At 50.0% G+C, this 57,236-nt stretch carries 54 protein-coding genes (2 of these 54 cut by a window edge); 34 read left to right on the forward strand and 20 right to left on the reverse strand.

Annotated elements, in window-relative coordinates:
• From ACLPHM_RS02205 to ACLPHM_RS02220, 4 genes are all read left to right on the forward strand, one after another.
• Positions 1–1,569, forward strand: partial view of a SurA N-terminal domain-containing protein gene (locus ACLPHM_RS02205; RefSeq protein ID WP_430219639.1) — the 3' portion only. The gene continues 393 nt to the left of window position 1, outside the view; the window shows 1,569 of its 1,962 coding nt (coding positions 394–1,962); its start codon lies off the left edge, out of view; it ends in the stop codon at positions 1,567–1,569.
• 65 nt (positions 1,570–1,634) lie between these two features.
• Complete coding sequence (locus tag ACLPHM_RS02210) at positions 1,635–2,471, forward strand: peptidoglycan DD-metalloendopeptidase family protein (protein WP_430219640.1); 837 nt, start codon at positions 1,635–1,637, stop codon at positions 2,469–2,471.
• Positions 2,468–3,163, forward strand: a complete 696-nt coding sequence (locus ACLPHM_RS02215) for an AzlC family ABC transporter permease (protein ID WP_430219641.1) — start codon at positions 2,468–2,470, stop codon at positions 3,161–3,163. Before ACLPHM_RS02210 ends, ACLPHM_RS02215 begins: the two co-directional genes overlap by 4 nt.
• Positions 3,150–3,491, forward strand: coding sequence for an AzlD domain-containing protein (locus tag ACLPHM_RS02220; RefSeq protein ID WP_430219642.1), 342 nt, complete (start codon positions 3,150–3,152; stop codon positions 3,489–3,491). The genes ACLPHM_RS02215 and ACLPHM_RS02220 overlap by 14 nt, the downstream gene beginning before the upstream one ends.
• A 43-nt stretch (positions 3,492–3,534) precedes the next feature.
• On the opposite strand, the gene ACLPHM_RS02225 is transcribed toward ACLPHM_RS02220, so the two are convergent.
• The 5 genes from ACLPHM_RS02225 to ACLPHM_RS02245 form a co-directional block, all read right to left on the reverse strand.
• Positions 3,535–5,808 (reverse strand): RelA/SpoT family protein, encoded by a 2,274-nt coding sequence (locus tag ACLPHM_RS02225; RefSeq protein ID WP_430219643.1) that lies wholly within the window; start codon positions 5,806–5,808, stop codon positions 3,535–3,537.
• 27 nt (positions 5,809–5,835) lie between these two features.
• Positions 5,836–6,039, reverse strand: a complete 204-nt coding sequence (rpoZ, locus tag ACLPHM_RS02230) for a DNA-directed RNA polymerase subunit omega (RefSeq protein WP_166409109.1) — start codon at positions 6,037–6,039, stop codon at positions 5,836–5,838.
• Positions 6,040–6,063: 24 nt separating this feature from the next.
• Positions 6,064–6,705, reverse strand: coding sequence for a guanylate kinase (gmk, locus tag ACLPHM_RS02235; protein ID WP_430219644.1), 642 nt, complete (start codon positions 6,703–6,705; stop codon positions 6,064–6,066).
• A 76-nt stretch (positions 6,706–6,781) separates the two neighbouring features.
• Positions 6,782–7,573 (reverse strand): exodeoxyribonuclease III, encoded by a 792-nt coding sequence (gene xth / locus ACLPHM_RS02240; RefSeq protein WP_430219645.1) that lies wholly within the window; start codon positions 7,571–7,573, stop codon positions 6,782–6,784.
• Positions 7,574–7,808: 235 nt separating this feature from the next.
• Entirely contained in the window at positions 7,809–8,846 is a 1,038-nt protein-coding gene (locus ACLPHM_RS02245) for an HAD family hydrolase (RefSeq protein WP_430219646.1), read from the reverse strand.
• Between the two features lie 336 nt (positions 8,847–9,182).
• On the opposite strand from ACLPHM_RS02245, the gene ACLPHM_RS02250 reads away from it, so the two are divergent.
• From ACLPHM_RS02250 to ACLPHM_RS02295, 10 genes are all read left to right on the forward strand, one after another.
• Positions 9,183–9,953, forward strand: a complete 771-nt coding sequence (locus ACLPHM_RS02250) for a YwqG family protein (RefSeq protein WP_430219647.1) — start codon at positions 9,183–9,185, stop codon at positions 9,951–9,953.
• Between the two features lie 134 nt (positions 9,954–10,087).
• Positions 10,088–10,885, forward strand: a complete 798-nt coding sequence (locus ACLPHM_RS02255) for a fused MFS/spermidine synthase (protein ID WP_430219648.1) — start codon at positions 10,088–10,090, stop codon at positions 10,883–10,885.
• Between the two features lie 141 nt (positions 10,886–11,026).
• A complete protein-coding gene (locus ACLPHM_RS02260) occupies positions 11,027–11,941 on the forward strand; it encodes an ABC transporter substrate-binding protein (protein ID WP_430220738.1) in 915 nt (304 codons plus the stop codon).
• 58 nt (positions 11,942–11,999) lie between these two features.
• Positions 12,000–12,893: an ABC transporter permease gene (locus ACLPHM_RS02265; protein ID WP_430219649.1), complete on the forward strand. Its 894-nt coding sequence runs from the start codon at positions 12,000–12,002 to the stop codon at positions 12,891–12,893.
• 17 nt (positions 12,894–12,910) lie between these two features.
• On the forward strand, positions 12,911–13,705 hold the full coding sequence (locus tag ACLPHM_RS02270; RefSeq protein WP_430219650.1) for an ABC transporter ATP-binding protein: 795 nt from the start codon (positions 12,911–12,913) through the stop codon (positions 13,703–13,705).
• A 146-nt stretch (positions 13,706–13,851) separates the two neighbouring features.
• Positions 13,852–15,108 carry an efflux RND transporter periplasmic adaptor subunit gene (locus tag ACLPHM_RS02275; RefSeq protein ID WP_430219651.1) on the forward strand — a complete coding sequence of 419 codons (1,257 nt, stop codon included), beginning with the start codon at positions 13,852–13,854 and terminating at the stop codon, positions 15,106–15,108.
• A gap of 5 nt (positions 15,109–15,113) precedes the next feature.
• On the forward strand, positions 15,114–18,296 hold the full coding sequence (locus tag ACLPHM_RS02280; RefSeq protein ID WP_430219652.1) for a multidrug efflux RND transporter permease subunit: 3,183 nt from the start codon (positions 15,114–15,116) through the stop codon (positions 18,294–18,296).
• Positions 18,293–19,729: an efflux transporter outer membrane subunit gene (locus tag ACLPHM_RS02285; RefSeq protein WP_430219653.1), complete on the forward strand. Its 1,437-nt coding sequence runs from the start codon at positions 18,293–18,295 to the stop codon at positions 19,727–19,729. The genes ACLPHM_RS02280 and ACLPHM_RS02285 overlap by 4 nt, the downstream gene beginning before the upstream one ends.
• Positions 19,722–20,456 (forward strand): pyridoxine 5'-phosphate synthase, encoded by a 735-nt coding sequence (locus ACLPHM_RS02290; RefSeq protein ID WP_430219654.1) that lies wholly within the window; start codon positions 19,722–19,724, stop codon positions 20,454–20,456. The genes ACLPHM_RS02285 and ACLPHM_RS02290 overlap by 8 nt, the downstream gene beginning before the upstream one ends.
• A gap of 36 nt (positions 20,457–20,492) precedes the next feature.
• Positions 20,493–21,062, forward strand: a complete 570-nt coding sequence (locus tag ACLPHM_RS02295) for a nitroreductase family protein (RefSeq protein ID WP_430219655.1) — start codon at positions 20,493–20,495, stop codon at positions 21,060–21,062.
• Between the two features lie 195 nt (positions 21,063–21,257).
• On the opposite strand, the gene cueR is transcribed toward ACLPHM_RS02295, so the two are convergent.
• Positions 21,258–21,665 carry a Cu(I)-responsive transcriptional regulator gene (gene cueR, locus ACLPHM_RS02300; RefSeq protein ID WP_430219656.1) on the reverse strand — a complete coding sequence of 136 codons (408 nt, stop codon included), beginning with the start codon at positions 21,663–21,665 and terminating at the stop codon, positions 21,258–21,260.
• Between the two features lie 297 nt (positions 21,666–21,962).
• Here cueR and ACLPHM_RS02305 point away from each other — a divergent pair, with 297 nt between their 5' ends.
• Together ACLPHM_RS02305 and ACLPHM_RS02310 are read left to right on the forward strand one after the other, a co-directional pair.
• Positions 21,963–22,163, forward strand: coding sequence for a heavy-metal-associated domain-containing protein (locus ACLPHM_RS02305; protein WP_430219657.1), 201 nt, complete (start codon positions 21,963–21,965; stop codon positions 22,161–22,163).
• A gap of 62 nt (positions 22,164–22,225) precedes the next feature.
• Complete coding sequence (locus ACLPHM_RS02310; protein ID WP_430219658.1) at positions 22,226–23,611, forward strand: dihydrolipoyl dehydrogenase; 1,386 nt, start codon at positions 22,226–22,228, stop codon at positions 23,609–23,611.
• Between the two features lie 4 nt (positions 23,612–23,615).
• Here ACLPHM_RS02310 and ACLPHM_RS02315 read toward each other — a convergent pair whose 3' ends face one another.
• Genes ACLPHM_RS02315 through ACLPHM_RS02335 form a run of 5 tightly spaced genes read right to left on the reverse strand, consistent with a single transcriptional unit; the run spans position 23,616 to position 29,581 of the window.
• On the reverse strand, positions 23,616–24,224 hold the full coding sequence (locus tag ACLPHM_RS02315) for an SCO family protein (RefSeq protein ID WP_430219659.1): 609 nt from the start codon (positions 24,222–24,224) through the stop codon (positions 23,616–23,618).
• Between the two features lie 44 nt (positions 24,225–24,268).
• The gene (locus ACLPHM_RS02320) at positions 24,269–26,332 is read right to left on the reverse strand and encodes a M3 family metallopeptidase (RefSeq protein ID WP_430219660.1); all 2,064 of its coding nucleotides are present in this window, start codon (positions 26,330–26,332) and stop codon (positions 24,269–24,271) included.
• Entirely contained in the window at positions 26,333–27,202 is an 870-nt protein-coding gene (gene folD / locus ACLPHM_RS02325) for a bifunctional methylenetetrahydrofolate dehydrogenase/methenyltetrahydrofolate cyclohydrolase FolD (protein WP_430219661.1), read from the reverse strand. It lies immediately after the preceding gene.
• Between the two features lies 1 nt (position 27,203).
• Positions 27,204–27,827: a response regulator transcription factor gene (locus ACLPHM_RS02330; protein WP_135865022.1), complete on the reverse strand. Its 624-nt coding sequence runs from the start codon at positions 27,825–27,827 to the stop codon at positions 27,204–27,206.
• On the reverse strand, positions 27,824–29,581 hold the full coding sequence (locus tag ACLPHM_RS02335) for a PAS domain-containing sensor histidine kinase (RefSeq protein WP_430219662.1): 1,758 nt from the start codon (positions 29,579–29,581) through the stop codon (positions 27,824–27,826). The genes ACLPHM_RS02330 and ACLPHM_RS02335 overlap by 4 nt, the downstream gene beginning before the upstream one ends.
• A gap of 258 nt (positions 29,582–29,839) precedes the next feature.
• Between ACLPHM_RS02335 and aceE the strand changes: the two genes are divergently transcribed.
• The 7 genes from aceE to purF all read left to right on the forward strand — a co-directional run bounded on the left by aceE (position 29,840) and on the right by purF (position 40,359).
• The gene (gene aceE / locus ACLPHM_RS02340; protein WP_430219663.1) at positions 29,840–32,548 is read left to right on the forward strand and encodes a pyruvate dehydrogenase (acetyl-transferring), homodimeric type; all 2,709 of its coding nucleotides are present in this window, start codon (positions 29,840–29,842) and stop codon (positions 32,546–32,548) included.
• Between the two features lie 11 nt (positions 32,549–32,559).
• Entirely contained in the window at positions 32,560–34,257 is a 1,698-nt protein-coding gene (gene aceF, locus ACLPHM_RS02345; RefSeq protein ID WP_430219664.1) for a dihydrolipoyllysine-residue acetyltransferase, read from the forward strand.
• 9 nt (positions 34,258–34,266) lie between these two features.
• Complete coding sequence (gene lpdA, locus ACLPHM_RS02350) at positions 34,267–36,030, forward strand: dihydrolipoyl dehydrogenase (RefSeq protein WP_430219665.1); 1,764 nt, start codon at positions 34,267–34,269, stop codon at positions 36,028–36,030.
• A gap of 77 nt (positions 36,031–36,107) precedes the next feature.
• Positions 36,108–37,496, forward strand: a complete 1,389-nt coding sequence (folC, locus tag ACLPHM_RS02355) for a bifunctional tetrahydrofolate synthase/dihydrofolate synthase (protein ID WP_430219666.1) — start codon at positions 36,108–36,110, stop codon at positions 37,494–37,496.
• Between the two features lie 42 nt (positions 37,497–37,538).
• Complete coding sequence (locus ACLPHM_RS02360) at positions 37,539–38,360, forward strand: SPOR domain-containing protein (RefSeq protein ID WP_430219667.1); 822 nt, start codon at positions 37,539–37,541, stop codon at positions 38,358–38,360.
• Entirely contained in the window at positions 38,357–38,845 is a 489-nt protein-coding gene (locus ACLPHM_RS02365; protein WP_135863659.1) for a CvpA family protein, read from the forward strand. The genes ACLPHM_RS02360 and ACLPHM_RS02365 overlap by 4 nt, the downstream gene beginning before the upstream one ends.
• 20 nt (positions 38,846–38,865) lie before the next feature.
• Positions 38,866–40,359, forward strand: a complete 1,494-nt coding sequence (purF, locus tag ACLPHM_RS02370) for an amidophosphoribosyltransferase (RefSeq protein ID WP_430219668.1) — start codon at positions 38,866–38,868, stop codon at positions 40,357–40,359.
• Between the two features lie 68 nt (positions 40,360–40,427).
• Here purF and ACLPHM_RS02375 read toward each other — a convergent pair whose 3' ends face one another.
• The 3 genes from ACLPHM_RS02375 to ACLPHM_RS02385 form a co-directional block, all read right to left on the reverse strand.
• Positions 40,428–40,673, reverse strand: coding sequence for a hypothetical protein (locus ACLPHM_RS02375; RefSeq protein ID WP_430219669.1), 246 nt, complete (start codon positions 40,671–40,673; stop codon positions 40,428–40,430).
• Between the two features lie 441 nt (positions 40,674–41,114).
• The gene (locus ACLPHM_RS02380) at positions 41,115–41,573 is read right to left on the reverse strand and encodes a hypothetical protein (RefSeq protein WP_430219670.1); all 459 of its coding nucleotides are present in this window, start codon (positions 41,571–41,573) and stop codon (positions 41,115–41,117) included.
• 181 nt (positions 41,574–41,754) lie between these two features.
• Positions 41,755–42,951 (reverse strand): EAL domain-containing response regulator, encoded by a 1,197-nt coding sequence (locus ACLPHM_RS02385; RefSeq protein ID WP_430219671.1) that lies wholly within the window; start codon positions 42,949–42,951, stop codon positions 41,755–41,757.
• A gap of 473 nt (positions 42,952–43,424) precedes the next feature.
• Here ACLPHM_RS02385 and ACLPHM_RS02390 point away from each other — a divergent pair, with 473 nt between their 5' ends.
• Entirely contained in the window at positions 43,425–45,569 is a 2,145-nt protein-coding gene (locus tag ACLPHM_RS02390) for an ATP-binding protein (protein ID WP_430219672.1), read from the forward strand.
• A gap of 7 nt (positions 45,570–45,576) precedes the next feature.
• On the opposite strand, the gene ACLPHM_RS02395 is transcribed toward ACLPHM_RS02390, so the two are convergent.
• Complete coding sequence (locus ACLPHM_RS02395) at positions 45,577–46,230, reverse strand: response regulator (protein ID WP_430219673.1); 654 nt, start codon at positions 46,228–46,230, stop codon at positions 45,577–45,579.
• A gap of 106 nt (positions 46,231–46,336) precedes the next feature.
• Between ACLPHM_RS02395 and ACLPHM_RS02400 the strand changes: the two genes are divergently transcribed.
• A complete protein-coding gene (locus ACLPHM_RS02400; RefSeq protein WP_430219674.1) occupies positions 46,337–47,188 on the forward strand; it encodes an AraC family transcriptional regulator in 852 nt (283 codons plus the stop codon).
• Positions 47,189–47,280: 92 nt separating this feature from the next.
• The gene (locus ACLPHM_RS02405) at positions 47,281–47,925 is read left to right on the forward strand and encodes a LysE family translocator (RefSeq protein WP_430219675.1); all 645 of its coding nucleotides are present in this window, start codon (positions 47,281–47,283) and stop codon (positions 47,923–47,925) included.
• Between the two features lie 27 nt (positions 47,926–47,952).
• On the opposite strand, the gene ACLPHM_RS02410 is transcribed toward ACLPHM_RS02405, so the two are convergent.
• Entirely contained in the window at positions 47,953–48,513 is a 561-nt protein-coding gene (locus ACLPHM_RS02410) for a TetR/AcrR family transcriptional regulator (RefSeq protein WP_430219676.1), read from the reverse strand.
• Between the two features lie 112 nt (positions 48,514–48,625).
• Between ACLPHM_RS02410 and ACLPHM_RS02415 the strand changes: the two genes are divergently transcribed.
• From ACLPHM_RS02415 to ACLPHM_RS02425, 3 genes are all read left to right on the forward strand, one after another.
• Positions 48,626–49,237, forward strand: a complete 612-nt coding sequence (locus ACLPHM_RS02415) for a DJ-1/PfpI family protein (RefSeq protein WP_430219677.1) — start codon at positions 48,626–48,628, stop codon at positions 49,235–49,237.
• 90 nt (positions 49,238–49,327) lie between these two features.
• Positions 49,328–49,789, forward strand: a complete 462-nt coding sequence (locus ACLPHM_RS02420; protein ID WP_430219678.1) for a YaiI/YqxD family protein — start codon at positions 49,328–49,330, stop codon at positions 49,787–49,789.
• A gap of 140 nt (positions 49,790–49,929) precedes the next feature.
• A complete protein-coding gene (locus ACLPHM_RS02425; RefSeq protein ID WP_135866920.1) occupies positions 49,930–50,211 on the forward strand; it encodes a peptidylprolyl isomerase in 282 nt (93 codons plus the stop codon).
• A gap of 118 nt (positions 50,212–50,329) precedes the next feature.
• On the opposite strand, the gene ACLPHM_RS02430 is transcribed toward ACLPHM_RS02425, so the two are convergent.
• Complete coding sequence (locus ACLPHM_RS02430) at positions 50,330–51,010, reverse strand: GntR family transcriptional regulator (RefSeq protein WP_430219679.1); 681 nt, start codon at positions 51,008–51,010, stop codon at positions 50,330–50,332.
• Between the two features lie 182 nt (positions 51,011–51,192).
• On the opposite strand from ACLPHM_RS02430, the gene ACLPHM_RS02435 reads away from it, so the two are divergent.
• From ACLPHM_RS02435 to ACLPHM_RS02445, 3 genes are all read left to right on the forward strand, one after another.
• Positions 51,193–52,476 carry a dicarboxylate/amino acid:cation symporter gene (locus ACLPHM_RS02435; RefSeq protein ID WP_430219680.1) on the forward strand — a complete coding sequence of 428 codons (1,284 nt, stop codon included), beginning with the start codon at positions 51,193–51,195 and terminating at the stop codon, positions 52,474–52,476.
• 213 nt (positions 52,477–52,689) lie between these two features.
• Entirely contained in the window at positions 52,690–53,205 is a 516-nt protein-coding gene (locus tag ACLPHM_RS02440; RefSeq protein WP_430219681.1) for a class IV adenylate cyclase, read from the forward strand.
• A 72-nt stretch (positions 53,206–53,277) separates the two neighbouring features.
• Entirely contained in the window at positions 53,278–53,601 is a 324-nt protein-coding gene (locus tag ACLPHM_RS02445; RefSeq protein ID WP_430219682.1) for a TfoX/Sxy family protein, read from the forward strand.
• A gap of 20 nt (positions 53,602–53,621) precedes the next feature.
• On the opposite strand, the gene ACLPHM_RS02450 is transcribed toward ACLPHM_RS02445, so the two are convergent.
• Positions 53,622–54,524: a LysR family transcriptional regulator gene (locus tag ACLPHM_RS02450; RefSeq protein ID WP_430219683.1), complete on the reverse strand. Its 903-nt coding sequence runs from the start codon at positions 54,522–54,524 to the stop codon at positions 53,622–53,624.
• Positions 54,525–54,613: 89 nt separating this feature from the next.
• Here ACLPHM_RS02450 and ACLPHM_RS02455 point away from each other — a divergent pair, with 89 nt between their 5' ends.
• Positions 54,614–55,360 (forward strand): sulfite exporter TauE/SafE family protein, encoded by a 747-nt coding sequence (locus ACLPHM_RS02455; protein ID WP_430219684.1) that lies wholly within the window; start codon positions 54,614–54,616, stop codon positions 55,358–55,360.
• A 2-nt stretch (positions 55,361–55,362) separates the two neighbouring features.
• Here the strand turns inward: ACLPHM_RS02455 and ACLPHM_RS02460 are convergent, their stop codons facing one another.
• Entirely contained in the window at positions 55,363–55,788 is a 426-nt protein-coding gene (locus ACLPHM_RS02460) for a hypothetical protein (protein ID WP_430219685.1), read from the reverse strand.
• A gap of 41 nt (positions 55,789–55,829) precedes the next feature.
• Entirely contained in the window at positions 55,830–56,180 is a 351-nt protein-coding gene (locus ACLPHM_RS02465; RefSeq protein WP_430219686.1) for a hypothetical protein, read from the reverse strand.
• Between the two features lie 224 nt (positions 56,181–56,404).
• Here ACLPHM_RS02465 and ACLPHM_RS02470 point away from each other — a divergent pair, with 224 nt between their 5' ends.
• Positions 56,405–57,236, forward strand: the 5' portion of a protein-coding gene (locus ACLPHM_RS02470; protein WP_430219687.1) for an NAD(P)/FAD-dependent oxidoreductase. 569 nt of this gene lie beyond the right edge of the window; only the first 832 of its 1,401 coding nucleotides appear in the window; its start codon is at positions 56,405–56,407; its stop codon lies beyond the right edge, outside the window.

Raw genomic sequence — 57,236 nt, forward strand, 5'->3', positions numbered from 1 at the left:
CCTGAGCGTTACAACTCCTTGTTAAGCACATCGGGTATCCCTATTCGTGCGTTTGAGGAGTCTCAGCGTGCAGACCTAACCTTAGGTCGCGTATTGGGCCCTGTTGCGCAAACGGCTGAACTGCCAGCCTCAGTTGCAAATTTGGTAGATAAAGCGCTGACTACCACACGTAAAGTTGAGCTGCTAAATTTTGAAGTTGCTGACTACCTGAAACCTGAGTCTATTACGGATGCTGAAGTACAAGCTTGGTACGAGAAAAACCAAGATGCATTGCGTTTGCCTCAGTATGTAGATGTGTCGTACTTGGTTCTGGATGAAGACGCCGCGCGTAAAAGCGTGCCAGCACCTTCTGCAGACGACTTGCAGAACTACTACAACCAGAACAAATCTCGTTTTGGTCGTGCTGAGCGCATTAACCTAAGCCACATTTTGGTTGCCGTGAAATCGGATGCCTCAGAAGAAGAGCGTGCTGCGGCACGTGAACGTGCCGACAAAATCGCTGCAGAAGCGAAACAAGACGGTGCAGACTTCTCTGCCTTGGCACAAGAGAACTCTGACGATAAAGGTACAGCACGTAATGGCGGTAACTTGAGCTGGATCAGCCGTGGTGCGTTGCCTGATATGGAAACAGCAATTTTTGCTCTGCGTACGGGCGATGTATCGCCTGCGGTACAAAGTGTAGACGGCTACCATATCTTTAAAGCTAATGCTTACGAAGAAGAGTCTGTACAGCCGTTTGAAGAATTAGCTACGCAGCTTGAGCAAGAAATTCGTCAACAACTGGCAGCACAACGTTTTGCTGACATGGCTACACAGCTGACTAGTTTGGTGTACGAAAGCCCTGAGTCCTTGCAAGCAACCGCTGATGCACTGGGTTTGACTATTCGTCAGGCTAAAGGTGTATCCCGTGAAGGTTTGTTGGATGCGGCGTTCATTGGTGAAGGCTCTGCACAGAGCTCAACTGATGCCGAGTTGTTGAATGACCCACGTGTACGTCGTGCTTTGTTTAGCTCGCAGTCTTTGGCACAGCGCCAAAATGCGGGTGTGATTGAAGTAGCCGCTGACAACATCGTGGCAGTTCGTGCTGAAGAAATACACGAATCTTCTGTACCTGCAGTAGATCAGGTAAAAGACGCTATTGTTGAGCGTCTGGCACTGGAGCAAGCCCGTCAACACGCAAAAGAAGCTGGCGAAAAAGCATTGGCTAGCTTCAAAGCAGGTCAAGAAGTGGCTGATGCTAAATTCGGTTGGGAGCGCTCAATTAATCGCTTAAATAACGCAGGTCTGCCTGAAGTGGTAGTAAATGCAGCAATGTCTGCGGATATCGCGACATTGCCTGGTTATGCTGGCGTTAATACAGATACTGGTTACAGCGTAATTAAAGTAACAGGCGAAAGCGCTGCTGAGTTAGACCCTGCACTGAAAGACTTCATGCAGCAGCAAATGCGTGCGTTACTGGCAAATGCTGAAGAGCAAGCGGCAATGACGGCTCTGCGCACTGAGTTGAAAGTGACGGAACAGCCTGCCGTGCAAGAGGCTTTACAAAGCAGTGACGAAGAAGAGCAGTAATTTTCATCTATGATGTAAATAGCCCCATCTGAGCAGTTAGGTGGGGCTTTTTAATGTGTGACGCAATGATAAAAAAATACTTGAAATTGATGGTGTGTGGCTGCGCGTTCTGGGCTGGTGTAGCGATGGCACAAGAGGCTGGTTATATACAGCGCCAGTTGCACAATGCAGTGCCAGGAGGGGTGGCAGTATTGGGGTTGGGCAACCAAGAGGAAGCGCCTAAAGCGAGCTTTGAGGGCAAGCCTGTATTGGTGGTACGCGACAGTAATGAGCAGTGGATTGCTATCGTGGGCCTAGATTTAAAAACCTCACAGGGCCAGCACGAGGTGGTGACGGATCAGGGGCAGAGCCTGGGCTTCAATGTGGGCCATAAGCAGTACCGTGAGCAGCATATCAAGCTAAAAAACAATGCACATGTGAACCCTAGCGCTGAACAATTGGCACGCTATGAACGCGAATACAACGAACAGATAGATGCCTATCAGCAGTTTACGGATCGTTACCCTAGCAACGTGATCTTTGATTTGCCAGTGCAAGGTCGTTTTAGCAGCCCTTTTGGCTTGCGTAGATTCTTTAACGGTGAAGAGCGTAACCCACATTCTGGTCTGGATATTGCCGCCGCCAGTGGTACGTTAGTACGCGCACCCGCGAATGGCAAAGTTATTCTGGTAGGGGACTACTTCTTTAATGGCAAAACTGTATTTTTAGATCATGGGCAAGGTTTGATTACGATGTACTGTCATTTGTCTGAGATCCTGGTGGAGCCTGGCGATGAAGTGGCTCGTGGTGCGTCTTTTGCAAAAGTAGGGGCAACCGGGCGTGCGACTGGCCCGCATTTGCATTGGAATGTGAGCGTAAACAATGCGCGTGTAGACCCGCAGATCTTTATCGCTAAGCCATGAGTAAAGCGTTATGTAGAGGCTTGAAAGATAGCTTATCTATAGCGGTTGGGTATGTGCCTGTTGCTATTTCGTTTGGTTTGGCGGCAGTGGCGGCTGATGTGCCGGCATGGGCTGCCATCATGTTCTCGGTACTGGTGTATGCCGGTGCGAGCCAGTTCGTCTTAGTCAGCCTGATTTCACAGCAGGCATGGTTTCTGACTGTGGTGGCGGTGGTGTGGTTGATGAACTTACGGCACTTGTTTTATGGGCCTGCGTTACTGAATGCGGCGCAACCCTGTCAGCCTAAGCGTCCTACCCTGTTTTGGGGTGCAGGTTTGACAGACGAAGTCTTTGCCACAGCAGTAGGGCGTTTGGCTAAACAGCCGGATAGTGATAAAGAAGATTGGTACTTGGGCTTACAGCTTGGGGCCTATTTGTCGTGGGTGGGCGGAACAGCCATTGGCGCATTATTTGGAGCGGATTGGCTAGGGCGTTGGGAGGTGCTAGATAAAAGTCTAGGCTTTGTATTACCGGCCCTGTTTTTCACGCTATTGCTGGAGATTGCAGAAGCCGTGCCGCGTCCGGTGTTATTGGCAGCGGCGCTTGGAGCTGGGCTAAGTCTACTCGTGGTACCTGTTTACGTGGCTATTATTGTGGGTATGTTTACAGGGTGTTTGGCAGTTTTGGTAGGGGCTAAGCATGAGCACAACTGATTTTATTCTGGTGGCAGTGCTGGGCGGGTTGGGGACGTTATTAATACGCTATGTGCCGCTGCGTTTGCATGGTCAGCGCCGTTCGGGGCAAGGACGTAGGGTATTGCATCAAATGCTTGCTGCTATTGGCCCAGCGGCTATTGTGTCGTTATTGACGGTGTCGCTTATTGCCGAGGTATCCCCCGACTCGCCTATACGCAGTTTATTGCCTGGTTTATCTGGGTTGTTGGGTGTGTGGTTGGGGCGCAAACTGTTCAAGAACAACATTGCAGCAGGCACTATTATGGGCGTGCTTGCCTATGCGGCTTGCACAGCGGTAATAGGGTAGAAATGAAAACCGCCTTGTAGGACACAAGGCGGTTAGATGTACATTACGAGTTTGTGCCTTTCACGCGTACGATTTTCTGTACTTGAGGGATTTGGCGTATGGCTCGAATCACTCTAGCTAAGTGAGTACGGCTATCTACCTGAACGGTTAGGTGCAGCAAGTTGGTCGCTGCGCCTTCGTCAGGCATGGTTAAGTGCAGGATGTTGGAGTCAGCATCATTAATGGTGGCAGCCAGTCGGCCTAGTACGCCACGTTCATTCAGTACTGTCACATCTAGCTTGGTGTTCAGGTGACGTGCCGTATTGCTATCCCATACAACTGGAATCCAGCGCTCTGGCTCTTTGACTTGCTGTCGTTGTGCAACTTGGCACTCAGTCATGTGCACGACTAGGCCGTGACCCATACGAATACCACCAATAATGGCATCGCCTGGCAGTGGGCCACAACAAGGCGCTAATTGAACCGCTTGGCCTTCGTTGCCATGAATCACAATAGGAGCTGCACCGCTAGAGGTGTAGTCATCCACTTGTGCAGCTGTCGTCGCTAGGATGGCGTGTTCAGGGGCAAAGCGGCGCGCAACCACCGCAGCCAAACGTTTGCCTAAACCAATATCTGCCAAAATTTCTTCACGCGATGCGGCGCCAGAGCTTTTAGCTAGTTTTTCCCATTCAGGGTGATCGTCATTAGGGTAAGGGACGTGAATGCTTTCAAACGCTTGTTTCAGCAGACGCTTACCAAAGGCAACAGACTCTTCGTATTTGACCGTACGCAAGTAATGGCGAATCTCGGAGCGAGCACGTCCTGTGCGCACGTAGTTTAGCCATTGTATGCTTGGTCTCGCAGCAGGGGAGGTGACGATTTCAACTGAATCACCACTTTTCATCTCGGTGCGTAGTGCAACGAACTCGCCATTGATTTTGGCGGCCACCGCTTGATTACCGATGTCGGTATGGATGCTGTAGGCAAAATCAATAGGTGTAGCACCACGAGGCAGCGAAATGATTTTGCCGCGAGGGGTGTATACATAGACCGCGTCAGGGAACAGATCCACTTTGACGTGATCCAGAAACTCACTGGAGTCACCGGTTTGGCTTTGAATGTCTAACAGGGACTGCAGCCAGTGGTGTGTACGTTTTTGTAGGTCGTTAAGCGTGACATTATCGTCTTTATACAGCCAATGTGAAGCGACGCCTTCTTCCGCCACATGATCCATCTCGTGTGTGCGGAATTGAAACTCTATAGGTGTACCGTAGGGGCCAATCAACGTGGTGTGTAAAGACTGGTAGCCATTGATTTTAGGAATGGCAATGTAGTCTTTGAACTTACCCGGAATAGGGCGGTACATTTGGTGCAGTGTGCCCAAGGCCAAATAACACTCGGGCAAGGTGTTCACAACGATACGAAAGCCGTAGATGTCTAGCACATCAGAAAAGGATTTTTTCTGCTCCTGCATCTTACAGAAAATGCTGTACAGCGACTTTTCTCTACCACTTACCTCAGCCTCAATACCTGCAGCAGGCAGGGCGACCGTGACAGCTTCGGTGATTTTTCCTAGCACTTCACGTCGGTTGCCACGCGCAGCCAGCAATGCTTTATGCAGTACTTGGTAGCGGTTGGGGTGTATAGCTTTGAAGCAGCGGTCTTGCAGCTCGCGAAACAACGCATTTAAGCCCAAGCGATGAGCAATGGGCGCGTAGATCTCTAGGGTTTCTTGAGCAACACGACGACGTTTTTCTGGGCTAACAGCATCCAGAGTGCGCATGTTGTGCAGACGGTCGGCCAGCTTAATCAGAATAACCCGCACGTCTTTGGACATGGCTAAAAGCATCTTTCGGAAGCTTTCGGCTTGCTGCTGGCTTTTGGTCTGGAACTGCAAACGCTCTAGCTTGGAAACCCCATCCACAATTTCAGCCACATCTGTGCCGAATTTTTCCGCCAATTCTTGCTTGGAAACGTCTTGGTCTTCAATGACGTCATGCAGCAAAGCAGCCATTAACGAATCGGCATCTAGCTTCCAGCCAGCACAGATTTCAGTAACCGCTATGGGGTGAGTGATGTAAGGTTCGCCGCTAGTGCGAAATTGCCCCAAATGAGCGTTATCGGCCAGTTTATAGGCTTCACGTACGCGTTCTACGTCTTTGGGGTCAAGATAAGTGCTGATGATCTTGTTCAGCGGTGCGAGCGAAGCTATGGGTGCTTTAGCAGGTTTTAGCGTAGGAATCGTAACTACATCTTTATTCCTGCGCCCAAGACGGGAGCCTTTTTTTAGCACGGCCAACAGGCCGGATGAAGCGCCACGCAAACCTGTAAATGCCATAAGACTTCCTCGCTAGATCATTGCTTATCAGGTGGGTACTTTACGCAACATTTCAAGACCAGTTGTGCCTGCAGCAACTTCACGCAGTGCAGTAACAGTAGGCTTGTTGCGGCTGTCTACGCGTGCTTCGTGGCCTTGAGCCAGTTCGCGGGCGCGGTAAGCAGCAGCCAGAGTCAGGTTAAAACGATTGGGGATTTTATCCAGACAATCTTCAACAGTAATACGTGCCATAAATAGAACCTGTATGACTAAATTTTAGGAATTGAATTCGGTGCGGATGCCCAGTTGACTAAACAACTCGGCGTGCCTATGCGCTTGTTTTGGTAGGTTTAAGCGGCTGGCTTTGACTACAGCGGCAAGCTCATCAAGCGCAAAGTTAAATTCTTGATTAATAATAACATATTGAAACTCGGAAATATGCGACATTTCGCTGCCAGCGGCCAGCAGTCGGCGAGCAATCACCTGTGCAGAGTCTTGGCCGCGTTGGTTTAGGCGACTTTCCAAGGCTTCAATAGAAGGGGGAAGGATAAAGATGCCAATGGCTTCAGGAAAGAAGCGACGCACTTGGCGGGCCCCTTGCCAATCAATCTCCAGCAGTACATCACGACCCGCTTCCAGCGCTTCGTGTATGGGTTGCACTGGTGTGCCATAGAAATTGCCATGCACTTCAGCCCATTCCAGCAACTGATCGTCTGCACGCAACGTCTGGAAATCCTCAACAGATACAAACTTGTAGTGCTCACCATCTTGCTCACCCGGACGCGGAGCGCGTGTAGTGCAGGAGATGGAAAGTTGGATATCGGGTTCTTGTTTCAGCAAAGCGTTGATCAGGCTGGATTTGCCTGCACCGCTAGGCGCGGCGACAATGAAGATATTGCCGGGATGTTGTGTGCTCATGATGATCTAATAGCTAATCAGCGGGTTGAAAGCATAACAAAAAAGCGATGTAACGAGGCAAAATATTGCAGGTTACTTAGGCAAGTTTGCTGAAATCCAGTTCCACAATCACTGGAGTGTGGTCTGAAGGCTGCTCATTACCACGAGGTTGTCTATCTATAGTGCAGGCGACAGTAGCGGGTTTTAACGCATCAGAAACCAAAACATGATCAATACGCAAACCTGCATTGCGTCGGTAGGCCATACGTCGGTAATCCCACCAGCTAAAGCTTTTTTCCTCTTGTGGGAACAGGCGGAATGAGTCGTGTAAGCCCAAACCTAGCAGCGTTTGAAACGCCGCACGCTCAGGTTCGGATACGTGCACTTCGCCTTCCCAGCGAGCAGGGGCGTGTACATCTTCATCAGCGGGAGCAATGTTGTAATCGCCTACCACGACAAGATTGGGGTAGCGCTCTAGTTCTGCTTTCAGCCATGTGGTTAGGCCTTGAAACCATTCCAGCTTATACGCAAATTTATCGCTGCCAACCGCTTGGCCATTAGGGCAGTACAGGTTAATCACACGTACAGGGCCTGCCGCTGTGTCGAAGGTTGCCGCAATTGCGCGTTGTTGTGGGTCTTCGTACGTAGGCAAGTTACGTTGTATATCTTGGCCTTCCAGCTTAGTAATGAGCGCCACACCGTTATAGGTGGGTTGTCCAGCCCATTGCGCATCCCAGCCTGCCTCACGCAGTTCTTCAATAGGGAATTTATCCTGGGCCAGTTTGAGCTCTTGCAGGCACAGCACATCAATGGGGTTTTGCTCTAGCCAGTCCAATACTTGCGGCAAACGTACGCGTAGAGAGTTTACATTCCACGTGGCAATTTTCATTGTAAAAGCATTCCCTTTGATTTATCTGAGTGTAGAGAATAGCGCAGGGTATAAGGTATTGCAGCTATCCCAAACATATATCTAGCCTAGTAGTTTACCGTGCCAGCAGGTAAGCCCCAAATCTCGGTGTGCAGGGAAGCGTAGTGCGTATGAAAAAGCCCTGACTGAATGGAGGCAGCCAGGGCGTTGAGCACACGTGTTGTCGCTGATGGTAGAGGGTAGCGACAAGCTTTACTTATTGTTCAAATTTAAAAATGGTTTTCCAGTCATTTTTCATGCTGATAATTGACCAGTTTTTTGTGGTGGCTTCGTCGTACAGGCTTTGAGAGAACGTACCTACGTTGCTGGCGGGTAAGCCTTGGGCTGGCCCATACGCGTATTCGCGTTGTGCGTCATCATGAAAGACCAACATGCCTAGACGCGCACCGTCCCCGCTTGTGGTGTACTCCAGCATTTCTCTGTCTCCGGTAGAGTTACCCGCAGAGAAATGTGGGCGTTTGCCAATAAATAAGCCTATGCCTTCTGCTTTGCCACCGAAGTCATCATTAAAAAATAACGAGGGCTGCAAAGCCAGGAAGGCTTTACCGTCTTTGTCATATTTGAATTGGGTGCTAAAGGATGTGCCGGCAATTTGTTCTGGCGGAATACCGTAAACACGATCGCTGTACGTACGCACAAAATCTTGTCCGCCGCCTGTGACTATATATGTTTTGTAGCCGTTTTCACGCAAGTACTCCATAAGCTCAAGCATGGGCTGGTAAATAAGGTCTGTATAAGGACGGTTCCAGCGAGGGTCGCGTGCGGTTTCTAACCATTTCACTACGTCTGCACTGTAGTCTTCAACGCTCATTCCATCTTGAGCCATGATGGCTATACGGAAGATATCGGCATTAGAAAGTTCGCTGATTTTTTTCATGTCGCCAGACAAAATGGTTTTGAAAGGTTCATGTTCAGCTAAAGAGGGGTTGTGTTGAACAATGCCATTTGTCTTACTCAAAATGTATAGATATTGAGTATAGAGAGGGTGTTCTACCCACAGTGTTCCATCTTGATCAAAGGTGGCAATTCTATCTTGTGGTTGCACAAAATTTTTGGAACCTTCTGTAGTGGTTTCTTGTACGAAATCAAAAATGGTGCTTTTGGTTCTCCCTTCGTTCCAGGAAGGAAGCGGGTCAACGTTTGCGGAGTTGGCTAAAGCGGGCTCGGCATTTACCACAGATAGCATAGTTAACAGCATAGCTGCAGTAGCGCAGCGCGTTATACCTTTAATCATGTTGATTCCCTTTAAAAACAAAATGAAGTCGTATTTAATCGTTGTGACGCTATATTTGTTAAGTATGCCTGTAAAAGTTAAAAACCACTTTGCAGAATTGTTAATTTAATAATAATGAATACAGCTGATTAAGAAAGACTATTTTGTTTTTGGTTATTAGGTTAATGAAAAATGAGTTTTTGATTGGTGAGTTTGGGTTTTCTTAGTGCAGGGGGGGCTGTGCTCTTCTGTAGTGGATGGGGGGAGTGTATGTGGAGAATGTTTCAGCTTGAGAACAAAATGCTGATATCGTTATGTGTGAAACCGCACCACTCATTAGAATGAAGTTACATCATCGTGAATAAAGAAAGCCTAGAGCAGCTAATTGCTAGTCATCCAACCTTGATTGAACATGCCAATTTTGTACGCGGTATGGTGCGCCCTAGTGTGCGTATTACCCTTACTAAAGAGGCGGCTAGTGGCATACAAAGCCAATTTGGTGGTTCGCCTATGGTGCCCAGTGGTTTTCAGTGGCCAGAGCATGATGTGGGGCTGTATTACTTTTTAGGTCAAATCAACTTTTCAGAAATAGAAAACAGGCCTGACTCATTACCAGCCACAGGACTGCTGTCACTGTTTAATGCTGATTACAACCCCAGCTCTGACAGTGAGGAAGAGGTGTTTTGGGGTGAGGAAGGTTATGTGAAGGCATGGTATTTTGAGGATCTTGATAGTTTGACGCCGATGCGGGCGCCGCATGGTAGAGAAGTACCAGAGAAAAGGATCACATTGATTGGTGAGCTGGATATTCCACGTCACGAAGATATGTTAGAAGGTTGTCCCTTTGAGCCGGAGATTCTTGAGGATTTAGTAAACATAGAGGGAGAACTACCCGGTCCCTCGGCAGCAGTAGGGATTCTGGCAACAGATTACCTACTGGGCTATCCCTCGTATTACAGCCTTGGCTATAACCCTACGCCTGGGCCTGAATGGGTGTCTTTACTGACAATAGATTCATACGAGGCATTTAATTGGTGTTGGCAAGATGGTGCTAAGTTGATGGTGTTTATAGAGCAAGACAAGCTGTTGGCACGAGACTTTAGCAATCTATTATGTGATGCTGGTTAGGTAACGTAGCGGCACTGTAGGTCGTGTGCGCCGCACTGGTCATAGAGGGCAAACCGGGCAGGGTTTGCTAAAAGCGCTTATGATTCAGGGCGGGCGTCTAAAGACGTGGTCGGTCAAGCTAGGAAGTGAAGGTCATGAACCAAGAACAAGAATGGGAAGACGATAGTCTGTACGACGAAGATGATGTGACGATGTCAGAAAGTGATGGCATCCGTTATTTGCACTTTGGAACGGAATGGATTCAAGGTGCGATGCGCATGTCTAAACCACATGATTTGGTATTGGCGTACACACAGCAAATGATGACGTGGTTGTTGTTTCATGAACCACACGAGTCGGATCGTATTGCCATGCTGGGTTTGGGGGCAGGTTCGCTACTGCGATATTGCTTAAAGCAAACGCCTTCTCACTGTGTCACGGTAGAGATCAACCCTCAGGTCACAGCGATGTGTCGTGCTTTCTTCCGACTGCCAGATCATGTGCGATCAGAAATTGTTCATGAGGATGCCGCTGAGTGGGTAGAAGACGCAGATAATCATAATCAGCATGCTGTATTGATGGTGGATTTGTACGATGCCGCTGCGCAAGGGCCGGTGTGCTCATCTGTGGAGTTTTACGAAGGCTGTAAGCAATGCTTAGACCAAGATGGCATTATGGTGGTGAATTTGTTCGGTTCACACCCCAGTTTTGAGTTAAACCTGCGCAATATACGTCAGGTATTTACTGAGCAGGTTTTGGTATTACCGGAAATTGATGAAGGCAATACCATCGTGGTGGCGTTCAAAGGGCGCGGTTTAGAAACTACCACGCAACAGCTATTAGATAGAGCAGAGTCTGTGCAAAGCCGTTATAAGTTGGAAGCGCGTCGCTGGGCAAAGTCGCTTTTGGCTACACGGCCAGTAGATACTGCGTTTACAATTAGTGAAATCTAGCAGGGAAATTCACTAGAGTTTTTTTCAGGCCTGTAGTTCAGACTACTCGTTGTCTGGTTTATTGATTCTTTTTTCCAGGAGCTTCGAATGAAGTTAAGAAATACAACGGCACTTCTGGCCAGCGTTCTGGCTGGTATCAGCATGATGGGTGCGAGTGTGGTAGGGGCGCAAACGGTTTCTGTGTCCTCCATCGTTGAGCACCCTGCGCTGGATTCTATCCGCGATGGCGTGAAACAGGCTCTGGAAGAGGCTGGTTATACCGAAGCTAATGGTCTGAAATGGCAGTTTCAAACCGCTCAGGGTAATACCGCGATTGCCTCGCAAATTGCCAAAAAATTCGTAGGTGATAATTCGGATGTGATCGTGGCCATCTCTACGCCGTCTGCACAAGCAGCGGTAGCAGCCACTAAATCTATCCCTATTGTGTACTCGGCTGTGACCGATCCTGTTGCCGCACAACTGGTTCCTTCGTTTGATGCGAGTGGCACCAACGTGACAGGTATGTCCGATGCATTGGCATTGGAAAAGCAGGTGGAGCTGATTAAACGCATCGTGCCTGACGCTCAAAACGTAGGTATGGTGTACAACCCAGGTGAGGCCAACTCTGTGGTGGTGGTAGAGCGCATGCGTGAACTGCTGTCTGAGCAAGGCATGAACTTGGTAGAGGCTACAGCAGCTCGTACCGTAGACGTACGTGCGGCAGGTAGCAGCTTGATTGGCAAAGTAGATGTGTTCTACACCAATACCGATAACAACGTTGTGTCGGCATACGAAGCGCTGGTGAAAGTGGCTAACGATGCCAAAATCCCTTTGATCGCTTCCGACACAGGAAGTGTTGAACGTGGCGCCATTGCGGCATTGGGCGTGAACTACTTCAATCTGGGTAAACAAACGGGCGACAAAGTGGTGCGTATTCTTAAAGGTGAGAAGCCAGGCGATATTGCTTCCTCAACCAGTGAGAACTTGGAGTTGTTCGTCAATCCAGGTGCAGCCGCTAAACAAGGTTTGACCTTAGATGATGCATTCATCAAGTCAGCTACTACCATCGTTGAGTAACTTTTAATCACGCTAGCGGTGCCCTAAACAGGCACCGCTTATTCTTGTCTGACTACGCATGTCCTTATATTCTCTGTGGGGCGCTCTGGAAATCGGCCTAATTTTCGGTCTGGTTGCATTGGGAGTGCTGATCTCGTTTCGTATTCTTCGTTTTCCCGACTTAACCGTTGATGGCAGTTTCCCTCTTGGGGGCGCCTGTGCGGCAGTGCTGATTAGCCAAGGGGTAGATCCATTTATTTCTACGTTTGTGGCTATGTGCGCTGGCGCTCTGGCGGGGATGATTACAGGCTGGTTAAACGTACGACTGAAGATCATGGATCTGCTGGCCAGTATTTTGATGATGACGGCGTTGTACTCCATTAACTTGCGCGTGATGGGTAGACCTAACGTTCCGTTAATTAACGACGATACTGTCTTCACGATTTTGCAGCCTGCAGGTTGGTCAGACGACTACATTTTCCGTCCATTATTGTTGGTGTTGATTGTGATCATCGCCAAGCTGCTGTTGGATTGGTTTTTCTCTACCCAAAAAGGCTTGGGTATGCGCGCGACCGGCTCTAACCCACGTATGGCGAGAGCACAGGGCGTAGCAACAGGTGGCATGATTTTGTTGGGTATGGCGATCTCCAACGCCTTGGTAGCGTTAGCGGGCGCATTGTTCGCGCAGTCACAGGGCGGTGCTGATATCTCTATGGGTATTGGGACCATCGTGATTGGTCTGGCGGCCGTGATCGTGGGTGAGAGCATCTTGCCATCGCGCCGTTTGGTGTGGGCAACGTTGGCGGTGATTCTAGGCGCGATCCTGTATCGCTTCTTTATTGCGCTGGCGCTAAATGCAGACTTTATTGGCCTGCAAGCGCAGGATCTGAACTTGGTGACGGCACTTCTGGTAACCATCGCCTTGGTGATCCCGCTGTTGAAGAAACGTAAAAAAGCTATTCGTAAGTCGTAGTACTAAAGGGAAGAGTCATGCTTGAAGCAAAAAACCTGCAATTAACTTTTAACCCTGGTACTCCGATTGAAACCCGTGCGTTGCGCGGAGCGTCGCTGACTATTCCTAGCGGTCAGTTTGTGACGGTGATTGGTTCTAATGGCGCTGGTAAGTCCACATTTTTGAATGCGGTATCCGGCGATCAGGGAGTAGACGATGGTCAGATTCTTATAGACGGTAAGGATGTGACTCGACTACCCGTATGGAAACGTGCCGATATGGTGGCCCGCGTATTCCAGGATCCTATGGCGGGTACGTGTGAAGACTTAACCATTGAAGAGAATATGGCCTTGGCTTCTAGACGAGGTCTAGGCCGTAGTTTATCGCGTGCGGTGCAGTTAAGTATGCGAGACGAATTTAAAACCAAACTGGAAACACTAGGGTTGGGTTTAGAGAATCGTCTGACGGATCGTATTGGGCTGTTATCGGGTGGCCAACGGCAAGCGGTAAGTTTGCTGATGGCGGCGTTACGTCCTTCGCGTATTCTGCTGCTGGACGAGCATACGGCTGCTTTGGACCCACGCACAGCCGATTTCGTGTTGGAGCTTACTGCACGCATCGTAGAAGAGGGCAAACTCACTACGATGATGGTCACGCATAGTATGCGTCAGGCCTTGGATGTGGGGGATAGAACCGTGATGTTGCACCAAGGGCAAGTGGTGTTAGATGTGAGTGGTGACGAGCGCAAAGGCATGGAGGTGACAGATCTGCTTCATATGTTTGAAAAAGTGCGCGGGGAAAAAATCACTGATGACGCTTTGCTTCTAGGGTGATGGGTTAAATATTTGTTGCAAAAGACCCTATACGACTGTGTGGTCGTTTTTGTGAAAAACACATAATCCATATATACTTTACGTCTCACTGTCCACGTCTACTGGCGCGGTGTGTCTTATAGTCTATTGAGATTCAGGAGTTTTTCATGCTGAAATCCCGCCCTAAGGCGTGGCGTCCGCTACGAGTATTGTTCTTAACTAGTGTGGTTCTGCTTGCAGCGTGCGGCGACAAAAGTCCGCAACAGCAAGCCGGAGGCGGCATGAAGGTTCCTGTCAGCGTCGTTACGGTGAGCACTGCACCGACGGCGCTGTATCAGGACTTACCAGGCCGTGTGGAGGCCATCAAAGAGGCCCAAATCCGTGCTCGAGTAACTGGTATTCTTGAAGAGATTAACTTCAAGCAAGGTACGGACGTTACGGAAGGTCAGCACCTGTTTAGTATTGATCCTGACACCTACCAAGCGTTGCGTGACCAAGCTGCTGCACAATTGCAAAATGCGCAAGCCGACGCAAAAGCCGCGGCTTCATTAGCACAGCGCTACCAGATCCTGATCAAAGAAAACGCAGTGAGTCGTCAAGAGTACGACAATGCCATGGCGCGTAATGCGCAAGCACAAGCTGCCATTGCTGCTGCACAAGCAAACCTGAAGACAGCCGAAATCAACCTGGGCTACACCAAAGTAACATCCCCCATCAACGGTCGCATTGGTAAAGCCATTGTGACTGAAGGTGCTTTGGTGAATGCGACCGAAGGTACGCAATTGGCAGTGGTTCAGCAGTTGGACCGCGTGTATGTCGATATTCGTCGTCCTGCGAGCGAGTTGATGTCTTTGCGTAATGCGATGGCTGCCGGTGAGCTGACTCAAGATGCTGAAGGCGCCAAAGTTACTGCCTTGTTTGATGACAATACTCAATACGACCAATCAGGCGAACTCTTGTTCTCCGGTGTGTCGGTAGACCCATCAACAGGCCAAATCAATCTGCGCGCTGAGTTCTCTAACCCTGACAATATTTTGCTGCCAGGTATGTTCGTTCGTGTACGTTTGCAAAACGGGATAGATGAGAAAGCTATCTTGGTGCCAACACAAGCGATTCAGTACTCCAACGGCGGTGCAACCTCTGTGTTTGTGGTTAAAGAGGGTGTAGTTGCTGCAGTACCTGTGAAAGTAGGTACTACATATGGTGACAAAATTTTGGTGAATACAGGTTTGGCAGAAGGTGATGAGTTGATCGTTGCTGGCTTCCAGAAAATTGGTCCGGGCGTACCTGTACAGCCCACTCCTTGGAAATCTGGCCCAACAAGCACCGAAAATGCAGAAGAGTCTGCTGAAGCCGCTGAACCAGCAAAAGATGAGAGTGCTGAGCAAGCTCAAGGCCAAGACGCAGCTAAAGCAAGCGAGTAAAGTTTATGCCACAGTTTTTTATTGAACGCCCCATTTTCGCATGGGTGGTCGCGCTAGGGATCACTCTGCTCGGGCTATTGTCGCTACCGCTGATGCCGGTTGCGCAGTACCCGGATGTCGCGCCACCTTCTGTCACGATTAGTGCTACCTACCCAGGCGCCACAGCAGAAGACGTGGCCAGTAACGTTGCTAACGTTATTGAAAACGAACTGAACGGTGCCAAAGGTCTGCTGTACTACGAGTCGGTGAGTGACTCCTTTGGTCAAACCCAAATTACAGCTACCTTTAAACCAGGTACCGATCCTGACATGGCTCAGGTTGACGTACAGAACCGTATCTCCAACGTACAGGCAGCGTTGCCTACGGCGGTGGTGCAGCAAGGTTTGAAAGTAGAGCAGGGTAATGACAGCTTCTTGCTGGTGGTTACGTTGTCGTCGGAAGACGGTAGCATGGACCAAACAGAATTGGCTGATTACATTAAACGTAACGTACAAAACACCATTTCACGTGTACCGGGTGTAGGTAAGTTCCAGCTGTTTGCATCCGGTAAAGCGATGCGTATTTGGGTAGATCCCGAAAAGCTGGTGAGCTACAACCTGAGTATGGCAGAAGTAAACGCTGCCGTGTCTGCACAAAATAACCTGATTTCAGGTGGTATTTTGGGTGCTCCACCAAACCCAGACAGCCAGCGTGTTGCATCGCCTATTATCGTAAATGGTCAGTTGAGTACGCCTGAAGAGTTCAATAACATCATTCTGCGTGCAAACTTGGATGGTTCTTCGGTCAAAATGTCCGACATTGCTCGCGTCGAAGTGGGCTCTGATAACTACCAGTTTGGTGCTAGGCTGAACGGTAAAGCAACAGCAGCGTTTGCGGTGTCGTTAACACCGGATGCAAACGCGTTGGAAACGGCTGAAGGTATTAAGTCGCAGATGAAAGAGCTCTCTGAGTTCTTCCCTGACCAAGTGAGCTATGCGATTCCTTACGATACCTCTCCCTACATTCAGACGTCGATTCAGCAGGTAGTTGAAACACTGCTAGAAGCGATGTTGCTGGTGTTTGTGGTGATGTACGTGTTCTTGCAGAACATTCGCTATACCGTCATTCCTGCACTGGTAGTACCTGTCGCTATTCTGGGTTCGCTGGGTGTGATGAATGCCATGGGCTTCTCGGTGAACGTGTTAACCATGTTCGCGATGGTGCTGGTGATTGGTATTCTGGTGGATGATGCGATCGTGGTGGTTGAAAACGTCGAACGTATCATGGCGGAAGATGGCTTGTCTCCAAAAGAGGCAACGGAAAAAGCCATGCCGCAGATTACTGGCGCGATTGTGGGTATTACGCTGGTTCTGACCGTGGTGTTCTTGCCGCTGGCCTTTATGTCCGGTTCGGTGGGGGTGATCTACAGACAGTTCTCAGTAGCGATGGCGGTGTCTATTGCGTTCTCGGCCTTCTTGGCTCTGAGCTTTACACCAGCACTATGTGCAACCATTTTGAAGCCAGTGCCTAAGGGTGAGCATGGCAATAACCGTCGTGGTTTCTTTGGGCTGTTCAACCGTGGCTTTAACAAGCTGACAGACGGTTACGAAGGCGTTATTAAAGGCAGCTTGAAACGTACAGGCCGCATGATGCTGGTGTATCTGGCATTGGTTGTCGCGGTAGTGTTTATGTACATGCGTATGCCTACTGCCTTCTTGCCTGAAGAGGATCAAGGTTTTGCATTTGCAAACATCGAATTGCCTGCTGGTTCTACCGCTAACCGTACGATGGATACCATCGAAGACGTAGAAGACTACTTCTTCAAACAGCCACAGGTAGAAAACCTAGTGACTGTACGTGGTTTCAGTTTTAACGGTAATGGTCTGAATGCGGCGTTGGCGTTCGTGACACTGAAAGATTTTAAAGATCGTAAAGGTCCAGAAAACTCAGCTCAAGCTGTAGCGGGCCGTGCAACGGGTGCGTTGTTGATGGGGTTGCCTGACTCTATCGTGTTCTCTATCGTTCCTCCTGCCATTATGTCGTTGGGTAACTCCACCGGTTTTGATGTGCGCTTGGAAGACCGTGCAGAGCTGGGTACCACTGCATTGCTGAATGCGACTCAAGAGTTGTTAGATAAGGCTGGACAAAGCCCGATCTTGAAAGACGTACGTTTGACAGGTTTGTCTCCAGGTCAGCAGTGGAAAGTGACCGTCGACCGTGAAAAAGCCGCGATTCAAGGTGTGGACTTTACTGAAGTTGCTAATTTGCTAAGCACCGCACTGGGCTCATCCTATCTGGGTAAATACACCAGCGAGGGTTGGGTGCAGAACGTGTGGGTACAGGCAGATGAACGTTTCCGTATGAACATCGAAAACGTGATGAGTCTGCAAGCGAAAAACAGTCAAGGTGAAATGGTACCGCTGCGTACTGTAGTGACCGCTGAGCCTATCAAAGGCCCAGTACAGATTGTTCGCTACAACAGTTACCCCGCAACACGTATCAGTGGTGGCGCTCAAGCAGGCTACACCAGTGGTGACGCGATGGCTGAGATCGAACGTTTGATTTCTGAATTGCCACGTGGCTTTGGTTACGAGTGGACTGGTTTGTCCTATCAGGAAATTCAGGCTTCGGGTCAAAGTATGATCTTGATGGGCTTGTCGGTACTGGTGGTGTTCATGGTGTTGGCGGCATTGTACGAAAGCTGGGCTATCCCGCTGTCTGTGATGTTGTCTGTACCGTTAGGGGTGCTGGGTTCGGTGCTGTTAACGAGTGCGATGGGCATGGCCAACGACGTGTACTTCCAGGTGGGTATTGTGACCATCATTGGTTTGGCGGCAAAGAACGCGATTCTGATTGTGGAGTTTGCTAAAGATGCGGTTGCTCGAGGTGACGATCTGATCGAAGCCACGGTTGAAGCAGCGCGTCTACGTTTCCGCCCAATTCTGATGACATCGTTTGCCTTTATTCTGGGTGTGGTACCTCTGGCGATTGCTAGTGGTGCGGGTGCAGCCAGTCAGAACGCCGTAGGTATTGGTGTGCTGGGTGGTATGTTGGCCGCTACACCATTGGCCGTACTGTTTGTGCCTACCTTCTTTGTAGTGATTCTGAAATTGTTTAAAACGCAGCCCAAGTTATTTGGTGCAGCAGCTGCAGCCGCAGCGGCAGAAAAAGCCGCACACGCTCAGCCTAGTACCGGGGAGCAAAAATGATAAAAGCTAAGCTCAGTACACTTAGCGCAGCATTGCTGCTAGCAGGGTGCTCCTTTGCTCCTACCTACGAGCAACCTGAAATGCCCGTTTCTGCTGATTACCCTGCTTATGTGCAGGGTGCAGTAGAGGCTAGTGCAGACGTAAGTTTGGAAACCTTGGGTTGGAAAGAGTTTTTCAATGACCCACGCTTGCAAGCGCTCATCGCGCTATCGCTAGAAAATAACCGCGATATGCGCATTGCGGTAGCGCGTGTTGACGAAGCTCGTGCGCAGTACGGCATCGCCCGAGGGGAACAGTTCCCCTCTATAGGTGCCGCCGCAAATGGTCAGGTAACACGCAATCCTGAAAACATGCGTTTGCCAGGAGCATCGTCAGTCAGTAAAACCTTCCAGACAGGGGCGGCTGTAACCTCTTTTGATCTGGACTTCTTTGGCAAGTTGCGTAACTTAAGCGAAGCCGCTTTTGAGCAATACTTAGCAACTGAAGAAGCGCAACGAGCTGTGCGTATTAACGTTGTAGCGCAGGTAGCAGAAGCGTATTTCCGCTTGCGTGCAGCACAAGAGCTGCAAAGCGTAATGCGCAGTACCGAAAAGAGCCGTTTGGAAAGCTTGCGTCTGACCAAAGTGTCGTTTGACGCAGGTAGTACGTCCGAGCTGGATCTGAACCAAGCTACGTTGCAGTTGGAAACCGTACGTGCTGACTTAGAAGAAGCCAAGCGTAATGAAATGCAGGCATTGAATGCCTTGACGCTGCTGGTGGGTACGCAGCTACCTGAAGACTTGCCTAAAGAACAGACTTTTGGTCACGAGCAATTAGTCAGCAGCATTCCAGTAGGTTTGCCTTCTGATTTGCTACAACGACGTCCTGACATCATTGCGGCTGAGCACGTACTACGTGCGTCTAACGCCAATATCGGGGCAGCACGTGCCGCGTTTTTCCCCTCTATTTCCATCACCGGTTTGCTAGGTTTTGCTAGCCCATCCTTGGATAATCTAGTGGGGTCATCGCACCGTTTCTGGCAGTATTCACCACAGATTTCATTGCCGATTTTTGCGGGTGGTAGTATTCAGGCTGGATTAGATGTCGCTGAAGCTAGAAAAATTATCTCGGTAGCGGAATACGAGCAAAGTATTCAAAATGCGTTCCGAGAAGTTGCTGATGCATTGGCGGGTGAAGCCACCTACAGCTCACAGTTAGACGCGACTAAACGCATGATTGCTTCAGCAGATCGTACGTTAGAGTTAGCTAACTTGCGCTACAAAACAGGTGTAGATAGCTTCTTGCAAGTGCAAAGTGCAGAAGTGAATTTATATGGTGCCCAACAAGCCGGTATTCAGATTAGCCTGGCTTCGTTGATTAACCGCATTTCGCTATACAAAGCGTTGGGCGGTGGCTGGCTGTTGGATGAGGAGGTTGTAGAAGCCAATGATTGAGCTGGGTGTAAATATTGATCATGTGGCAACGCTGCGCCAGCAGCGTTTGACCACCTATCCCGATCCGTTACTCGCTGCGCAACGTGCAGAAGATGCCGGTGCAGACCTGATTACGCTGCATCTGCGCGAAGATAGACGCCATATTCAAGATGCAGATGTATTTGCGATGCGTCCGTTGCTGCGTACCAGAATGAATCTGGAATGCGCTATCACTACTGAAATGCTGGAAATTGCCTGCAAGGTCAAACCAGATGATGTGTGCTTGGTACCCGAAAAACGCCATGAACTGACTACTGAAGGTGGTTTGGATGTGGTGGGTCATTTCGATCAGGTAAGCGCAGCAGTGAAGCAACTGCAAGATGCGGGCATTCGTGTATCACTGTTTATTGATGCTGATACTGCTCAAATCGCCGCTGCTAAAAAAGCGGGCGCTACGGTGATTGAGTTGCACACGGGTGCTTTTGCGGATGCCGTAGGTCCTGAAAACCAAGCTATACAGTTGCAACGTATACGTGAGGGTGCAGCACAAGGTGTGGCATTGGGGTTACGTGTGAATGCGGGTCACGGCTTGCATTACGGTAACGTACAAGAAGTTGCCGCCATCCCGGGTATTGCAGAACTTAATATTGGCCATGCCATCGTTGCCCAAGCGGTATTTGATGGTTGGGAAAAAGCAGTACGTGATATGAAAGCATTGATTATCACAACCGCCCAGCAACGCCCTTAAGCGCTGCGGTGTATTGAGTTTTTGTAAGGAGTTGATGTGTCTGTCATCTCAACACTTTTGAGCCGTAATTCGGTAAAAATGGTGCAAGGTCCAGGCCCTAGCCAAGAACAGCTAGAGCAGATTTTGCAAACGGCAATGGTGGCACCTGATCACGGTAAGTTGCGCCCTTGGCGCTTCAAGCTGATTCGTGGTGAAGCGGTTGAGCAGTTGGGCGATTTGTCAGTGCAGGCAATGGCCGAAGAGGGCATGGCTGTGGCACCTACCAAAGAAGCGTCCATTCGCGCATGGTTGAAAGATGTGCCGTTGTTGATTGCGGTGGCTTGCCACTTAGATCACAGCAACGATCGTATCCCAGAGCATGAGCGTTTGCTGGCAACGGGTGCGGCGGTGATGAATATGCTGAATGCTGCTCACGCTTTAGGTTTGGGTGCGTACTGGAGCACTGGCTTAGGGACGTACACGCATAAAGTGCCAGAAGCCTTGGGCTTTGACTCCTTGGACTACAGCTTTATGGGTTTTATCGTGGTGGGTTCTTTGCCTGATAATGTACCTGTGAAAGAACGTCCTAATTTCAGCGATTACGTAGGCGAGTGGAAAGGCGTATAAGCCAGTACACGCTCTTGCTAAAGCATGAAAAACAGCCCCTGGTAATTTTTAGGGGCTGTTTTTTTTGAGTATCACACTGCAGGGGTGTCCCTGTGCTATTTAGCTATCGTGCGCTGAGGGTAGGTGAAAAGACTAGACGTCTTAGCGACTGATGCGCTTAAGCTCTAGTACTCTAGGCAGTGAGTATGGTATTTCTTAATTGGTTGTAGCACCCAAATTATCCAAAATAGGGCACTCGGGGCGCTCATCGCCATGGCAGCATTGCGTTAAGTGTTTAAGCGTATTGGCCATCTCTTGAAGCTCTGCTGCTTTACGTTCTAGTTCATTTATATGTTGTTGTGCCAAGTGTTTGACTTCAGCGCTGCTGCGATCTTGGTTATGCCAGAGCGCGAGCAGCTCTTTAATCTGCGCGAGCGAAAACCCCAGACTTCTGGCGCGTTGAATAAAGCGTAAACCGTGCAGATCGCGTTCTGTGTACAGCCTATAACCACCTTCAGAGCGGGCGCTGGGTTGTAGCAGGCCTTCGCTTTCGTAGTAGCGAATCATCTTGCTGCTGAGTTGGCTGCGTTCTGCTGCAACGCCTATAGTGACTGCTTGATTCATGGTTGAACTCCTTATACGGGCAGCCCTGAGGTATGCCGTGATAGCGCTATGTGTCTGCTGTTGTAGCCGAGTGATGCTTACATAGGGGCCAAAGTGCTAGGCGGCGCAGAGGTTAGTGATGAGACAAAGGGCTATCCTGAATAGAGTATGAACCTTACCATAATGTTAAGGTCAAACGCTAAAGTGGTAGTGCTGCGAAATGTCATCAAAGCAGCCGTTCAGACTGTGATTTGGCTATTTATACAGTACTCTACAAAAGTGTATAAGCGTTTTTTTTCATCTATTTAGGAGTCTGGTATGAAACACGAATTTACGGTAGCAGACATGACATGTGGCCACTGTGTGAAAACCATTACTACTGCCATCCAAAACAAGTGGCCTTCAGCCGTTGTAGTAGCGGATACAGCGACACATCATCTGAGTGTTAACATAGACGCTGATAACGCAGCGGTAGCGGCGGTGGTGACAGAAGAGGGTTACACACCGGTAGCCGCGTAAGCTGCAGCGTACTGAGTTTGCAGTAATACCCTAGGATGGCGATATAACAGCAGAGGAAAAGCATGAAGATACTGAATGTTGATGTAGCAATCATTGGTGCAGGAACCGCAGGCATGACCGCTTACCGTCAGGTGTTACGGCGGGGGAAAACGGCTGTACTGATTGAGGACTCGCATTACGGTACTACCTGCGCACGGGTGGGCTGCATGCCTTCTAAGTTGCTTATTTCTGCTGCTGATCATCGCCATGCTATCGCTGAAGCCCCTAAGTTTGGCGTTAATGTCGATACCTCTACTGTAGAGGTAGATGGTGTGGCGGTCATGGATAGGGTAAAGCGTGAGCGTGATCGCTTTGTGTCGTTTGTGGTCAGCGACGTAGAAGGTTTTGATGCAGACACTAAGCTGTGGGGCACCGCTCGTTTTACGGCTGAAAATACGCTGGAAGTTGGGGATCACACTCAGGTCAATGCCAAAGCGTTTGTGATTGCCAGCGGCACTAGCCCACGTACGCCTGCCGCCCTGCAAGAGCTGGGCGATAAGCTACTGACCACCGACGAAATTTTCTATTGGGATGATCTGCCCAAAAGCATTGCCATTTTGGGCACTGGTGTGATTGGCATGGAAATAGGGCAAGCCTTGCACCGCTTAGGTGTGAAGGTAACCGTGGTAAACCGTAGCCAACGTATTGTAGGTATTCAAGATCCCAAAGTGGCCGAGAACGCGCGTAACGTATTTTCTGAAGAAATGGATATACGCTTTGATACGCAAGTTCTGCGCGCAGAACGCCAAGGTAATGAGGTGCAGCTTAGCCTGCAAGACGCGCAAGGTGCAGAGAGCCTGTTAACGGTTGAATGCGTGTTAAATGCAGCGGGTAGGCAGCCAAATATAGAAAAACTGAATCTTGCTGCAGCCGGTGTGACAGTTGATGCCAAGGGCAAGCTTAGTTTTAATGCGCACACCTTGCAGGTAGAAAATAAGCCTATCTTCTTAGCAGGTGATGTGAATGGCTTACACCCCATTTTGCACGAAGCAGCGGATGATGGGCGTATTGCTGCCGATAATGCTGTGAACTGGCCTATAGCGCCTCAGGCGCCGGCTAGACGTTGCCCGATGAAGGTGGTGTTTAGTAACCCGCAAGTGATGTCGGTAGGGCTGGCGTTTTCGCAGTTGCCTGCGGATGTGCGTATAGGTGAGGTCAGCTTTACAAACCAAGGGCGCTCGCGTGTGATGCTGGAAAACAAAGGCATGTTACGGGTGTACGCCGATAAAAACACCGATGTGTTTTTAGGTGCTGAAATGGTGGGCCCTTCTGCCGAGCATTTGGCCCACTTGTTGGCATGGTCGGCTCAACAACAACTGACCATTAAAGAGATGCTGGGTATGCCGTTCTATCACCCAGTGGTAGAAGAGGGCTTGCGTACTGCATTGCGCAATACGCATTCTAACTAAGGGTTTAGAGCAGCTTGCGTACGGCTTCGGTCAGGTCTTCTACCGATTCGGAGTCGGACGCTAATACGCGTGCTTTGCCTCGCTCATCAAAGATGTACACGCCACGGCTATGGGCTACTTCGTAGTAGTCAGAGTCAGCTTCTGTGGGTTTTTCTATTTGGAAGGCTACACGATAGCGCCTAGCCAGATCAGCGATGGTCTTTTCGTTACCGGTTAAGCCTATGGCGTTGGTATCGAATGCATCCACGTAAGCTTTGAGTATTTCTGGTGTGTCACGGTGTGGGTCCACACTAACAAACACGACTTGCACTTTTTCGCCATCTTCCCCTAAGTTCTCTACCACGGCAGAAAGCTGTGCCATGGTGGTAGGACAGATGTCGGGGCAATTGGCATAGCCGAAAAACATCAACACAACTTTGCCTTTCAGGTCGTCTTGTGTGACGTGTTGGTTATCGACGGATTGCAGATCAAATTTTAGATCTGGCAAGAAGCCTGTGACGGGGTGTATTTGTGATTCAGCGGCGAGTAATGGGCCAGCAAACAAGACGCTGCTGCCCAGCACGATGCTTGCCGCTAGGCGTTTGCTCAAAGAGCGAAGAGTGAACTTTGTCATAAGCCTATACAAACACCCCCACCAAAAGGTGGGGGATAAAGAGATTAGGATTGTGCCAACATACCACTGTGGCGTAGCAGAGCGTCAATAGACGGATCACGGCCACGGAAGGCTTTGAAGGAATCAGCGGCAGGGCGTTCACCGCCTACAGCCAAGATCTCATCCAAGAATTTTCGGCCTGTTTCGGGGTTGAGCGTATTACGGCTATCACCGTCTTGCAGCGCAGTTTCTTCAAACGCACTGTAAGCGTCTGAGGACAAAACCTCTGCCCATTTGTAGCTGTAGTAGCCGGCGCCGTAGCCACCTGCGAACAAGTGAGAGAACGCATGTGGGAAACGGTGCCACTCTGGTGGGAAGATCACCGCTACTTCTTTACGCACCTGATTCAGTGTGCCAAGAACGTCTTTAATGGACAGGCCTTGATCTTGCTGGTGAATCAGCATGTCAAACAGTGAGAACTCAATTTGGCGTACCATCTGCATGCCGCTTTGGAAGTTCTTCGCGGCCAGCAGTTTGTCGTATAGAGCGCGTGGCAGAGGTTCGCCTGTTTCTACGTGGCGCGACAACTTCTGTACCACAGGCCATTCCCAGCAGAAGTTTTCCATAAACTGCGAGGGCAACTCGATAGCGTCCCACTCAACAGCAGAAAAAGCCGATACTGCTGGCTCGTCTACACGGGATAGCAACGCGTGCAACGCATGACCGCTTTCGTGGAAGAGGGTGATCACTTCGTCGTGTGTTAGCAGCGATGGACGGCCTTCTTGTGGCTGAGCAAAGTTGCAGACTAAATACACGACAGGTACTTGGGTAGAGGTGTCCAGCAGTTTGCGATCCCGTTCGCCGTTTACCCATGCACCACCTTGTTTGCCAGCACGCGCATACAAGTCTACGTACAAGTAGCCCAGTGTGTTGGCGTTTTTGTCTTGCACCGCATAGGCTTGTACGTCTGGGTGCCAGCCAGGTTCTTGTGTGGGTACAAACTGTACGTCATACAGTGTATGTACAACGTCAAACAAGCCTTTCATGACTTGTGGCTCGGTGAAGTACTGGCGCACTTCGTCTTCGGAGTAAGCGTAGCGGTTTTCACGCAGGCGTTCGGCTACGAAGGCCATATCCCACGGTTGCAATTCGTCCATGTGCAAGCTGACGCGAGCGAATTCTTTCAATTGCTCTAGGTCAGTTCGGGCAAAACTAATGGATTTTTGAGCCAAAGTACGCAGGAACTCCAACACCTGTTCAGGGGTGTCGGCCATGCGTGTTTCTAAGCGCATGTGCGCGAAACTGTCATAGCCTAGCAAACGAGCTTCTTCGGCACGTAAGCTGAGTAATTGTTCGATGGTTTCAGAGTTGTCCCACTCAGGCTTGCTGCTTTGTTCGGAAGCAATGGTGGCATAGCCTTTATACATCGTTGCACGTAGCGCAGCGTTTTTGGCGTATTGCATTACGGGCAGGTAACACGGCATTTTCAGCGTGAGTAACCAGCCTGTTTTGCCTGCTTGGGTAGCGGCATCTTTGGCGGCTGTCAGTACATCAGCAGGGATGCCCTCTAGCTCGCTTTCATTCTCAACCAACAGCGTCCAGTGATCGATGCTGTCCATCACATGCTCGGAAAAGCGCTGTGATGCGGCGGCTTGTTGTTCAGAGATTTCAGCGTAGCGTTCACGCTTTTCGCCTTGTAGCTCTACACCGCTTAAGCGGAAATTACGCAGTGCTAATTCGATGACGCGTTGGCGTGCAGGACTAAGGCTCGCGAACTCGGCGCTAGCAGCCAAGTTCTTGTATTGTGTGAACAGCTGCTCGTTCAGCCCCAGCCACGTGGAAAACTCCGTCACTTTGGGTAGGCACTGGTTGTAGGCTTCGCGCAGTTCTGGCGTGTTCACGACAGAATTGAGGTGTCCTACGATAGTCCAGGCGCGCCACAACGGCTCTACGGCGTCTTCCAATGGGGTAACTACGTTATCCCATGAGCTGTTGCTCACGTGCTCTACAGCTTGCACAGCGCTTTTGGCGCTTTCCAGCAGTTGATCAATAGCGGGTATAACGTGTTCGGGCAGAATGGCCGAGTAGTCAACCAGTTGGTTGACTGGCCCAAGCAGGGGATTCGTCATTTAACTCTCTTTGTTTGCGCGGCGCTCAGCAGCTTCCAACGTATTGACCAGCAACATTGCAATGGTCATTGGGCCTACACCACCAGGAACAGGGGTGATAGCAGAAGCAACTTGGCTAGCACTGGCGAACTCTACATCGCCAGCTAGCTTCCCGTCGTCTAGGCGGTTAATGCCCACGTCGATGACTACGGCGCCAGGTTTGATCATGTCACCCTTAATCATATTGGGTCTACCTACTGCAACTACAAGTACATCGGCTCGGCGAGTGTGTGCAGCCAAGTCACGAGTCTTGGAATTACAGAGGGTTACGGTAGCACCAGCCGCCAGCAGCATCATCGCCATAGGTTTGCCAACAATATTGCTAGCACCCACGATGACCGCTTCTGCACCACGCAGGGAAACCTGTTCGGATTCCAGCATTTTCATCACCCCGTAAGGGGTGCAAGGGCGAAACAGCGGCTGACCAGTCATCAGCAAACCTGCATTGCTGATGTGGAAACCGTCTACGTCTTTGGCCGGAGAGATGCTTTCAATAACCAAGTGCTCATCTAAGTGGGCAGGCAGCGGTAATTGCACCAAAATGCCGTCTACGCTGTCGTCCTGATTGAGTTTCTCAATCAAGGCCAGCAGCTCATCTTGGGTAGTGCTGGCTGGTAAACGGATCACATCAGAGTTGATGCCAGCTTTTTCGCAAGCCAGCGCTTTGTTGCGTACGTAGACTTGGGAGGCAGGATCTTCACCAATCAAGACTACGGTCAGGCCAGGATGTATGCCTTTGGCTTGCAATGCTTTGACGTTCTCGGCAACTTGCTCACGAACGCTTTGTGCTAAGGCTGTGCCCGAAATGATCCTGGCTGGTGTACTGCTCATGCTAGTTTTCTCCGCTTTGTACCAAGGCAATCTTCATGAGATCTGCCACAGTGGTAACTTCAAGTTTTTCCATAATATTTGCCCGGTGCGCCTCAACAGTTTTGATACTGATGTTCAGGTCTCCGGCGATTTGTTTGTTCAGGCGGCCTGCCACAATGCGCTCAAGCACTTGTTGTTCGCGAGCAGTCAAACGGGACAGTACTTCCGCATGAGTACGTTTGGCGTGAGCCTGATCAGCCATGAGGCTGGCTTGTTCCATCATGCGTACAACAACGGCACGCAGATCGGCTTCGTTAAACGGTTTTTCCAGAAAGTCTACGGCACCTTTTTTCATGGTGCTCACAGCCATAGGCACATCACCGTGACCAGTGATAAAGACAATAGGAATAGGGGAGTTGCGGGCGATCAGCGCCTCTTGTAGTTCAAGACCGCTCATGCCAGGCATACGTACATCAGCAATCAGTACGCTGAGTTGTGTGGTGTCGTAAGAGCTGAGGAATTCTTCAGCAGACGCAAAGCACTGCACTCGGTAACCATTAGCCTCAAGCAGCCATCGCAAGGAGTCACGAACGGCTTCATCATCATCCACAATAAAAATCGTGCAGGGAATCGGGGTACTACTCATGCTTGTATCTCCTTGGGACTATCAGTGGTTGGTTGCATTTCGGCTTGCGCACAGGGCAAAGAGAATCGGAATATCGTTCCACCCTCTGGATTCTCCACTGCCCACAAACGACCATGGTGTGATTCTATAATGGTTCTACAGATGTTTAAGCCCATTCCCAGCCCCTCTGATTTGGTGCTGTAAAAAGGCTCGAAAAGACGCTCGGGGTTCTTGAGTCCATAGCCCCTGTCTATGACGGCGACTTCCAACATGTGATCATAAAGTGAAATGTTCACATGCAGGATATGATAATCGCTTCCTTCCATCGCTTCTACGCCATTTTTAAGCAAATTCAGTAGCACTTGCTCAATTAAAATGGGATCAGCCATCACCATAGGTAGGCGTTCGGGAAGTTCAACGGCTATTTCTATACGACGTTTGCGTGCATCTATGTCTGCAAAGCTTACCGCATTATCAATTATTTGCGTAATGGGGACCGCTTGGCGACGAGGCTCGCTACGTTTTACAAACTCACGAATACGACTGATGATCTTCCCCGCTCGTTCAGCCTGAGCCGCCGCTTTCTCTAGGGCTTCCAACAACTGTTCGGGTTTGGCCTTGCCGCTGCGAACCATCGCTACCGCACCCATGCTGTAGTTATTAATGGCAGTTAAAGGCTGGTTCAGCTCGTGAGCCAAAGACGATGCCATTTCGCCCATCGTCGTTAAACGGCTAGTCAGTTGGATTTTGTCTTGCTGCACACGCGAGGCTTCTTCATGTTTGCGACGCTCGGTAATGTCACGCGCTACCTGCAAACGCACGCGACGGCCATCGGTCCACGCCAGCATGCGGTGATGCACCTCAAACCAGCGTTGTGCTTGAGCAGAGTAGGTCTCTACAGTTTCATCGGTAAAGCGCCCCAGTCTACCGCCCAGCAGTTCTTCGTGGCCGTGACCTTGCGCGCCAAAGAAACGGCGGTAGGTGCGGTTAGCAAACAATAGCTCAAGGCCTTCAGGGGTATCGGCGGTGACAGAAATGGCATCGTCCAAACCCTCTAGCACCGTCATAAAGCGCTCGTGGGCAGCGGTCATGGCTTCACGAATACGCTTAGGCTCGGTAATGTCTGTCATGGACGTCATCCAGCCTATTTGCTCACCATTAGGGTCACGCAAAGGTGATACATACATGCGGGCAGTAAAGCGCGAGCCATCGCGACGTTGTGCTTCTACTTCTAGGCCACTATTAGGTGTGCGCCCAGACAATATAAGGTCTAGCACCTCTTGATGATGCGAGTGTCGCCCAGGTACCCAGTAAGGGAAGGGGGCAGTGCGTCCTATAAGGTCAGCCTCGTTCCAGCCTATCATGCGGCAAAAAGCGGGATTCACATAAGCGATACGACCGCTCATATCAAATACACGCATACCAGTAGACATGGAGTTTTCCATCGCGCGCCTGAAGCCGGTTTCGGCAATCAGTGCGGCTTCGGCACGGGTGCGGAAACGCGTGTAGCGCCATAGCGCTAACAAACTAAATACGATCACCAGAGACAGCGCCGCAATCACCATGGTGAGGCGTTGTTGGCGGGTCTCTTGGTCTATGGGGACTACCATCACACTATCGTGCTGCAGGCGCTGCAACCAGATAAATACGCCCATCACACATAAGTAGAGAATCAGTACGATGACAGGCGTGAGCCAGTAAAGACCGCGTCTATTGTGACGTGCCTGATCGTAAAACGTATTGGGTATAAGTGATTTTTTTACGGAGTTTGCCATAACAGTAATCGTAAAAAGCTGGGAGCATTGTAAACCTTAACGCTCGTTGATATTTTTCACATTATAAAAACTATTACCATAAAATGAAATTTTGCTTGAGATAACCTTTTTTCTTTCCTAGAATAGAATTGATAAATAGGCATGATCTGCCTAAATACTGTACGGGTCCGGTCAATCTGTTATGGTCTGAAAAGCAAACATTACAACGCAGATGAACATCGCAGCACGGACTTCTATCAATAAAACTGGAGACGCCATATGTCCTCTCTTGACCAAAACAGTAATCCAGCCAGCGCCAATCCTGACGCAGCTCTTGAAACACAAGAATGGCTAGAAGCGTTAGAGGCCGTGCTTGATCGTGAGGGCCCGCAACGAGCCCATTACCTGTTGGAACGCCTGACTGATCTGGCGCGCCGTTCGGGTTCTAATATTCCTTACTCCCCCCACACTGCGTACTTGAACACCATCCCTGTAGGGTTGGAGCCAAGCAATCCAGGTGATTTGGCGATTGAGGAACGTATTCGTTCATATATTCGCTGGAACGCGATGGCGATGGTGGTAAAAGCTAACCAAGAAACTCCCGCAGATGGCGGCAGCTTGGGCGGTCACATCGCATCGTTTGCTTCCTTGGCAACAATGATTGAGTGTGGTCAGAACCACTTCTGGCACGCTGAAAACGAAAACCACGGTGGTGACTTGGTGTATTTCCAAGGCCATACCTCCCCAGGTATGTACGCCCGTGCGTTTTTGGAAGGCTCTTTAACTGAAGAGCAAATGGATAACTTCCGTCAGGAAGTAGACGGCAAAGGCTTGTCTTCCTATCCCCACCCTAAATTGATGCCAGAATTCTGGCAGTTCCCTACTGTATCCATGGGTCTTGGCCCGCTGATGGGTATTTATCAGGCCCGTTTCCTGAAATACCTGCATGCGCGCGGCATTCAAGACACTAGCGGTCGTAAAGTGTGGGTGTTCTTGGGTGATGGCGAGATGGATGAGCCAGAATCCTTGGGCGCTATTGGTGTGGCCGCTCGCGAAGGTCTGGATAACCTGATTTTTGTGGTGAACTGCAACCTGCAGCGTCTGGATGGTCCTGTGCGTGGTAACGGCAAGATCATTCAAGAATTAGAAGGCACCTTCCGTGGTGCAGGCTGGAACGTGATCAAACTGATCTGGGGCGGCTACTGGGATCCATTGCTGGCACGCGATAAAGAAGGTGTGTTGCGCCAAGTGATGGAAGACACCATTGATGGTGAATACCAAGCGTACAAAGCCAACGATGGCGCTTACGTGCGTGAAAACTTCTTTGGTAAAGATCCTCGTCTGCTAGAAATGGTAAGCCGTATGAGCGACCAAGATATCTGGCGCTTGAACCGTGGTGGTCACGATCCAAACAAGGTTTACGCTGCATTTGATGCTGCGGTGAAACACGAAGGTCAGCCTACTGTGATTTTGGCCAAAACCATTAAAGGTTACGGCATGGGTCACATTGGCCAGGCTAAAAACCCGACTCACCAGCAAAAGAGCTTGGATATCGATTCCATCCGCGAATTCCGCGATAGATTCAATATTCCTATTTCTGACGAAAAACTGGAAGATTTGCCGTACTTCAAACCTGCAGACGATTCTCCAGAAATGCAGTACATGCAAGCACGCCGTAAAGCGCTGGGTGGTTACTTGCCTAAACGTCGCGCCAAATCTAGCGAGAAACTGACAGCACCTGAGCTGGAAGTATTCAAAGCAGTATTGGAGCCTACAGCTGAAGGCCGTGAGATCTCCACTACACAAGCTTTTGTACGTGTACTGAACCAGTTGCTGCGTGATAAAGAATTGGGCCCACGCGTAGTGCCTATCTTGGCTGACGAATCCCGTACCTTTGGTATGGAAGGTTTGTTCCGTCAAATTGGTATTTACTCTGCCGTAGGTCAAAAATACACACCGGTCGATAAAGATCAGGTGATGTACTACCGTGAAGACAAAAAAGGTCAGTTGTTGCAAGAGGGTATCAACGAGCTGGGCGCGTTTAGCTCCTGGGTTGCTGCTGCTACGTCGTACTCCAGCAATAACAAGATCATGATTCCGTTCTTCATCTACTACTCCATGTTTGGTTTCCAACGTTTTGGCGACTTGGCATGGGCAGCGGGTGATATGCAAGCACGTGGTTTCATCCTGGGTGGTACGGCTGGCCGTACGACTCTGAACGGCGAAGGTTTGCAGCACGAAGACGGTCAAAGTCATATTCAAGCTTCTGTGATTCCAAACTGCGTGTCTTACGACCCTGCGTTTGCTCACGAAGTGGCAGTAATCATGCGTGACGGTCTGCGTCGTATGGTTCAAGAGCAAGAAGATGTGTACTACTACATCACGCTGATGAACGAAAACTACGCACAACCAGGTCTGAAATCTGGCGACGAAGACGGTATCCTGCGCGGTATGTACAAATTCAAGTCTGTTGATGCAGGCAAACTGAAAGTACAACTGATGGGTTCCGGTACGATCTTGCGCGAAGTTATCGCTGCTCAAGAACTGCTAGAAAAAGACTGGGGTGTAGGCTCTGATGTATGGAGCGTGACCAGCTTTACAGAATTGCGTCGTGAAGGTTTGGATTGCGAACGTTACAGCTTGTTGAATCCTGCTGATAAGAAAGCACCCGTACCTTACGTGACACAGAAGTTGGCTGAAACCGATGGTCCTATCGTCGCTTCTACTGACTACATCAAAGCCTTTGCTGACCAAATCCGCGCCTTTGTACCTGAAGGTCGTACCTACCGTGTATTGGGTACAGACGGTTACGGTCGTTCTGATTATCGCTACAAACTGCGTGAGCACTTTGAGGTTGATCGTCATTTTGTTGTGTTGAGCGCGCTGCGTGCATTGTCTGATGAAGGCAAACTGCCACGCGAGAAAGTGCTGGAAGCAATCAAAAAGTACGGCATCAATCCCGAGAAAGCTAATCCGCATCACGCCTAAGGAGTAGATAAATGAGCAATTTGATTGAAGTCACTGTTCCTGATATTGGCGACGACGGTGAAGTGGATGTGATCGAGCTGCTGGTTGCTGTTGGCGACACAGTTGAAGTTGAACAAAGCTTGATTACCGTTGAATCCGATAAGGCTTCGATGGAAATTCCATCCTCACATGCTGGTGTGGTGAAGTCGTTGAAAGTCAAAATCGGCGATAAAGTAAAGCATGGTTCTTTGATTCTGGAACTGGATGCTGCGGGTGCCGCTGAGGCGCCTAAAGCAGAGGCTGCTGCACCAGCAGCGGCTCCTGCCGCCGCAGAAAAACCTGCCGCAGCACCGGCTGCTCCGGCAGCAGCGCCTGCTGCTGAAGCCACCACCTCTATTATTACAGTGCGTGTACCAGACATTGGTGATGCTCGTGATGTAGACGTGATTGAAGTGCTGGTAGCAGTGGGTGACACCATTGAAGCAGATCAAAGCCTGATCACACTGGAAACTGAAAAAGCGTCTATGGAAGTACCTTCCAGTCACGCTGGTGTTATTACTGCACTGAAAGTGAAAGTGGGTGATACGGTTAGCGAAGGCTCAGACATTCTTGAGTTGCAAGTAAGCTCTGCGGCTCCTGCGGCAGCGCCAGCTGCGCAAGCAGCAGCGCCTGTTGCCGAAGCACCTAAAGCCGCAGCGGTTGCGTCTAGCACGACAGAAGTGGTGAGCTCCGCTGCTGGTGTAGCAGCATCGCAATCCCCAGTACGTGAGTCGCCTACAGCAGCTTTTGCTGAAGCGGCTGTGCCTCTGCGCAATCTGCCTCACGCCTCCCCATCCGTGCGTAAATTTGCACGTGAGTTGGGCGTAGATTTGGTCAAGGTAAATGGTTCTGGTAACAAAGGCCGTATTACGGTTGATGACGTACGTCAGTTTGTGAAAGGGGCCTTGGCTGGCGGCGCAGCGCCTGCAGCAGCGGGTGCATCGTTGTCAGGCGGCGGTTTAGATTTGTTGCCATGGCCAAAAGTGGATTTCAGTCGCTTTGGCGAAGTGGAAGCGGCTCCGCTGTCTCGCATCAAGAAAATCTCGGGTGCTAACTTGCATCGTAACTGGGTGATGATTCCTCATGTCACCAACAACGAGCAAGCAGATATCACTAGCCTAGAAGAGTTCCGCAAGCAGCTGAATGAAGAAGGTAAAAAAGCAGGTACACGCGTAACCATGCTGGCATTCTTTATCAAAGCGGTTGTGGCAGCGTTGAAGAAATTCCCAGAGTTCAATGCCTCGCTGGATGGCGATAACCTGATTCTGAAAAAGTACTTCCATATTGGCTTTGCTGCCGATACGCCTAACGGTTTGGTGGTACCAGTGATTCGTGACGCTGACAAAAAAGGCGTGCTGGAAATCGCAAAAGAAACAGGTGAGTTGGCTGGTTTGGCGCGCGAAGGCAAACTGGGTGCAGCACAGATGCAAGGTGGGTGTTTCACGATTTCGTCCTTGGGCGGTATTGGTGGTACAGACTTCACACCTATCATCAATGCACCTGAAGTAGCGATTATGGGTCTATCCCGTTCTAGCGTGCAGCCTATCTGGAATGGCAAAGAGTTTGAGCCACGCCTGATGTTGCCAATGTCTCTGTCTTACGATCACCGTGTGATTGATGGTGCATCGGCAGCTCGCTTCAATGCCTACATTGCAACGCTGCTGGCGGATTACCGTCGCATCTTGCTGTAAGGAGCCGTTATGAGCATGATTGATTTAAAAGTGCCTGATATCGGTGATTCCGGTGAAGTAACGGTGATTGAGCTGTTGGTGAATCCTAGCGATACCATCGAGCTGGAACAAAGTCTGATTACCGTTGAATCCGACAAAGCCTCTATGGAAATCCCCGCTGCAGAAGCTGGGGTAGTCAAAGAGGTGTTGGTTAAACTGGGTGACAAGGTAAAAGAAGGCTCTGCCATCGTACGTATAGAAGCAGCAGGTGCCACAGCAGAAGCAGCGCCAACTGCGGCTGCAGCACCCGTGGCAGCGGCTCCCGCCGCTGCACCTGCTCCTGTTCAAGCCCCGCAAGCCGCACAGCACAGCGGTGCGGCAGACGGCGAGTACGACGTGGTGGTGTTGGGTGCAGGCCCTGGCGGTTACTCTGCCGCCTTCCGTGCCGCTGATTTGGGCATGAAAGTAGCCTTGGTTGAGCGTTACAGCACACTGGGCGGCGTATGTTTGAACGTAGGATGTATTCCTTCCAAAGCATTGCTGCACAGTGTGGGCGTGTTTGAAGCCGCTAAAGCCTTGGCTGATCACGGTATTCGCTTTGGCGAGGCCAAGATTGAGCTAGACGCATTGCGCGACTACAAAACATCGGTAATCGGTAAGTTGACTGGCGGTTTGGCTGGCATGGCCAAAGCCCGTAAAGTAACTGTAGTAAATGGTGTGGGCGAGTTTATTGACCCTCACCATATTGCAGTACGTGCGGCAGATGGTAAAGAGCAAGTGTTGAAATTTGCATCGGCCATCATCGCAGCAGGTAGCCAGTCCGTGAAACTGCCATTCTTGCCCGAAGACCCACGTATTGTAGATTCTACTGGTGCGTTAGAGCTGCCATTCTTGCCTAAGAAAATGCTGATCGTTGGTGGTGGCATTATCGGTCTGGAAATGGGTACGGTGTACTCCGCGTTGGGCGCACGTTTAGACGTGGTCGAGATGCAATCCGGCCTGATGCAAGGTGCAGACCGCGAAGCCGTAAAAGTTTGGCAGAAAATGAACGAACACCGTTTCGATCACATTATGCTGAACACCAAAACGGTTTCTGCTGAAGCACGTGAAGACGGTATTTGGGTGAAATTTGAGGGCGATAAAGCCCCAGCAGAAGCCCAACGTTACGACTTGGTACTGCAAGCTGTAGGCCGTACGCCTAATGGCAACAAGATTGGTGCAGATAAAGCGGGTATCGCTGTCACCGATCGCGGTTTCATTAACGTCGATAAGCAGCAGCGTACTAACGTACCGCATATCTATGCGATTGGTGACATTGTGGGTCAACCTATGTTGGCACACAAAGCCGTACATGAAGCGCACGTGGCAGCCGAAGTTATTCATGGTGAAAAAACCTTCTTTGATGCGCGTGTGATTCCTTCTGTTGCGTACACTGACCCAGAAGTAGCTTGGGTAGGTATGACCGAAGAAGAAGCCAAGAAAGAGGGTATTGCCATTGAGAAAGGGCATTTCCCATGGCAGGCTTCTGGCCGTGCGATTGCTAATGCGCGTGATGAAGGCTTCACTAAGCTGATTTTTGATGCTGAGAGCAAGCGTATCCTAGGCGGTACTATCGTAGGTACAGGCGCTGGTGATCTGATCAGTGAAGTGGCGCTGGCAGTTGAAATGGGTGCAGATGCCGTAGATATTGGCAAAACCATCCACCCACACCCAACCTTGGGCGAGTCTGTGGGTATGGCTGCAGAGGCATCTTTGGGTGCGTGCACCGATTTGCCACCTGTACGTCGCAAGTAGTTTTTTCGTCATTAACCTGACGTCAGTAATGGCAGGTGCTATCATTAGCACCTGCTGTTTTTTTGTGTGCTTTGACCATGTTGAATCATTCTTTGACAGCCACCAGCTCGCTGGAACAATGGCTGACATATCTGGAAACCCTACATCCTACCGAAATTGACTTAGGGTTGGATCGCATCAAACAAGTCGCAAAAAATCTTGCACTGCAAACGCCATTTGTCACCATCACCGTGGCGGGCACCAATGGTAAAGGTTCTACCTGTACCATTTTGGATGCTATTTTGCGCGCAGCGGGTTATAAAACCGGCCTCTATACTTCTCCCCACCTAGTGCATTACAACGAGCGCATACAGTTAAATGGCGAGTTGGCGACCGATGCACAGATTACTCAGCAATTTTTCCGTATTGAACAAGCGCGTGGCGAGGTATCGCTGAGCTATTTTGAGTTCGCTACCTTGGCGGCGCTCTTGATGTTCGAGCAAGAAAAAGTAGACGTGGCGATTCTGGAAGTAGGGCTGGGCGGGCGTTTAGATGCCGTGAACATGGTAGATGCAGACTGCTCTATCCTCACCAGCGTAGACATTGATCACATTGCTTATCTGGGCGATTCACGCGATGCCGTGGGTTGGGAAAAAGCGCACGTCTTTAGACCAGGTAGGCCTGCTATTTGTGCAGACCCTGTGCCGCCAGAGACCGTAGCGCGTTATGCCCAAGAAATTGGCGCTGACCTGTGGTTGTTTGGGAAAGATTTTAACTACTCTGGTGATAGCCAGCAGTGGGCTTATGGCGGCCGCGAGCAGCGTCGTGCAGGCTTGGCATACCCATCGCTACGTGGTGTGAACCAACTGCTGAACGCATCGGCAGCGTTGGCAGCCCTAGAAGCGCTGCAAATGAAATTGGTGGTATCGGCTCAAGCGGTACGTAGCGGCCTGAATCGTGCTTCCATTCCTGGCCGTTTGCAGATTTTGCCTGGTGAGCCATTGGTGGTACTGGACGTGGCTCACAATCCGCATGCAGCGGGTGCGTTGGCGCAGAATTTGGATCAAATGCCATGCACAGGTCGTACGTTGGCCGTGTTGGGTATGTTGAATGACAAAGATGCAGCGGGTGTATTGCGCTTGCTGATCGATAGAATTGATAGTTGGTACGTTGCGTCCTTAGAGGGCCCGCGCGGATTAAGCAGCCGCGATTTGGCGGCGTTATTAAATGGCGTGAAAAAGATGGGAGCAGTGCAGAGTAATCCCCAAGAGATTGCTACATCAGAGGGTGATCGCAAGCCCGGTGTACGTCCTGCTGCCGGCAAACGTGTAAACTATTTTGAAACAACTGTTAGAGAGTGTGAAAATCCGGTTAAAGCTTTCGAGCAAGCGCTAACAGATGCTCAACCGAATGATAGAATTCTTGTATTTGGTTCATTCGCCACAGTTGGTCCGGTTCTCAAGCATTTAGGTAGAGATCCTCGCTAACTGTGTGGTGCAAGCGGTTTTTACTTAGTGGGTTTCAGATACATGGGGTTGTTCTCAAACAAAGAAACAGGTGGTGCATCACGACGTCAGTCTAGTGATGCGCAATTGCGCGAGATGCGTACGCGAGCACGACGCCGGTTGGTAGGGGCGTTGGTTCTTGTATTGGCAGCGGTGGTGATTGTTCCGTTTCTCACCAGCAATGATTCTGAGAACATGCCTGAACCAGTCATGGCTGTGATTCCGGCTATTGTCCCTCCTGTCATTGAAGCCGAGCCCACACAAGGTACAGCAGATGAGCAAGAATCTGGCGTGGCAACGGGCGATGAGGGTACTGTCGTTGCGATGCAGCAGCCTACGCCAGTGACTCCGGGTAATACGACGACTCAGCCACCGGCTACAGGGTCTTCTACACCCGCAACACAGCAGCCTGCGCCGGTAGAGCCTCCTAAGCCTGTGGCAGAGCAACCTACACGTCCAGCGACACAACCCGCTACTCCTACACCACCACCTCCACGCCGTGATAATAACCAGCGTACAGATGATGGTTCAGTCGCATTGGCGTTGCTGGAAGGGCGTACGCCACCGAGTAGCAATTCAGCATCAACTGCCGGTAGCAATAATGCACAACGTGGTAACTTTATCTTGCAGATTGCGGCCTATTCATCGGAAAATGATGCACAGACCCGTCGCAAACAGTTAGTAAACGCAGGTGTTACTAACGCTTATGTGGAAAGCACCACATCTGGCGGCAAAACTGCGTACAGGCTGCGCGTAGGGGCTTTCCCTACACGTGAAGCCGCGCAGGCAGCCCAAACGCGCTTACGCTCGTTAGGGTATGCAAATAGTTTTATTTCTACCAAGTGACAAGCTTTGATTATTTACTGTTAGCACTACTAGGACTCTCCAGTATCCTAGGATTAATAAGGGGGCTGCTCAAAGAGCTGCTCTCCTTGATTGCTTACATCGCTGCATTTCTGGTTGCTATATGGTGGGGACCTTCGCTCTCCGTCTTGCTAACCGACTATCTGAATAACGATTTACTTCGCACCGCTGTGTCCTACGCGGTGCTTTTTATTGCTGCTTTATTGACCCTTGGCCTATTGAATATGATGCTCGCGACCTTGATAGATCGCAGTGGCTTGGGGTCTGCAGATCATGCATTTGGCGCGCTCTTTGGCCTCTTGAGGGGCGTGGTATTTGCATTGTTGCTGGTCATCTTGGCCGGCTATACCGAGTTGCCTAAAGAGCCCTGGTGGCAAGAGGCGCGACTATCAAAAGCCTGCGTGAATGCCGTGCAGCAGTTAAAGCAGTTACTGCCACCTTCTTTAGCATCCTGGTTACCTTACTAAACTAGCACTGGAACATTATTATGTGTGGAATCGTTGGGGCGTACGCGTACAGTCCCGTAAACCAATTGATCTACGATAGTTTGCTGCTTTTACAGCACCGTGGTCAGGATGCCGCTGGCATCACTACTTTTAACGATAACTTCTTTCACACACACCGAGGCAAGGGGCTAGTTAGAGACGTGTTCCGCACACGCAATATGCGTGCGCTGCCAGGTAATAGTGGTCTAGGGCATGTGCGTTATCCCTGCGAAGGTGATAGCGACAGCATCGAAGAGGCGCAACCTTTTTATGTGAACGCGCCTTTTGGTATCAGTTTTGTACATAACGGCAATCTGTCCAACTGGCGTGAGCTGCGTGAAGAATTGTTCAGCGTAGATAGACGCCACATGAACACACGCTCAGATTCTGAAGTGCTGTTGAACGTGTTTGCACACGAGTTGCAGCAAGCGTCCAACCAAGATTCTGACGCTGAGAATATTATTTTTGCAGCCGTGAACGCGGTATATACACGCGCCAGAGGCTCTTACTCGGTGATTGCTCAAGTGGCTAGCTTGGGTATGGTGGCGTTCCGTGATCCTAACGGCATCCGCCCACTGTGTATGGGTAAACGTGAAACCCCTCAGGGTACAGAGTGGATGTTTGCCTCTGAGTCGGTAGCGCTCACAGGCTGTGGTTTTGATTTGGTGCGTGATGTTAAGCCCGGTGAAGCCATTTGGGTAGACGTGAATGGTGTGCCTCACAGCCGCCAGTGCATGGAATCCGCGACATTAATGCCATGTTTGTTTGAGTTCGTGTACTTTGCACGTCCTGACTCTACCGTTGATGGTATTTCCGTGTACGACGCTCGTTTGAACATGGGCGAGTACTTGGGCGATAAAGTGGCCAAAACTGTACGTCTGAGCGATATAGACGTGGTGATGCCTATTCCCGATTCTTCACGTCCATCTGCAATGCAGTTAGCGGACCGATTGAACCTGCCATACCGCGAAGGTCTGATCAAAAACCGCTATATTGGCCGTACCTTCATCATGCCAGGTCAGGCAGTACGTAAAAAATCCGTACGTCAGAAATTGAGTCCTATTCCTATGGAGTTCAAAGGCAAGAACGTATTGCTGGTCGATGACTCTATTGTGCGTGGTACTACCAGTAAAGAAATTGTTGAAATGGCGCGCTCAGCGGGTGCCAACAAGGTCTTTTTGGCGTCTGCCGCACCGCCAGTACGCTATCCAAACGTATATGGCGTGAGCATGCCTACCTATGGTGAGCTGATTGCACATAACCGCGATGTAGATGAAATTGCCAAAGAAATTGGCGTAGATGGCCTGATTTTCCAAGATCTGGAAGATTTGGAGCAAGCATTGCGTGACTTGAACCCTGAAATCAAAGCCTTCGAAGGTTCTTGTTTCCACGGTGAGTACGTAACAGGCGATATTGATGAAGCCTACTTACAGCGCTTGTGCCAAGAGAAAGAAGAGGCCAAGAAACGCAAAAGTGCTATGCCTGCTGATGATTGATGTATAGCTAATGCGGTAGCGATGAACAGGGTGCCATAACCTTGAAAGGGATTATGGCACTTTGTTTTTTAGTCTACGCCTTTTAGCAGTACACATCCTTGGTTGTATTTTTCTATGGATTTCAGCAAAAGGTTTTTGTGTATGCCAAACTTGGTAGCGAGTTTAGTGAGGATATCGTCGTTAAGCTTGAAGGGCTGATTTTCTATTTCTAGGTATTCGGTAATATCCAGATTCATCTTCTTGGCCATAGACTCACTGCTCAAGTACAAATACTCTCGCCACGCACGTATGGGATTCCAAAAATGTTTTTCCATACTGTTAGAGACTTCTGCGGGTATGTTCATGCTTGGTTTAGGCAACTGAATGATCTCACTCAGGGCCTTACAAACTCGGCTATCTAAGAGGGCTCCACTGGTTAAGAAACCTATTTTTTTATCTTTGCTTGATAGACTTTTGCTACTAAGTACTTGCGAAGGAGAGTAGAAAAAGCCGTCAATGTTATGAATGCTGTTTTGGGTATGAGGCATGAGAGTACTCCGAACATAGTCATATGCCGCCTAGAATAGCAATCGCCTAGGCGCAGTGATATCAGATGGGTCTGTATCAGCTTCGGATAAATCTCATAGTCGTGGTCGTGCACGTACCCCCGCTTACGCGGTGTGCTTCTGCTGCAGATAGTGCATGCTAAAAATCGCTATTTGAGGATTTTATGGCCTGCACTATCAACGGCAGGTTAGAGACAGAACAAGGTGTCTTTACGCTATATTCTCAAGAAAAACCCAGGCTTGGCTGTATTTCTCTATGGATTTCGACAGTAGTTGTTTGTGAATCCCCAGTTTTGTAGAAATGGTGTCCAGAGTCTCATCATCAAGTTTCGTTGGCTGTTCTTCTATTTCAAGGTAATCAGCCACATCGAGATTCATTTTCATGGCCATGCTCTCGCTGCTTAAGCATAGGTATTCCCGCCAAGCGCGTATAGGATTCCAGCGGTGTTTTTCCATGCTGACAGGGACTTCAGTCGGGATACCTGATCTAGGTTTTGCCAATTGAGTAATACCACTCAGGGCTTTACGAACCTTACGGTCCTGTAAGGCGCTATTGGTCAAAAAATCTACCTTCTTATCTTTGGCAGATAAGTTTTTAATTTTCAGCACTTGTGTAGGGGAGTAGAAAAGGCCGTCAATATTTGGTGTGGTGGAATGGGTATGCGTCATGGGTGTACTCCGAACATAGGTTATGTGTTCCAGAATAACCATGACCCCCTCTTGTCTATATCAGACAGGTCCTTATCTACTTCAGACAAGTCTCATAGAAGTTTGCTATTTGTAAATATATAGGCTTAGCGCTTATTGAGACTGCGGGGCAGGCACCGTAGTGGTGAGATAGAAACAGCAATCAGTGGGCATATAAGGGGCTGACGCAGGAGTTAGCTAGTAGCGCTGCCACTGCATCATGGCGTATGGGAGGGGAGATGACGTAGCCCTGAATAATGTCGCCGCCCATGTGTTGAACAAGCTCGGCCTCTTGCGGGGTTTCGACTCCTTCAGCAACGACTGCCAACCCCAGATCGTTTCCTAAACGGATGAGGCTTTGCAACGCTGTACGAAAATGCGGATGGTTGAGAGCATTGTGTAGCAGGGAGTGGTCCAGTTTGAGCTCTGTAAATGGTGTGCTCAGTAGCCTATAAAAAGAACTATAGCCCGTGCCAAAGTCGTCTTGTGACAGAGCAAAACCCATCATACGTAAGCGGGTGGCACCGCTGTAATAATGCCCCGTATCTAGCGTGGTTGTATGCTCAGTTAGCTCAAAAGTGATAGAGGCTGGTTTGGCATTTGCCGCGAGAACGTACGCATAGAGTCGTTCGGGCAGGGTTAAGTCGTCCAAGAGACGCGTGTGTAAGTTGATGGAGACAGTGATGTCATGCCCTAGAGCTTGCCAGTATTGCTGGGCGGCAATGGATTGTTGCAGCATGCAGTACAACAGTTCTTCGTGTAGCGCCTCACGCTCTATGTCGGGTAAGAAAGCGCTAGGAGGCAGTTGCCCAAGACGAGGATGCTCCCAGCGTGCTAAAGCTTCTACCCCTACGATTTTTTTCTCCGCCATAGAGTATTTGGGTTGATACCAAGCTTGAATCGCCTGTGTATGTAGGGCCGCCCGCAATAGATCATTAGAATGTGTGTGGCAAGGTGGGCGGGCGGCGGTGAACTGCTGTTGGTGAGTCGCTAAGGCGCGTAACAGTGCTTGAGCACAGCGCTGGGTAAAAGGTTTGGTATAGGCGCCTAGTACAGAGATTCCACGGGCTTTTGCGGCTTGGGATACTCCAGACAAAATAGCTAGTGTGTCGCTGCTGATCAGGGCAAGTGCAGGGCTATGGGCGTGTGTGGGCCATTGTTCTATGAGTGAAAGGCCATCTATGTCAGGCATATGCAAATCACTTAGCACTAGGTCATAAGTAACCTCCGAGAGTAGGCGTAGTGCCTCAGTACCACTACTGACACCGTCAACACGGTGTGGCCCTAGGCTCGCCAGAGTATGGGTGGTATCAGTGAGTAATAGGGGGTGATCTTCTACGACCAGAATGCGATAGCGCATCAATAAGACTCCTGCGCTGACTGCGCCTTCTTGGGTAGGAGGTTGGCCTTGCGAACCGTACGTTATGACAGTAGAAGCGGAATCAGTTAGGCCATGTAGGCAGCGTAGTGGCTTTGTCATAGGGTAGATAGGCGGAAAGATCTGATTGCCCAGTGGATCGGTCTGTAACTGCTGGACTCAGGCTTGCTCGCGTGTAAACACTAGCTGTTTCGCACAAGATGGCTTTAGCGCACTGCAACTGTGCTGATAGTGAAGGGCGATGTCGCATGGTATGAATTAAGAAGAAGTATCTGACGCGGTGGGTATGTGGTTTCCGATTGAACGCGGGAGGTATCTGATCTGGTTTCACGCCTGAATCAGATACATTGAAATCTTCTTAGAGGGAGCGAGTGCACTGTGTGATGTGCTTGATGGTGAAGCCTAGGCAGAGGTGTAGCGCGATGTGATCTAGCCGTCTTTGGGCAGTAACGGATGTGGCCGATTCTATAACAGCGTCAGTACTGAATACTCTTGAAAGCTCATGCGAACTGGTACTACCTAGTATTGCAGGCGTGCTCGTGGCTGTATTTGTGGTGTGGGTGCTGTACTTGCGTAAGCAGGTTGCTAAGCGTATTGCTACCGAAAAAGCCTTGAATGATCAGTTGGAGTTTTTTGATACCTTAAGCGAGGCCACTCCCCAGCCTATTTATGTACGGGACATCGCCGGGAAATTCATTAGCGGTACACGCAGCTACTTGGAAGCAGTAGGGGCTAAAGCAGAAGATTTGTATGGGAAAACAGTGTTGCAGGGGCCACCAAAGTTTGGGGCGGCCGAAGCCATGCATCAGGCCTACATGCACGCTATAGCCAATAACCAGGCCATGCGTATGCGGCGGGCCACGATCATGAATGGGGAAGAGCGCTGGATAGATCATTGGATTCAGCCGTTTCATGATGCAAACGGAGTGATGCAAGGGGTCATTTGTGGTTGGCTAGACGTCACAGAGCAGCAGCGGCTGATTACAGAGCTAGAGCAGGTGGTCACAGAACTCGAGGTTGCGCGTAAGCAGGCCGAGCAAGCCAATAGGGAAAAGACGAGCTTCTTGGCCACAATGAGCCATGAAATCCGCACACCGTTGAGTGCAGTGATAGGGACGTTAGAGTTGGTGCAGCATCAGGCCGATCAAGGCGTATTAGATAAAAAAGGCATACAGATTGCGTATAGCTGTGCCAATGGCTTGCAAGACTTGATTGGCGATGTGTTGGATATCTCTAGAATAGAATCGGGCAGACTGGTTTTTACCCCTGAGCGCGTGAACCTCAAAAGCTTGATAGAGTCGGTAGCTTCGTCCTTTGAAGGGTTAGCAAGAGAAAAGGGGCTGGCTCTGTTGCTAGAGCTAGCTGCGTGTGCGTCCAAAGACGTGCTGGTAGACCCCGTTAGGGTGAGGCAAATGCTGTTTAACTTGGTCAGCAATGCTATCAAGTTCACGGTTACAGGCCATGTGAAAATCAAAGCCGTGGGACAGCACGTAGGAGCGGGAGTGATGCGCCTGCAATTAACGGTGAGTGATACCGGAATAGGCGTATCAGAAAGCGAGCAGAAGCGTTTGTTTTTACCGTTTACACAGCTCAATAAAAGCTCAGACCCATCGGGGTCAGGATTGGGTTTAGCCATTACACGCTCATTGTGTGAGCTAATGGGTGGCACCTTAACTATGAGTAGTTCGCTGAATGCGGGTACCAGTATGCTGATAACGCTGGAGGTTCCTGTATGGCAAGGGAAAAGTACGGTAAGTCAGAAAAACGAGCAAGGCACCGTGCTATCGCACGCTCCTGCACCGTCATTACATGTTTTGGTGGTGGATGATTACGCCATTCATCGGCAGTTGTTGTGCCAGCAGTTGGAGTTTCTGGGGCATACGTTTGCAGAGGCTACTACCGGGCAGCAGGCATTGGAATTATGGCGTACGGCAGCGTTTGCAGTCGTCATCACCGACTGTAGAATGCCGGGCATGTCAGGGGTGGAGCTGACTGAGATTATTCGCTATGAAGAGCAGGTGATGCAACGATCCCCTTGCATGATTTTGGGGCTAACAGCCGATGCACAACGCGAAGAAATACAACGAGCCTTAGCGGCAGGTATGAATGACTGTACGGTGAAACCTTTAGGCTTAGAGGCCTTGCAAGAGAAGTTGAGGTCGTTATCCCGTCATAACGCCATAGGGCAAGCGGTAGCCAAGGAGGTCGATGAACCCAGCCTGGCGTATGCGGTGGATTCAGCATGGATGATGCAAGACTTTGAGGTGTTGTTAACGTTGACAGGAGGCAGTAGGGAAAATGCGTGGCGTTTAGCCAGAGAGATACTAACGTCGGTAGAGCAGGCCAGAAAACAGCTGCAGCCTCCCTACGGGCAGCACGACTGCTGTCGTATTGTCGAGCTAGCGCATCAGACCTTGGGCGTGGCTAGGATGCTGAATCATCACGATTTAGTACAGGCGTGTGAGCAAGTCGGGGTGGCGTGTCAGCAGCATAGGCTAGACGATCCTAAATGGCTGGAGTCAATACAGCAGCTCTATAGTTTATTAGCGGAGATGAGTGCTCGTTATAGACAGCTGTTTGCAGTCAACCCATGCTTGTAAGGCTGATCTAAGTCGTTGCAATATCATTGCGTTGGGCTATTTTCACTAGTTCAACCATATTAGGGGCGTTGAGTTTACTCATAAGCCGTATTTTGTAGGTGCTAACCGTTTTGTGGCTGAGCATGAGTGTATTACCGATTTCTTGGTTGTTCATGCCTTTCACCAACAGCCCAAATACAGTGAGTTCTCTATCGGTTAATAAGGACAGCTCAGAAGGGTTGGTGGTCGTGGTTTTTCGGGCGGTAATAAACGCATTTTCACGTAGTTGATCCGTGACTTCTTTTTGGAAGTAGGAGTACCCAGCCAGTACCGCTTTTACCGCGCGAGTTAACTCTTCTAGCTTATCGTCTTTGCGCACAAAGCCTGAGGCACCTGCTTGCAGACAGCGAAAGGCATAGTGGTTAGAGTCACTTGAGGTCAATATCAGGATGTTAGTTTTGATCGTAGAGCTGCGCAGCCTATCAATGACTGAAAACCCGTCCAGTTTTGGGATGCTTAAATCAAGCACCACTAAGTCTGGCTCTAAGGTACGTACGGTTTGCACGCAGTCAGCACCAGTATGGCATTCGGCCACGATGTCATAACCTTCGCGCTCCAGGACAAGACGCACAGCCATGCACATTAAAGGGTGATCATCAACAATTACAATGCGCGGTTGCATGCGTTAGTCCAGTGTGAAAAGTACAGTTAGCCTATGTAGTGCCAGACTTATCTCGGCAGGCGTGATGAGTGAGCGTATGATTGGCACAAATGGAGATTACCAAAAAATGACGAGAGCAATGGTGAGGGCCGCAGAGCGAAATACTCAGCCTAATCAGGGGCAGAATTTTTGGCATGATCCTGCACTCCCATTCGTGGAAACACGCCGTGCTTGCCATAGTAGAGCCTGCTATAAACCGCATGCTCACCCTACGTTTTCTATTGGGGCGGTAGACGGTGGCACTAGTGTATTTGCGGGAGCAGAGGGCGGCCCGGTAGCCTTACGTCCAGGCTCATTAGTGTTTGTGCCAGCAGAGCGTGTGCATGCTTGTAATCCAGCACCTGACAGCGCGTGGAGCTATCAGATGCTGCATCTGGATGTGGCATGGTTACGTATGGTGAGGGAGGAGTACGCGAATGAACCCTCACAGAAACTAGAGCCAGTGCGTGTGGTATCAGATGCGGTGTTGTACGTACAGTTCTGCACGCTTAATGATGTGTTGTTTTCGGCGGCACCAACGGATGAAAAAGAGGCCGCACTCATAGAGTTTGTTGGGGACTACGACGTATCGCAAAGTGTATGGGTAGAGCCAATTAGCGATACCTCAGTGGTTGCGAAGAAAATCCAACCAGCACTAGAGTACCTACGCAACGTGCCCACGACAAAAGTGTCATTAGTAGAGTTAGCTTCACTAACCAACATGAGTCGGTATCAGCTAATTCGTGCGTTTAGAACGGTAACAGGGATGACTCCGCACATATGGCAACTGAATTTGCGTATTAATGTTGCTCGATCACTGATGCATCAAGGTGATAGTCTCGCTGAGGTAGCGCACCACTTAGGGTTTGCCGACCAAGCTCACTTTCAACGTGTGTTTAAAGCCTATACCGGGGTGACGCCGGGTAGCTATAAGGGCTGATACCGCAAGTACGAACACTGCAATTTTCTTCAATACAACGATCTAGCTCTTAGGCAGACTACACCTACATTTTTTGAGGTGTGTATCTGTCAATGCAGCTGTTTTTAGTGATAGCCGTAGCGCATTTCTTAGCGCTGCTTTCCCCTGGCCCTGATTTCTTCCTTGTAGCCCGAACCTCATTAGCCGCTGGTTGGCGAGTTGCTAGCGGAGCTAGCCTAGGCATAGCCTTGGCAAATGCTGTGTTCATCGTTGTAGCCTTTGCCGGTGTAGAGGCCATGCATCCAGACAGCATCTGGTTTGTGATCTTGCAGATGGCGGGGTGCATTTACCTGTTTTACTTAGGCGTACTGTTTATTTGTTATGCAGGGGATGGCACGTTACATGTACCGACGTCTAGACAGACTACGTCGGTGATGACGGCGTATAGGGCATGGTGGCGAGCGCTTGGCATGGGTTTTTTGTCAGGCATTCTGAACCCTAAGAATGCTTTGTTTTACGCCAGCTTAGTGAGCCTACTGACGGAGCCCTATGTCATCAGCGTAGGCTGGAAAGTGTTTTACGGTTTATGGATGTTTAGCGTCGTGGCGTTATGGGATACGTTGGTTGCCGTGCTGATCGGTAACCAACGTGTACTACAGCGGTTTGCCAGAATACAACCATGGTTAGAGCGGGCATCGGGTGTCATGTTGATTCTACTTGCTATGGCTGTGTTGGGCGTCATGCTACTGCACAGGTAGCCAGCTAGCTACCTAGACAAGGCAGTATTAGCGTTTTAGGAAAGGTGGCAGTAAGGATCCTTCTGCGACCTTTAAGGCTTGTTGGATGAAACCAGTAAAACGGGGCGCATCGTGACGCAGTCCAGTTTGTTGACCACCTATTAAACAGAGATGCACTGCTTGGCCTATAAGGTTAGCGAGAGCAGGGGAAGCTCCCCAGCGCTGGCTGGTGTTCACAGCAAAATCCAGCCTGGTTTGGTCTACTCGTTTCTGAAAGCTAGCGACTAACGGGTCTATTAATGACCACGCTCTAATCGCCACTTCTATGTGTGGGCGTTTTTCAGATGCAATGTCTACATAACGTAATAGGGTGTCGGTGGAATTGGTGCCCTGTGAGGCATAAGCCAGCATTCTACGTGTGTAGTCGTCTTCCCAGTAGCTAAGTAAGGCAGTCACGTAGTCAGATTTGCTGCGAAAGTGGTGATAAAACGAGCCACGCGTCACGTTCAAACGGCGGGCTAGGTTTTCAGCCGATACACCAGCATGACCTTCGTGCTCTAGCGCAGTAAAGCCAGCTTCTATCCAGTGGTGACGAGTGAGAGTACCCATAGTAAGTGGCCATACAGACTGTGTATGGCGTTATCCAAGTTGATAAATTGCGAATTCTACATACGTATTATCACCGCATATGGCGTGTGGTGAGTGGACTAAGGAGTTCGTTTTGAAAACTATTGCACTGGTAGCGTTTGATCAATTTACCGACATAGATCTGTTTTTGATGTGGGATATCTTGGGTCGTAATAAGCAGGATTGGACAGTACGGATTTTGGCAACCAGCCCTACCATTATCTCTGCCCATGGGTTGAACGTTGATGTACATGGCCCGGTGTCAGAAGCCAATACAGCAGATGCTGTGTTTTTTTCTAGTGGGAAACAAGGTATACCTGCGGCGTTACGGGACCCTGATTTCTTACCCTCGCTGAAGTTGGATAGTAGCAAGCAATACATAGGCTCTATTTGTGCTGGGGCCTTTATTCTTGAACGTTTAGGGTTGCTGGCACAATCTCCAGCCACAACACATCCAGAAATTCAATCAGCCTTGCAGGCACGCGGTGTGGATGTGGTGGAACAGGCGCTAGTGTGCCGAGACAGGGTGGCAACGGCTGGGGGCTGTTTGGCTGCCCTGTATTTGGTGGGGTGGTTGGTAGAGTCTTGGTTTGGTGTGAGCAAGCGTCAAGAAACCTTGCTGCCTGTCTTGCCCGCCGGGCAACAAGAGCACTATGAACAATTGATTTCAACGAGTATTCAGCAAGCTAGAGTGTTGGTGCGATAGGGATTGAGCAGGTCATACAATTCACCTGTATACAGGCCTCCAGCATCTTCTACAATGACGCATGGTAATGCGAGGTAGCAGAGAGAAACTATGCAAATTTGGGTAGATGCCGACGCCTGTCCGGTAGTGGTGAAAGAAATCCTGTTCAGGGCGTCGCAACGCTGGCAAAAACCATTAACGTTGGTGGCTAATCAAATGCTGCGTACACCGCCTTTTCACTTGATCAAGGCGGTGCAAGTACCACGAGGCTTTGACGTGGCGGATGATTACATTGTGGAGCATGCCAGTGCTGGCGATCTGGTCATTACCGGTGATATTCCGCTGGCGGCACAATTAGTAGAAAAAAATGTGTATGTACTAAGTTCACGCGGTGAGCGTTTTACGGCAGATAACATTCGTGAGCGTCTGTCGGTGCGCGATATGTTAGAGGAACTGCGTGGAGCGGGTGTGGAGATAGGTGGGCCAGCAGCGTTTAGTCAGTCGGATAGGCGAGAGTTTGCGAATGCGCTGGATGCCTTGATGATGCGTTTGGCGAGAGCACCGTCCGCCTAAGCTGCACTAGGCAACAAATAGACTCTGATGCGAATGATACCCTCAGTGGGTTAACGCTTTTCATGGGTTTCTGTGTGGCAATGACTGCATTTTTAGCAAAATTGCGTTAACCTTTCAGGTCGATTGTTTAGGAGCACACTATGGCACAAGCATCCGCAAGCCACATCTTGGTTAGCAGCGCAGAAAGAGCGCAAGAACTGAAAACTGAAATTGAAAACGGCGCAGATTTCGCGCAGTTGGCACAAGCTAACTCTAGCTGCCCTTCATCCCGTCAAGGCGGTGCTTTGGGTACATTTGGCCGTGGTCAAATGGTTCCTGAGTTTGACGCCGTGGTATTCAGCGCCCCCGTTGGCGTTGTTCAAGGCCCAGTGCAAACACAATTCGGTTACCACTTGGTTCTAGTGACCGAGCGTAACGACTAAGACATGTCTATAAGGGATTAGGGGCATCCTATAGGTATAGGGCAACGCTAATTCCGCTGTAGGACGTCTAAGAAAAGCCAGCATAATGCTGGCTTTTTTTGTATGCATAGAAGGGGGCTTATAAGTCCTCTTGCATGACTCCCCACCACGCCAAGGTTTGTGTGAAGTGATGTTGCACCATTGTGGCGGACGCGGTCTCATCACCGCTGGCGATGGCATCTAAGATCGCGATGTGCTCTGTCATGGCTAACTGAATACGTGTGCTGAGAGGGGGGCGGTATTTTTGCAGCACTTGTATGCGATCGCAGTTTTCGCTGTAGTTTTTGGCAATGATGGGGTTTTTTAGGGTGTTGGCCAAATAGTGATGCAGGCGCCAGTCTAGCTCCATAGCTTCTACCTGCAATTGTCGGGTCAGCGTTGTGTTTTGCAGTTTTTCTATTAGGTCTAGATGCGCGTTTTTCAGTGCCGCCAGTGTACGGTGGTCTGGTTGTCGTGCTGTGAGTCTGGCACCTTCTGCGTCAACTAAATAACGAAAATGAAAGTTGGCGTAAAGCTCTTGCGGGCTAAGCTCTAGTACCACAATCCCGCGTTGGGGGTAAACCGTGACTAAGCCTACGGCCGCTGCTTTTTTGATGGCATCACGTACCGGAGCGGTAGCAAAGCCCAGCTTGTCGCATAACTCGGAAATAGACACCATTTGCCCCGACCGTATCTCGCCGGAGAGTAACGTGTCGCGTAAAGCATCAAAGGCTTGATCACTTAATAGCGAATTAGTACGGGTGCTTATGTTGGTAATCACTCAAAAGGTCTCGCGTAGCGGTACTGGGTCAGGGTAAGTGCTCTGTGTGTGGCTGTGCGGGAATAATTTATATTAGGCATGCCACATCTAGTATTTAACTACTATTTTAGCTGTGTCCTGTTTGCTGCATAACTGAAATGTTAGTTGAGATTTTAATAAGAATAGCAGTTGGAGTGAGAACCATGCGTTTTGTGAAAAGTTTGTTCGGGCAGGTGATTGTTGCACTATTACTGGGGGTACTGGCTGGCGTGATATGGCCAGACACGGCGGTAGCATTAAAGCCTTTTGGCGACGGTTTCATCAAATTGATCAAGATGATCATCGCGCCTTTGGTGTTTTGTGTGGTGGTGCACGGTATTTGCGGCACCAGTGATATTAAGAAAGTAGGGCGCGTTGGGGTGAAAGCGCTGGTGTATTTCGAGGTGGTCACTACGTTTGCCTTGGTATTGGGTATTAGCTTGGCGTACGTCTTTTCGCCAGGTGGTGGTATGAATGTGGACACCAATACCTTAGATGCCAGTGAAATGGCTGCCTATACATCACGCGTGGCAGCGGCGACAGACACCACAGGCTTCTTGATGAACATTATTCCTACTACCTTTGTAGATGCGTTTGCCAGTGGGGATATTTTGCAGGTGCTGTTGATCGCCATTTTGTTTGGCTTGGCAGTGGCCATGTTGGGTGAAAAGGGGCGTCCCATTGCACAGCTCATCGACTTGCTATCGCACGTATTCTTTAAGCTCATTGGTTTTATTGTGCGTTTGGCTCCGCTAGGGGTATTAGGTGCGGTTGCCTTTACGGTTGGGAAGTATGGGATTGGTACACTGGGCAAGTTAGGCATGTTGGTAGCACTGTTTTACGTGACATGCTTCATCTTTGTCGTGGTGATATTAGGGACCATTTTGCGATTGGCTGGTTTCAATATCTTTAAGTTCATCCGTTATTTGCGTGAAGAACTGCTGGTGGTATTGGGTACGGCGTCGTCCGATGCTGTATTGCCGCAAGTGATGCGTAAGCTTGAACGTTTAGGGGTGAAAAACACCACGGTGGGTTTAGTGATTCCTACGGGCTACTCGTTTAACTTGGATGGTTTTTCTATTTACTTAACACTGGCCGCCGTCTTTATCGCCCAAGCTACCAATACGCCTCTGAGTTTTGTAGACCTGATGACCATCTTGCTGATCTCTATGTTGACCTCTAAGGGGGCGCATGGTGTGCCTGGATCAGCCATTGTGATCTTGGCCGCAACGCTCAGTGCTGTACCAGCGATTCCTGCCATAGGCTTGGTCTTGGTGTTATCTGTAGACTGGTTTATGGGCATGGCTAGGGCACTTACCAACATGATTGGTAATTGTGTTGGTACGGTGGTAATTGGTGCATGGGAGGGTGACGTGGATAAAGCGCGTGCCCATGCGGTCTTAAATGGTGAGCTGATTGTTGACTTGAGTAAAGCAGAGGACGACTAGCTTGTACCATTGATGCTTTACCGTTGCCTGCCAAAGCCTCAATAGCGTTTATTGGGGCTTTTGGTTGTACGGATTCCTGTAAGGCCTAGGCGTGATTTCAAGCGTGTTACTCGTTGATGCGCGACAATAATCCTGTAGTAGCGCTGAAATGTGCCAGAGGTTCATTCACGCGTTAGAAACGAGCTAGGTAAATAGGCGTATCACGGAGCATTTATGGCACGAAATATAGAAATCAAAGCACATATAGACAGTATTGTCGGTGTGCTGCCCAAGGCATTAGCAGTGGCGACGGCGTCCCCCGTGGAAATACAGCAAGACGATACTTTCTTTCAGTGCACAAATGGGCGATTGAAGTTACGGGCGTTTGATGAACACCGTGGCGAGCTAATTTTCTATAGCCGCCCAGATCAAGCTGGCCCTAAAACCTCGTTTTACCTGATTAGCCAAAGCGATCAGCCTCAGCAATTGCGAGACGTATTGGCGGCAGCTCATGGTGTGGTTGGCCGGGTGATCAAACATCGCACCTTGGTTATGGCAGGGCGTACGCGTATTCACCTAGATCGAGTGCAAGGTTTGGGCGAGTTTGTAGAGCTTGAAGTGGTGTTAGACGATGATGAGGACACGGCGGTAGGGATTGCCGAGGCACATGCGTTGATGCAGCAGTTAGGGGTAGGTACTGATCAACTGATTGACACGGCTTATGTGGATTTACTGCGCGCCTCAACCTGATCACAGAGACTAGGTAGCATCAGTGGGCATGGGTAAAATAGGGCACAGCTACTTTTAAGGTTGCGTCGGACTATGGCTACCTCTGCAGAGATCATTAATTTTTTGCTAGACCAACTTTCTACGGTTCATCAGCTCAGCACGCGACGCATGTTTGGTGAGTATTGCGTGTATGTGGCGGGTAAGCCTGTAGGCTTTGTGTGCAATGATCAGTTGTACCTCAAAATCACACCAGCAGGCCGGGCCTTCGCGCCAGGCTTAACGGAGGGCTTTCCTTATCCCGGTGCCAAAGCGTACTTGCTGGTGACCGCAGACCGCTGGGAAGACCGAGAGTGGCTGGTAGAGCTAGTCTTGGTGACGGACAGCGATTTGCCAGCTGCAAAGCCTCGCAAGAAATAAAGCGCTACTGGCTACACCTTTTACGATGAGGCGAGCTCAGGCCTAGCACCTAGGTGCGCTACTAGGCTTTGCATGGGAGCACTGAGTTGAGCCCATTCGCGATAGCACACACAGAGTTGCCTACGTGCCCAACTGTCCGTTAGCGTTAGTTTTTTGTAGGCATAACGACGTTGAAGGCGGGTAGCGATGGTTTTGGGCACAATGGCTATGCCTATCCCGTGTTGGACCATTTCGCCTATGCCCTCAAAAGTCTTCATCTGTATGCGTGATTGCAGCACATGGCCTAGCGCTTGAGCTTGTGCTTCTAGGTGGTCTTGCAGCGCATTACCTGAGGGTAAACCAATAAAGTTTTCATGTAGCAGTTGGGCAAAAGAGAGTGTGGATTCTGTTGCCAGCCGGTGCGTGGGTGGCACGATAGCCAGTAAGTGATCTGATGCAACAGGCTGTAGGTGTAAGTGGGGTGCGGTGACAGCATCAGAGATAACGCCAGCTTCTGCAATGCCAGCCGTAATACTGTGAACGATTTCGGCGCTGGTACGCTCTCGTAGGTCTATGCGCAGTTGCGGGCGTGTGCTGAGCCAACTGGCAATCCTAGGCGGTAAAAAGTAGGACAATGCCGCCGTGTTGGCATAGAGTGTGAGCGAGCCTTTGGTGCCGAGAGCAAAGTCACGTAGTTCGCCTTTAAGCAGTGTCTGTTGTTGCAGTATTACGCGAGCGTGATGGGCTAAGGCATCTCCGGCCTCTGTCGTTATTACGCCCCGTGCCTGACGTATGAGTAGCGGCACGCCAGCGTCGTCTTCAATTTTGCGTATACGCTCGCTGGCAGAGGCTAAGGCTAAATGCGCACGCACAGCGCCTTGGGTAATACTACCCGCCTCAACCACACATAAGAAAAGCTGTAGATCAGTCAAATCAAGACGCATAATTCTGCTCGCTTATACTTCGGTTTTTCCGAAGGGTTGAGTCCTAAAACCTCATTGTGCATCAGCGGCGTCAGCGCTTCAATAAGCGCATGACTACAGAACTTTATTTTTATTTACTGCTGACGGCGACCTTCTTCTTTGCTGGTATGGTGAAGGGCGTAACCGGCATGGGGCTACCTACAGTAGCAATGGGCGTATTAGGCACTACGATGCCAGCATCAATGGCGGCAGCAATGCTAGTACTGCCATCTTTTATCACCAACGTGTGGCAGTTGTTGGCGGGGCCTGCGATAGCGAAGTTATGGCGTCGTTTGTGGCCGTTGTTGTTGACTATTTGCGTGGGAACGGTAGGTGGAACCGTGCTGTTAGTGCATGTAAACCCATTGTGGTCAGGGTTTGCATTAGGTGTGGCGTTAATCGTGTATGCGGTGTATGCCTTGGTCGCGCCCGTGTTTTTCGTGCCTACCAAGGCAGAGCGCTGGGCTTCGCCGCTAGTGGGTGTGTTAACCGGGATCATCACCGGAGCAACCGGTGTTTTTGTCATGCCAGCAGTACCCTATATCAGTGCCTTAAATCTGAGCAAAGACGAATTAGTGCAAGCACTGGGACTATCTTTTACGGTGTCTACCGTGGCGCTGGCTGTGGGGTTGTTCGTGCATGGAGCGTTTAGAGTAGAGCAACTGGGGTTATCTACGTGGGCGGTAGTTCCAGCATTAATGGGTATGTGGTTGGGCGCGCGCGTTCGAGCGAGGATTAGCCCCAAACGTTTCAAACAGTGCTTCTTGGTGTTTTTGGTTGTGTTAGGAGGTGAGCTTGCCTCGCAACCTTTTTTCTAGCCTCATAAGCCTAGCTTTTTAAGCAAACAGTCTGCCACCATCACATCTAAATGCGCGCCACCCCCATTTTTGAATACGCTAATGTCGTGCTCAGCACGTAGGCCGCTTGGGTGGGCAACCATATCGTACAGATCGCCTCGTAAGTGCGTTGCAGTAATGGCACCGGAAGCAATAGGTGCTGCAATCTCGCCTATGTGATGCGTGGTGGCGTGGCTGTCTACGTATAAAACAGAGGCTGCAATGAGCGCATCGTCTGCCTCATGCATCGTAGCAGTAAAAGCCCCCACCAAATCAATGTGTGTACCTGGACGTATCCATTCCCCGCGCAGGATTGGACTTTGCGCTTGAGTGGCACTCGCTAAGGCTGCGGGTAAATCAGTTACGGCGTGAACAGCGATATCCATACCAGCCAATTGATTGCAGAGCATGTGCGCTTTTTCTATGCGTCTAGCCCAGATAGATATTTTTTCTAAGCAGGGAACAGCGCACAGTAAGCACGCGCCAGATTTCTTGCCACAACGCCTGCACCCACAATCACCAGATGTTTGCTGTCAGGGCGTGCTAGTAAGGTGGCGCCCAGCACCGTGGGTGTTGGGTAAACCATGTGCTGCATTGTGATTAAACACACTCTCAGTTTTGATGCCAAAGCCTTACCTTCTATACGTGCGGCGCGTGTCATCAACATACCATTTTCAGGTCCAAACAACAGATCGTGCATGTCTGCTTTAGGTAGCAAGTGGCCTTGGCGTAATGCGTCCACGGCCTCTGGCCAACTGAGTACAGATTTGGCGTCTTCGTAGCATAAGTAGGTTGCGGGCATGTTAGTGAAGGTCCAGAGAAAAGTGCACGGCTATTGGCGATGTTGTGCACGAAAAAGAAGCCGAACTAAGCGGTGCAGCATAAACGCTCGTCCATAGTAATCGCAAAGAGGGTTTACACGTAGACGTAAAGACATCCTAAATTCTGTCATTTTCCTGCTATCGACAAAGGTGCACGTCGAGAAATACTAGAGCCAATTCATAAAGCAGAAAAAGGATAACGTTTATGTACAGAGGGTTCTGGTATGCGGAGGCATTGGATCAGGAAAGCGCGTTGGCACCGAGCTTGAGGGGGGCTATAGAGGCGGATGTATGCATTATCGGGGGAGGCTTTTTTGGTTTATGGTCTGCCATACGCTTAAAGCAGGCGAACCCAGACATGAATGTTGCTGTGATAGAGCGTGATCGTTGTGGCTCAGGGGCAAGCGGTCGTAATGGAGGCATTGCTACAAACTGGTGGGCGAAGTACTTGTCGTTGATGCAAATCTGCGGTGAGCAGGAGGCCAGACGAGTATGCGAGGCAGCAGAGTCTGCCATTGATGAAATAGGCAGCTTTTGTGACGAACATGGTATTGATGCCGAGTTTCGCAAAGATGGATGGTTGTGGACCGCCAGTAACCAAACCCAGATGGACTCGTGGGAGCTGCTAACCCTTGAGTTGGAAAAGCACGGGTTGAATCCGTTTCAGCTAGTGTCGCCTGATGAGGTTAGGCAACGTACCGGTTCCCCACGAGTGCTTGGGGGGATTTTTGACCCCAATGCCGCAACCGTACAGCCCGCAAAATTAGCACGCGGTTTACGAGCCGTCGCTATCAAGCTAGGCGTACAAGTGTTCGAGCACACTCCACTAACAAAACTGGAACGATCTGAGCTTCCTGTCGTGCACACGCCAGAAGGCAGCATTCGAGCCAAGAAAGTCGTGGTGGCAATGAATGCATGGGGGGCGCAGTTCCCCGAGTTACGACGCATGATTACGCTCATGTCCAGCGATATGGTGGCCACAGCACCTGTGCCTGAGCGTTTGAAAGCCATAGGGTTAGACAGTGGCGTAGCCATTA

Origin of the sequence: Paenalcaligenes sp. Me131 (genome assembly GCF_050487225.1) — a bacterium.
Taxonomy (GTDB): Bacteria; Pseudomonadota; Gammaproteobacteria; order Burkholderiales; family Burkholderiaceae_B; genus Paenalcaligenes.

Excerpts from the sequence above, each read along its gene's own strand:
- ACLPHM_RS02210 (WP_430219640.1), top strand. The coding sequence starts at position 1,635 with ATGATAAAAAAATACTTGAAATTGATGGTGTGTGGCTGCGCGTTCTGG.
- ACLPHM_RS02215 (WP_430219641.1), top strand. The coding sequence starts at position 2,468 with ATGAGTAAAGCGTTATGTAGAGGCTTGAAAGATAGCTTATCTATAGCG.
- ACLPHM_RS02220 (WP_430219642.1), top strand. The coding sequence starts at position 3,150 with ATGAGCACAACTGATTTTATTCTGGTGGCAGTGCTGGGCGGGTTGGGG.
- ACLPHM_RS02225 (WP_430219643.1), bottom strand. The coding sequence starts at position 5,808 with ATGGCATTTACAGGTTTGCGTGGCGCTTCATCCGGCCTGTTGGCCGTG.
- rpoZ (WP_166409109.1), bottom strand. The coding sequence starts at position 6,039 with ATGGCACGTATTACTGTTGAAGATTGTCTGGATAAAATCCCCAATCGT.
- gmk (WP_430219644.1), bottom strand. The coding sequence starts at position 6,705 with ATGAGCACACAACATCCCGGCAATATCTTCATTGTCGCCGCGCCTAGC.
- xth (WP_430219645.1), bottom strand. The coding sequence starts at position 7,573 with ATGAAAATTGCCACGTGGAATGTAAACTCTCTACGCGTACGTTTGCCG.
- ACLPHM_RS02245 (WP_430219646.1), bottom strand. The coding sequence starts at position 8,846 with ATGATTAAAGGTATAACGCGCTGCGCTACTGCAGCTATGCTGTTAACT.
- ACLPHM_RS02255 (WP_430219648.1), top strand. The coding sequence starts at position 10,088 with ATGAACCAAGAACAAGAATGGGAAGACGATAGTCTGTACGACGAAGAT.
- ACLPHM_RS02260 (WP_430220738.1), top strand. The coding sequence starts at position 11,027 with ATGATGGGTGCGAGTGTGGTAGGGGCGCAAACGGTTTCTGTGTCCTCC.
- ACLPHM_RS02265 (WP_430219649.1), top strand. The coding sequence starts at position 12,000 with ATGTCCTTATATTCTCTGTGGGGCGCTCTGGAAATCGGCCTAATTTTC.
- ACLPHM_RS02270 (WP_430219650.1), top strand. The coding sequence starts at position 12,911 with ATGCTTGAAGCAAAAAACCTGCAATTAACTTTTAACCCTGGTACTCCG.
- ACLPHM_RS02275 (WP_430219651.1), top strand. The coding sequence starts at position 13,852 with ATGCTGAAATCCCGCCCTAAGGCGTGGCGTCCGCTACGAGTATTGTTC.
- ACLPHM_RS02280 (WP_430219652.1), top strand. The coding sequence starts at position 15,114 with ATGCCACAGTTTTTTATTGAACGCCCCATTTTCGCATGGGTGGTCGCG.
- ACLPHM_RS02285 (WP_430219653.1), top strand. The coding sequence starts at position 18,293 with ATGATAAAAGCTAAGCTCAGTACACTTAGCGCAGCATTGCTGCTAGCA.
- ACLPHM_RS02290 (WP_430219654.1), top strand. The coding sequence starts at position 19,722 with ATGATTGAGCTGGGTGTAAATATTGATCATGTGGCAACGCTGCGCCAG.
- cueR (WP_430219656.1), bottom strand. The coding sequence starts at position 21,665 with ATGAATCAAGCAGTCACTATAGGCGTTGCAGCAGAACGCAGCCAACTC.
- ACLPHM_RS02305 (WP_430219657.1), top strand. The coding sequence starts at position 21,963 with ATGAAACACGAATTTACGGTAGCAGACATGACATGTGGCCACTGTGTG.
- ACLPHM_RS02310 (WP_430219658.1), top strand. The coding sequence starts at position 22,226 with ATGAAGATACTGAATGTTGATGTAGCAATCATTGGTGCAGGAACCGCA.
- ACLPHM_RS02315 (WP_430219659.1), bottom strand. The coding sequence starts at position 24,224 with ATGACAAAGTTCACTCTTCGCTCTTTGAGCAAACGCCTAGCGGCAAGC.
- ACLPHM_RS02320 (WP_430219660.1), bottom strand. The coding sequence starts at position 26,332 with ATGACGAATCCCCTGCTTGGGCCAGTCAACCAACTGGTTGACTACTCG.
- folD (WP_430219661.1), bottom strand. The coding sequence starts at position 27,202 with ATGAGCAGTACACCAGCCAGGATCATTTCGGGCACAGCCTTAGCACAA.
- ACLPHM_RS02330 (WP_135865022.1), bottom strand. The coding sequence starts at position 27,827 with ATGAGTAGTACCCCGATTCCCTGCACGATTTTTATTGTGGATGATGAT.
- ACLPHM_RS02335 (WP_430219662.1), bottom strand. The coding sequence starts at position 29,581 with ATGGCAAACTCCGTAAAAAAATCACTTATACCCAATACGTTTTACGAT.
- aceE (WP_430219663.1), top strand. The coding sequence starts at position 29,840 with ATGTCCTCTCTTGACCAAAACAGTAATCCAGCCAGCGCCAATCCTGAC.
- aceF (WP_430219664.1), top strand. The coding sequence starts at position 32,560 with ATGAGCAATTTGATTGAAGTCACTGTTCCTGATATTGGCGACGACGGT.
- lpdA (WP_430219665.1), top strand. The coding sequence starts at position 34,267 with ATGAGCATGATTGATTTAAAAGTGCCTGATATCGGTGATTCCGGTGAA.
- folC (WP_430219666.1), top strand. The coding sequence starts at position 36,108 with ATGTTGAATCATTCTTTGACAGCCACCAGCTCGCTGGAACAATGGCTG.
- ACLPHM_RS02360 (WP_430219667.1), top strand. The coding sequence starts at position 37,539 with ATGGGGTTGTTCTCAAACAAAGAAACAGGTGGTGCATCACGACGTCAG.
- purF (WP_430219668.1), top strand. The coding sequence starts at position 38,866 with ATGTGTGGAATCGTTGGGGCGTACGCGTACAGTCCCGTAAACCAATTG.
- ACLPHM_RS02375 (WP_430219669.1), bottom strand. The coding sequence starts at position 40,673 with ATGGAAAAACATTTTTGGAATCCCATACGTGCGTGGCGAGAGTATTTG.
- ACLPHM_RS02380 (WP_430219670.1), bottom strand. The coding sequence starts at position 41,573 with ATGACGCATACCCATTCCACCACACCAAATATTGACGGCCTTTTCTAC.
- ACLPHM_RS02385 (WP_430219671.1), bottom strand. The coding sequence starts at position 42,951 with ATGCGCTATCGCATTCTGGTCGTAGAAGATCACCCCCTATTACTCACT.
- ACLPHM_RS02395 (WP_430219673.1), bottom strand. The coding sequence starts at position 46,230 with ATGCAACCGCGCATTGTAATTGTTGATGATCACCCTTTAATGTGCATG.
- ACLPHM_RS02400 (WP_430219674.1), top strand. The coding sequence starts at position 46,337 with ATGACGAGAGCAATGGTGAGGGCCGCAGAGCGAAATACTCAGCCTAAT.
- ACLPHM_RS02405 (WP_430219675.1), top strand. The coding sequence starts at position 47,281 with ATGCAGCTGTTTTTAGTGATAGCCGTAGCGCATTTCTTAGCGCTGCTT.
- ACLPHM_RS02410 (WP_430219676.1), bottom strand. The coding sequence starts at position 48,513 with ATGGGTACTCTCACTCGTCACCACTGGATAGAAGCTGGCTTTACTGCG.
- ACLPHM_RS02420 (WP_430219678.1), top strand. The coding sequence starts at position 49,328 with ATGCAAATTTGGGTAGATGCCGACGCCTGTCCGGTAGTGGTGAAAGAA.
- ACLPHM_RS02425 (WP_135866920.1), top strand. The coding sequence starts at position 49,930 with ATGGCACAAGCATCCGCAAGCCACATCTTGGTTAGCAGCGCAGAAAGA.
- ACLPHM_RS02435 (WP_430219680.1), top strand. The coding sequence starts at position 51,193 with ATGCGTTTTGTGAAAAGTTTGTTCGGGCAGGTGATTGTTGCACTATTA.
- ACLPHM_RS02440 (WP_430219681.1), top strand. The coding sequence starts at position 52,690 with ATGGCACGAAATATAGAAATCAAAGCACATATAGACAGTATTGTCGGT.
- ACLPHM_RS02445 (WP_430219682.1), top strand. The coding sequence starts at position 53,278 with ATGGCTACCTCTGCAGAGATCATTAATTTTTTGCTAGACCAACTTTCT.
- ACLPHM_RS02450 (WP_430219683.1), bottom strand. The coding sequence starts at position 54,524 with ATGCGTCTTGATTTGACTGATCTACAGCTTTTCTTATGTGTGGTTGAG.
- ACLPHM_RS02455 (WP_430219684.1), top strand. The coding sequence starts at position 54,614 with ATGACTACAGAACTTTATTTTTATTTACTGCTGACGGCGACCTTCTTC.
- ACLPHM_RS02460 (WP_430219685.1), bottom strand. The coding sequence starts at position 55,788 with ATGCTCTGCAATCAATTGGCTGGTATGGATATCGCTGTTCACGCCGTA.
- ACLPHM_RS02465 (WP_430219686.1), bottom strand. The coding sequence starts at position 56,180 with ATGCCCGCAACCTACTTATGCTACGAAGACGCCAAATCTGTACTCAGT.